This window comes from Aeromonas sp. Lyrl_2 (assembly GCF_051948815.1).
GTDB classification, from domain to species: domain Bacteria; phylum Pseudomonadota; class Gammaproteobacteria; order Enterobacterales; family Aeromonadaceae; genus Aeromonas; species Aeromonas veronii.
In genome coordinates this window covers 57,672-114,337 of record NZ_JAYJLJ010000008.1, presented here as the reverse complement: position 1 = coordinate 114,337, position 56,666 = coordinate 57,672, and the positions used below count along the sequence as shown (strand labels likewise).

Genomic DNA, 56,666 nt, shown 5'->3' with positions numbered 1-56,666 from the left:
AGTCGGTTACGAGAGCAACTCCCAGTTCAGTCGGGAGTACAAGCGCTTCTTCGGCAGCACGCCGACGGATCAGGCCTCCCGCTTCCGGGATGGCCAGCTGCGCATCATTGAGGGATAACAAGAGAGGGATTACTTATGCGTTCATTGCTTTGCCTGTTCACCGCTTTGCTGCTGACGGCCTGTACCGGGATTGCCGACGGCATTCGCCCCGTTACCGGCTTCCAGCTCGACCGTTATCTTGGCACCTGGTACGAAATCGCCCGCCTCGACCACAGCTTCGAGCGGGGGCTGGAGCAGGTGAGCGCCACCTACAGCCTGCGGGATGATGGCGGCGTCAAGGTGCTCAACCGCGGCAAGCAGAGCGATGGCAGCTGGCGCGAAGCCGAGGGCAAGGCCTACTTCGTCGATAGTCCTGACGAGGCGCGGCTCAAGGTGAGCTTCTTCGGCCCCTTCTACGGCGGCTACAACGTCATCGACCTCGACCCCGATTACCAGCTCTCGCTGGTGACCAGCTACAACCACGACTACCTCTGGATCCTCGCCCGCTCACCCAACCCGCCCAAGGCGAAGGTGGATGCGCTGGTCGCCAAGGCGAAGTCGCTGGGCTTTGCCACCGACCAGCTGATTTGGGTCAAACAGACCCCTTAAGCCAGCCGTAAAATAACAAAGGGCAGCCCGCGGGCTGCCCTTTCTGTTGCTGGCGTGGCGGGATGTCAGAGCCGGAAGCGGCCGATCTCCTGCTCCAGCCGCTCGGTCAGCGACTTGAGTTCGGCCGCCTGCGCCGCCTCGTTGCCCGCCTGCTCGGCCAGCTCTTGCGAGACGTGGCGGATATTCTCGGTATTGCGGCTGATCTCGCCGGTGACCGAAGTCTGCTCCTCGGCCGCTGCGGCGATCTGGGTCGCCATGTCGCTGATGGAGCCGATCGCTTCGTTGATCCGAGCAAGGCTCTGGTTGGCCGCTTCCGCATCCTCGACACTGGTACCTGCCAGCTGACGGCTGGTCTCCATGCCACCCACGGCGCGACGGGTGGTCTGCTGCAGGGTCTCGATCATCTGCTGGATCTCGTCGGTGGAGTCGTGGGTACGGCGCGACAGCACCCGCACCTCGTCCGCCACTACCGCGAAGCCTCGGCCCTGCTCACCGGCCCGGGCCGCCTCGATGGCGGCGTTGAGCGCCAGCAGGTTGGTCTGCTCGGCGATGCCGCTGATGGTCGCCAGAATGCCGCTGATCTTCTGGGCATGGCTGTCGAGCTCGTTGATGATCTGGCTGGCATCGGCCACTTCGTCCGCCAGACCGGTAATGCTGCGCTGACTCTGGCCAACCTGGGATTGACCAGCGACCGCCAGTGCGACCGCATCGGTGGCGGTAGTGGCGGCAAACTCGGCGTTGCCGGCGATCTCCTGGGTAGCGGAAGCCATCTCGGTCACCGCGGTCGCCACCATCACGATCTCATCCTGCTGCTGGCGTACCCGCTGACTACGGGCCTGCGCCCCGGCCGCCTGGGCACGGGACTGTGCCGCCAGCTCGACAGTCACATCCCGCAACCGGCTGACGATGCCGTGCAGCCGCGCCACAAACTGGTTGAAGTTCTGGGCCAGCTGGCCCACCTCATCCTTGCTATGGGTGTTGATGTGAACGGTGAGATCCCCCTCGCCGTGGGCAATGTCGTGCAGAGCGTGCGCGACCCGACCGAGATCGGCGAACAGGTATTTGAAGGTGGCGGTAAGCAGAGCGCTGAATACCAGCATCAGCACCAGCGTCAACCCCACCAGCTCCCACAGCAGGCTGCTGAGCGGCGCCTCCAGCACATCGCGATACATCACCATGGCCAGCAGCCAGTCGGTGCCCAGTACCGGTTGTACCGCCAGCAGCACGTCGCGCCCGTCGAGGGTGGCGGCGTGCAGCTCGCTGTTTTCGCGGCCCCACTGCTGGAAGGTGGCGGCCGAGAGTCCCGGCGCCAGCTCGGCGATGGGCTTGAGCGCCAGATCCTTCTGCGGATGGCCGACAATGAGGCCGCTGCTGTCGAGCAGCATGGCATAGCCTTCACCCTGCACCTTCATCGCCAGCACTTCGTCGATCAGCTTGTCGAGCGCCAGGTTGGCCCCCACGGCGCCGACCAGCTCGCCCTGATGGCGTACCGGCTCGGAGAGGGTGACCACCAGCTTCTGCATGGTGACGCTGACATAGGGGGCGGTGACGATCAGCTGCCCCGCCTTCACCGCATCCTGATACCAGGGGCGCTCGCGTGGGTCATAGTTGCCGGTGTTGAGGGAGGGGTCCTGCCGGGTCATCACCCCCTGCGCGGAGCCAAAATAGGTGAGCCCGAAGCCGCCCGAGGTGTAGGCCTGCTTCAGGTGCGGCACCAGCTCGGCTTGGGGGTTATCGCTGATCAGGTTGACCAGCGCATGGACGGTGTTCTTGCGATCCGTCATCCAGTCGCCGATGGCGACCGAGTAGGCGTGGCCATAGTTGACCGCCTCGCTCTGGATGGCGCTCATGGTGCGGGATTTTAGGGTGTGAAAGGCAACGATGCCGAGCAGTGATGCCATCAGCAGCACTACGCCAAGACTGGTGGCCAGCAGCTTGCCGCGCAGAGAGAGGGTCATGACGACGAATCCTTGTTGTTGTGTCAGGCAGGGAAAACCCTGATGTATCAAAGGCTATCGGCCGCAATATGAACAGACTTTAGTGAATCTGTATATTTTCCCATCTATCAACAACAGAACGCGCTAATCGTGTGAACCAGATCGCTATTCCATGCTACTGACTCTTGTAACAACAAAGCTGCAGGCCGCCCGAAGGCGGCCTGTCACTTACCCCTGATATGCACCGGCGGAGTAGGTCAGCTCATAGCTGTGGCTGTAGATCTCGACGATATTGCCGAAGGGATCTTCCATGTAGACCATGCGGTAGGGTTTCTCGCCCGGGTAGTACTCGCGCACCGGCATCCGCTGCTTGCCGCCCGCTGCGACGATGCGCGCCGCCAGCCCCTCGACATCCGGATCCTGAACGCTGAAGTGGAACACACCGGTCTTCCAGAATTCGAAGTTGTTCTCACGGCGCTCGCTGTTGGGGAACTCGAACAGCTCGATGCCGATCTTGTCGCCGGTAGAGAGGTGGGCGATGCGAAAAGAACCCCAGCCCGGGCCGAACACGTCGTTGCACATCACGCCGATGGCGGAGTCATCCTCGGTGATGGTGGTCGCCGGCATGATGAGATACCAGCCCATCACCTTGGTATAGAACTCGACCGCTTTGTCGAGGTCAGTCACCGTGATGCCGATGTGGGAGAAGTTGCGTGGATAGGTCATACGTCACCTTGAAATTGTGTGTGGGAAACAGGTGACATGATAGGAAGAGGCGCCATAATGAAAAATAAGGTCAAACTAATGGAAGTCATAAATTAAATTTATGGTTAATCCACTCTGGCTCCACACCCTGGTGGTGGTGCATGAAACCGGCAGTTTTACCCGTGCCGCCGAGCGGCTGGATCTCACCCAGGCCGCCGTCAGTCAGCATATCTCGCGTCTCGAGGCCGAATTTGGCACCCTGCTGCTGCGCAAGCCCCGTCAGCTGGAGCTCACTCCGCGCGGGCTGGTGCTGCTCGACTTCGCCCGCCAGCAGGCGCAAGCCGCCGAACAGCTGCGAGCACGCCTCTCGGACGATGACCCTCACCGCGGCGCCATCACCCTCACCACCCCGGGCAGCATCGGCCTGCTGCTCTATCCCCTGCTGCTCGACCAGCAACAGGAGCACCCCGGACTCACCATCCAGCACCGCTTCGCCCCCACCCCCGACATAGTGCAGGCGGTGCTGGCGGGGCGCAGCGATCTGGGACTGGTGGATCAACCGCCGGAGCACCCCAGCATCGCCGCCGAGCCCTTCGCCCGCGAACCCCTTTGTCTGGTGGTGCCCAACGACGGCGAGGAGCAGAGCTGGCAGCACCTTTGTCAGCTCGGCTTTATTGACCACCCGGATGGCCGCAGCATGGCACAACGCCTGTTGGGACGACGCTACCCCGGCCAGCGCGTTGACGAGATCCCGCTGCGCGGCTTTACCAACCAGATCGGCCTGATCCTGGAGCCGGTCGCCCGCGGCCTCGGCTTTACCGTGCTGCCCCGCTTCGCCGTCACCGCCTTTGCCCAGCAGGAGAAGATCCGGGTGATCCAGAGCAGCATTGAAGTGATCGACACGCTCTGGCTGATCTACCGCGCCGAGTGGCCGCTCCCCGCCCGCCACCAGCGGCTGGTCACCGTGCTGAAACAGCGGGTTGCTGCACACTGAACGCTCTTGCGGCAGACATCGAGATCAATGTGGCCACAGTCACCGGACGGCTAACTGCAAGAAGGAGAAGAGGAAGGAAAGATGGATAAATTGGCGAACACCGGAAATGCGAAAGGCCAGCTCAATGAGCTGGCCTTTCTGAAAATGGCAGGGGCGGCAGGACTCGAACCCGCAACCATCGGTTTTGGAGACCGCTGTTCTACCAATTGGAACTACGCCCCTGCAACAAACGAGGCGTAGTATACAAAGTGGAGATCAAAGGTAAAGGCTTTTTTTACGCTTTCGATGCGATTGCACAAATCCCGAACAAGTCGCGGTTGTTTGTGCAGCGAAGCGGGATAACTTGCTGTATTTGCAGCCCTGCCGGGGTAGGAATGGGACATAAATGGGGGTAGGGTGAAATCAGGTACCGGGAGGCCACTTATGCTCAATTACCGACTGCTCCAACAACTGGCGCCCCTCAACTTCAGGGATGAACGCAAAACAGAGTCCCTGCCCGCCTATCTTGAACGGGTCGCGCCGCTGGTGCCCTTTATTCCTGAAAATGTGCTTTCCCAGTGGATTTACCGTCATTGGCGCGGTTTTGAGTCCAACTGGAGCTTTATCGATCTCGCCAACCATCAATTCACCTGTGAAAGCTGGCCCACCGCGCAACTGGTGGATCAGGTGGACTCCCGCCATATGGAGGTGATCGAGCGCTGGGGCGAGATGCTGCGCAGCAACCGCTATGTGCGTCGCTCCTGGCTCGGCGAGAAGATGCTGAGCGACGGCACCTGGCCCGAACCTGTCATCGTACTGGCGCCGGAGGAGGGTGCCAGCTACCCGAACGGCCATCCCCTACCCCGCCCCTACTGCCTGCTGGAAGGGCACCACAGACTCGGTTATTTGCGCGCCATGGCCCGCGATGGGGAATCGCTGCAAGAGACGCACAGAGTGTGGATTTGTCGTCATGTTTCCGACACTTAAACGTTTTTCATGCTGAAATTGGCATCGGAAATAAAATTTTGACAATTAAAAAAGCGGCCCTATAATCTGTCCGGTTTTGAAAAAGGTCGGGACGAAACGATGCAGTTTTTGATTCAGAAAACAGCCTTGCAGACGGGTGGTGCGCACCAGAGCGGCCCCGTTGTTTCCGGTTCCCACCCCAAAGATCCCCAGTTATTTTTAAAAAAAGCCCCTGTTTCAGGGGCTTTTTTTTGTGCCCGAAAAACCTCCAATGATGTCAAAGGGAATGCAGACGATGACCAATCCACTCTATAAGAAACATGTCATCTCCATTTCGGACCTGACCCGGTCAGAAATGGAACTGGTAGTCTCAACCGCACAACGGTTGAAGGCTGAACCTGACACCAGCCTGTTGAAAGGCAAGCTGGTTGCCAGCTGCTTCTTCGAAGCCTCCACCCGCACCCGCCTCTCGTTCGAGACCGCGGTACAGCGCCTTGGCGGCAACATCATCGGCTTCGCCGACGGTGGCAACACCAGCGCCAAGAAGGGCGAGACGCTGGCTGACTCCATCAAGATCATCGGCTCCTACTCGGATGCGGTGGTGATGCGCCACCCGAAAGAGGGCGCGGCCCGTCTGGCCTCCGAGTTCTCCCGCGTGCCGGTCATCAACGGCGGCGACGGCTCCAACCAGCATCCGAGCCAGACCCTGCTCGACCTGTTCACCATCCATGAGACCCAGGGCCGTCTGGACAACCTCAACGTCGCCTTCGTCGGTGACCTGAAATATGGCCGCACCGTGCACTCGCTGGCCCAGGCCCTCAGCCTGTTCAACTGCCGCTTCTTCTTCATCTCCCCGGAAGCGCTGGCGATGCCGGACTACATCTGCGAAGAGCTGGAAGAGAAGGGCATCCAGTTCAGCGTCCACCAGACCATGGAAGAGGTGATGCCGGAGCTGGACATCCTCTACATGACCCGCGTCCAGAAAGAGCGCTTCGACGAGACCGAATACAAGCACATGGCCGCCAAGTTCATTCTGGAGCTGGCGACCCTGGAAGGGGCCAAGCCCACCATGAAGATCCTGCATCCCCTGCCCCGCGTCGACGAGATCGATGTGGCGGTCGACAAGACTCCCCACGCTTGCTACTTCCAGCAGGCGGAGAACGGGGTCTATGCACGCCAGGCGCTGCTGGCACTGGTACTGAACGAAACTGTCTGAGCTTAGGGGAATATCATGTCTGACAAGAACCAACTGCAAGTCGAAGCCATCCGTCACGGCTCCGTCATCGATCACATCCCCGCTGGCCAGGGCATCAAGATCCTCAAGCTTTTCCAGCTGGTCGAAACCCAGGAGCGGATCACCGTCGGCTTCAACCTGAAATCCGGCGCGCTGGGCAAGAAGGATCTCATCAAGATTGAGAACACCCGCCTGACCGAGCAACAAGCCAACCAGCTGGCGCTGTTCGCCCCGAAAGCGACCGTCAACATCATCGAAGACTTCAATGTGGTGAAGAAGCACCAGCTGGAGCTGCCGGAGTTCATCGCCGGGGTGTTCCACTGCCCCAACTCCAACTGCATCTCCCACAACGAGCCGGTAGACAGCTACTTCCGGGTGCGCGAAGTGAAAGGCGTGGTGCGGATGAAGTGCAAATATTGCGAGAAGTCCTTCACTCAGGACATCGTCAGCGAGCGTTACTGATATCTGATTGGGCCCCGCGGGGCCCATTTTTGAACCCTGTCACATCACCGAATTTCCAGTCAGCTATAATTTGCCATCGCAAGATGGTAATGCCCGCTCATTCCCTGCATATAGATGGATTATCAGTGTTTTTGCCTGATAACTGACTGCTATGGCAGATATCGCGCGTTTACCTCCGATCATCATCAAAGGAATTCGCCGTGGTCAAAACCCTCAGTCGTCCCGTTGCCCAAGAGCCCGATCTGGCCCAGCTGGATGCCTGTCGCCAGATCATCGGTCAGCACTGCTACAGCACACAGGAAGAGATCCGCCGCGAGCTGTCGGAGCGCGGCTTTGCCGACATCAGCCAGTCCACTATCTCCCGTCTGCTGCGCCGCCTCGGCGTGGCCAAGGCGCAGAATGCCAACGGCAAGAAGGTCTACACCCTGGTCGATGAGCAGCTGGAACCCGCTGGCAGCACCCGCTCTATCCACGACATGGTGCGCGAAGTGGTACACAACCAGCAGATGGTGCTGATCCACACCACTCCGGGAGCCGCCACCGTGGTGGCCCGCCTGCTGGATCGCAACGCCAATCCCGAGATCATGGGCGCCGTCGCGGGCAATGACGTGGTGCTGGTCGCGCCGCGCCATATCAGCCGCACCCGTCAGGCCCATGCCGCCGTGGTGCGCTCGCTGGCGCAAGCCCGCTAACCCCTTTCATCGAATGCATCGAGGCGACCTGCGGGTCGCCTTTTTGTTACCTGCTACTTTGTGCCCATCACTTCTTGCGCCCATAAAAAACGGGAGCCCGCAGGCTCCCGTTTCATCTTGCTTGTTGTCCCTCAGGAGAGCACGGCGCCCAGGCTCAGGCAGACCACGATCAGCACGGTCAGGATACCGAGCAGCGGAGCCACCCACTTCAGCCAGCGCACATAAGGCACCTTGGCGATGGCCAAGCCGCCCATGACCACGGCGGAGGTCGGGGTCACCAGGTTCACCAGACCGGAGGCAGACTGGTAAGCAGTCACCACCAGATCGCGGCCCACGTTGGCGAAGTCGGCCAGCGGCGCCATGATCGGCATGGTCAGTACGGCCAGACCGGAGGAGGACGGCACCAGGAAGGAGAGCACCACTTCCAGCACGAACATCACGTTGATAAAGACGATGGTGGAGAGGCCGGTCACGATCCCTTCTGCACTGTGCAAAATGGTGTGAGTGATCATGCCGTTATCCATCACCACCACGATACCGCGGGCGATACCGATGATCAGCGCCACCCCCAGCAGGTCGCGGGCACCGTCGATAAAGTTGGAGGTCAGCTCCTCCTCGCTCATGCGGGAGATAAGACCAACGATGATGGCGGCAGCCAGGAACACACCGGAGATCTGCGCCATCCACCAGCCCAGCACTGCCACACCGTAGATCATCACGGCAAAGGCGGCGACGAAGATACCCAGCACGATTTTACGGGTCAGGGTGAACTCCAGCATCTGGTCGCTCTTGTTGCCGAGGAAGTGGGCACGGTTCTCTTCCCACTTGTCAGCCACCAGCGATTTGCTCGGGTCGTTGCGCACCATCTTGGCGTAACGCATGACGTAGGCAACGCAGATCAGCCAGCCAGCTACCAGCATGGCAACGCGCAGCCAGATACCGTCGGTGAAGGAGATACCGGCGGCGTTGGCGGCAATCACGGTCGCAAACGGGTTGATGGTGGAACCGAGAGTACCGATACCGGCACCCAGCAATACGGTTGCAGCAGCCACCACAGGGTCGAAGCGGGCGGCCATCATCACCGGCACCAGCAGGGTGTAGAACGGCAGCGACTCTTCGGCCATGCCGTAGATGGTGCCGCCTGCGGCGAACAGCGCCATCAGGATCGGGATCATCCACTCTTCCCGGCCGCGCAGGCGGTCGGTCACACGTTCAATACCGGCATCGATGGCACCTGTCTTGGTCACAATGCCAAGAAAACCACCGATGATCAGGATAAAGAGGGAGACGTCGATGGCGCCTGCCTCATAGGTGTCGTGGTTGTAGAGGCCATCGATAGGTGCCAGCAGCACGTCGACGATCCCCTGGGGATTCCCCTCCACCAGTTTGTAGGTACCTGCCACCGGCACTTCTTTGCCGAGGGCTTCGTTCATGGTCATCTCATATTTGCCGGCCGGCACTATCCAGCTCAGGGCGGCCACCAGGGCGATCAGCACAAACAGTATCGTGTAGGCTGACGGGAACTTGAATTTGGTCATGGTCCAGCTTCCTTCTGTGGGTGTGGTATCCATGCAGGCTGCGGGTTGTAGGGTTAGAGGTATTATGCCGCTGTCACATGGTCGAAAAGCCGGGGGTCGCCCCCCGGCACCACTACTGCGACCTTAGTCGCCCAGCGTAGCAACCATCACTGCCTTGATGGTGTGCATCCGGTTTTCGGCCTCGTCGAACACGATGCTGTGCTCGGATTCGAACACGTCCTCGGTCACTTCCAGGCCTTTCATGCCATATTTGTCAGCCACTTCCTTGCCCATGGTGGTCTCGTCGTTGTGGAACGCCGGCAGGCAGTGCATGAACTTCACATCCGGGTTCTTGGTGGCATTGATGACATCCATGTTGACCTGATACGGAGTCATCAGTTTGACGCGCTGATCCCAGGCTTCTTTCGCTTCACCCATGGATACCCAGACGTCGGTGTAGAGGAAGTCCGCACCCAGCACGCCCTCTTTCACATCTTCGGTCAGGGTGATGCGTGCGCCGGTCTCTTCGGCGATCAGACGGCACTTGGCAACCAGCTCCTCTTCCGGCCAGAAGGCTTTCGGTGCGACCAGACGGATGTCCATGCCCATTTTGGCGGCGCCGACCATCAGGGAGTTACCCATGTTGTTGCGGGCATCACCCAGGTAGGCAAACTTGATTTGATCCAGACGCTTGCCCTTGCCGTGCTCCAGCATGGTCATGAAGTCAGCCAGGATCTGGGTCGGGTGAAATTCGTTTGTCAGGCCGTTCCAGACCGGAACACCGGCGTAGGCGCCCAACTCTTCCACGATCTCCTGACCGTAGCCGCGGTATTCGATACCGTCATACATGCGACCCAGTACACGAGCGGTGTCCTTCATGGACTCCTTGTGACCGATTTGGGAACCGCTTGGGCCAAGGTAGGAGACTTGCGCGCCCTGGTCGAAGGCCGCTACTTCAAACGCACAGCGGGTGCGGGTGGAGGTCTTCTCGAAAATCAGGGCGATGTTCTTGCCGACCAGATGCTTGCGCTCGTAGCCACCGTATTTGGCTTTCTTCAGGTCGATGGCCAGGTCGATCATGTATTGGATTTCGCGCGGGGTGAAGTCCAGCAGTTTCAGGAAGTTACGGTTACGCAGATTAAAAGCCATGATGAGTTCTCTCTATATATGTTTCAGACCAGTTCGGGCAGTAGTGTTGACTACGCATTCTCAGTACAGATATCGGTAATTACGCATGTACGGTGCGGGTGGCGACGATATTGGTGCCGGCTTCACCCTTGAGGATGGCGAGGCCATCTTCCAGCGAGCCGATGCCGACCATGCCGCCGGTCGCTTTGACAAATTCACAAGAGGCTTCGACTTTCGGTCCCATGGAGCCAGCATCGAACTTGACCCCGGCCAGCTCGTCCGGGCTGGTGACCCGCAGCGGACGCTGGGTCGGTTTGCCCCAATCCAGATAGACGGCATCGGCATCGGTCAGGATCAGCAGGGCGTCGGCCTTGATCTGCTTGGCCAGATAGGCGGCAGACATGTCTTTGTCGATGACGGCTTCGATACCGGTCAGGCTCTGGCCATCCCAGGTCACAGGGATACCGCCACCACCGGTACAGATGATGAGGTGGCCCTGGGCAATCAGGGTTTCGATGGCGTCGCCTTCAACGATGCGCTGGGGCAGCGGGGACGGCACTACGCGGCGGAAGAACTTGCCGTCAGCCTTGACCACCCAGTGCTTCTCTTCTGCCAGGGTGCGGGCTTCAGCCTCTTCGTAGACGGGGCCGATAAATTTGGTCGGGTTGGCGAATGCCGGATCCTTGGGATCGACCTGCACCTGAGTCAGCAGCGCGGTGACGTTGCGGCTCGGCATCAGGTTTTTCAGCTCCTGGATCAGCATGTAGCCGATCATGCCTTGGGACTCGGCACCAAGCACATCCAGCGGATAGGGGGATACCTTGGTGTAGGCGCTGTTTTGCAGGGCCAGCAGGCCGACTTGCGGGCCGTTGCCATGCACCAGCACCACGTTGTACTCCTGAGCAATCAGGGCGATGGTCTTGGCGGCAGTTGCGATGTTCTTGCGCTGGATATCCGCTTCCAGTGGCTCACCACGACGGAGCAGTGCATTGCCACCCAGAGCGACGACGACAGTTGGTTTTTTCATAGTGGTTAATCTCGAGTTTGGTTCTGTGTGGCGCCAGCTTCTGCCGGCGCCACGCCGTCTCATCAGATGCTGTCGCGTTCCATCGGGCAGCTCATGCAGCGGGCGCCGCCGCGGCCACGGCCCAGTTCATCACCCGGGATGGAGAGAACTGTGATACCGGCTTTGTCATACTTCTCGTTGGTGTAGGTATTGCGCTCGTAACCCACCACCACGCCGGGACGTACGGTCAGCACGTTGTTGGCGTCGTTCCACTGCTCGCGTTCGGCTTCGAAGCTGTCACCGCCAGTGGTGATGATCTTCAGCTGATCCACGCCCAGTGCTTTCTCGATAGCGGTGACGAAGTAACCCTCTTCCTTGATGTTCATGCCGGTGGCGCCGCCCGGAGTCAGGCTCCAGCACTGTACGTCCTTGCGGATCACTTCCGGATAGACGGAGAAGGTGTCGATATCCATGTGGGTCATGACGGTATCGAGGTGCATGCAGCTGCGGTGTTTCGGCAGTTCCATGGCGATGACCTGCTTGGCCTGGCCGTGTTTGAACAGGCTGCGGGCCAGGTGCTCGACACCTTGCGGGGTGGTGCGCTCGGACATGCCGATCAGCACGGCACCGCGGCCGATAACCAGTACGTCGCCACCCTCGATGGTGGAGTTGTCGTAGTCACGCTCCTCGTCACCGAAGTACTTGATGAAGTCCTGACCGGCAAACATCGGGTGCCAGCGGTAGATGGCCTTCACATGGTTGGTTTCGCGGCGACGAGCAGGCTTGGCCATCGGGTTGATGGAGACGCCACCGTAAACCCAGCAGGAGGTGTCACGGGTAAAGAGGTGGTTGGGCAGCGGCTCGATGATGAAATCGGTCGGAGCGTGCATGCCTACTACCATATTGACGCCGCTGTAGGGCATCTCGGAGTAAGTCAGGCCGCCGGAGAGAATGCGGGCCAGTTCGCGGTGCGGCATGTCAGCCAGGAAGCAGCGCACGTCGTTGGCAAAAGAAGAGCCGAGGCGGTAGTCGGAGACCTGATGTTGCAACAGCCAGGTTTTGGCTTCCGGCACATCCAGGGTTTCCGCCAGCAGATTGGTCAGCAGGAAAACTTCGACATTCTGATCGCGCAGTACCTGAGCGAATTTGTCGTGCTCCTGACCGGCACGTTCAACAGACAGGACGTCATCGAACAGCAGATCCTGGCAGTTGGAAGGAGTCAGACGCTTCAGACTGAGGTTGGGGCGGTGCAACATGACACGGCGCAATTGGCCAACTTCAGAACCTACATAAAATTTGCTCATGATTATATTCCGTCTAGCAGTGGTCCCTGCGAGTGATTGAATAGATTCCTTCTATTCATGCTCGTGGCTAAGGCGGGATATTCTTTATGTAGGGTAATCGGCTTATGTTCTATCCTGCCCTTGCCTTTCGAGACCGAGGTTAGCCCTGCGAATCACGACAAACTTAGACATTGATCACATTCACTCAGAACTGAATATATTCACCATCCAATCTATGACCCCGGTAGCAAATTGCGCATTTTCCATACAAATCACACCGAATAACCATGCAAAACCACCCTGCTATATTTCAGATGGATTCATTTTTTATTCATGCCAGTTCACTGGAGTGATTAAATACAAATAACAAAAACCGTTAAAAATCATGACAGTAAATGAAAGGCTAAATAGAATTTGAATATTACTCCCTAGGTATTGAATACATCACCGTGACGGGAGGAATGCGGGAGAAATAAATACTCACATCGACCACATTCACTGCATAAATCTTTTCTTGTTCCAGATCATGGCATTGATGCCAACCCCATCAGGCTCGGCCTCATAAGTCATCACATCTTTGTGCGGTTCAACTTAATATGCACAAAGTCCGCATCAAGGTGGGCAGTCATCCTCGTCGGTCACCACAACGCCTTTTGATACTTTTTTCATTAATTGAATTTATTCGTCTCACCTTGCGCTGGCGCCAACCTCGACTTAACTCAGAAAGTGATCTAGATCACACAGGAATGGCACTACCAAGGAGTTGTTATGAAGATGAAACCCATGCTGTTGCTCGCGACTTTGCTGCTCTCTGCGCTCCCCACCCTCAGTCAGGCTGAAGGAGCACCTGCCATGCCCATGGTGGTATGCCATGTCGACAAGGCCCCTCAAATGCTGGTGCCTGACTATGTCTGCCGCTGGCAGGGAGGCAGCGTTCATTACTAGTCGAAACAACGAGAGGAGCATCACTCCTCTCGCCTTGTGATGAGACAGGCCCCTCCTATACTGAAATCAGCGGTTTTCTCATGGATAGGGGAACGTCATGATCTTGTTGGTCGGTGGAGAGAAGGGGGGGAGTGGCAAGAGCTGCCTGGCACAAAATCTGGCGGTCTACCTCAGATCCCAATTTCTGGGGGAGGTGTTACTGGTCGACTGCGACCCGCAGCGCACCACCTCTGACTGGATTCAGGAGCGCAATGACAATCCGGAGCTGCCACAAATCAACTGCGTACAGCTCTATGGCAATATTCGCAACGACCTGCTCAGCCTGAAAAACCGCTACGACTACGTCATCGTAGACTGTGGCGGACAAGACAACCGGGCGCTGCGCTCTACCATGGCTGTCGCCACCCACGCCCTGATCCCCTTGCGCCCGAAACGTCGCGACCTCAAGACCCTGCCCCACATGGAAGATCTCATCACCACCTGCAAGATGGTCAACCCGACCCTCAATGCAGCCGTAGTGCTGACCCAGTGCCCCGCCCTGCCCAATCAGGTAAAACGCATTCTGGAAGCGAAAGAGGTTTGCTCCTCGTTCGGTGTCGACGTCCTGAACGCCATCACCTACGGCCGCAATGTCTATGACGACAGCGAAGAGAAGGGACTGTCGGTGATGGAGATCGAGCCGGATGGCAAATCCGCCGAAGAGATCCGGGCCATCGCCAAAGAGTTCCTGCAAGTGGGGGTGTGAGATGGGTCTGGCCGATCTGAAGAAAAAGCACCAGCTGCATCACCAGAAGAAGTTCACCGTCGACGAATTTATCGAAGATGCGGAGTTCTACGCCAAGGGCAAACCCAAAGTGGTCAGCCTTGAACTGGGCCTGCATCGTGACGAAGCCTTGTCGGCGCTGACCTTTATCGAGAGTGGTGAGCACCTGAAGCCCAGCTACAAAAAAGCCACCTTCTCCATGAGCACGGTGGCCATCGACGAGCTGGGTAATCTGACCCAGCAAGACGGCATGAACAAGTCCCTGTTGCTGCGCCTCTTTACCCACTACTTCTCTTCGCTGACTCCTGAGGAGCGCCAGACCATCTATGAGCGACTCAACCAGCGCTCATAATTTCTCCATTCAGCCGCTCTTTGTCTGCCTCGCCAACTCACCCTGAATGACCATCATCAGACGGCAAAATCTGTTTCTGAAGCAACCAAAACGCCGTGTAAGAGATCTGCCATTCCAGATGTAAGCCAACAGCCGAAAAGATCCCCGAGATAATCGGAAGATAAGATCTTAAAACATGAAGAGGATAAACTTAACTAGTTGTTTATAAATGAATAAATCGAAACTCACCACTTTCGAAATAGCTAATGACAAAAACGTTTTCCAATCTGGCGTTGTAGCCGGTTAGAAAATCCTTATAGTTACTCATGCACGGACGCAATGAAGTCGGTCAGGAAGACTGGCTGCCAGGGTTGGGCAAATGGACTAACCACAGGATGTGGTAAAGGACACCTCCCAGGACGGAGAAAGTGCGACGGGACAGGATGACTCGTCAGGCCAAGATGGCTAAAGGACACCCCAAAGGATTGGGAAGGGGAAACCTAAAGGAAGAGGTAAACAGTCAGGGATTGCAGGGAGCAACTTCGTTCAAGGATCTGAGCGATACGACTACCGGGGGCGACGCAAGTCGCCCCCATCTTTTTATCTGCATTTCACCGTCCCCTTGCTTGGCTCTCAATTGCTTGCCTCAGCGCAGAGACTTCTTACCAGAACCTTCCCGACCCGCTGCTTAAGCAAAAATACATATGAAAGGGGCGCCACAATGGCGCCCTTCTCTGTTTTCTAATCGGCAAACAAGCTTATATCACGCGAGAGAACTGCTGCTGACGCGCCTTGTTGCGCAAGTACACGTCGAAACACATGCAGATATTGCGGATCAGCAGCTGCCCGGTGGAGGAGACCTCCAGACCATCCTCCGTCATACGCACCAATCCATCGTTGATGAAGGTCTGCAGCAGCTTGAGATCGTCGGCAAAATACTCTCTGAAATTGAGCCCGTGCGCCTGTTCGACAGCGGCAAAGTTCAGACGGAAATCACAGATGAGCCGCTTGATCACCTCACGGCGGATCAGGTCATCCTGATTGAGCGAGCAGCCTTTCCACTGGGCATGACCCAGCTCTGCAACCTGTGCGTAATAGGTCTTGAGCTCTTTCTGGTTCTGGGAGTAGGTATCACCGATCATGCTGATGGAGGAGACACCCAGCCCCAGCAGATCGCAATCACCTTGAGTGGTATAGCCCTGGAAGTTGCGGTGCAACTTGCCCTCGCGCTGCGCCACTGCCAGCTCGTCATCGGGTTTGGCAAAATGGTCCATACCGATGAACTGGTAACCCTGACCGGTCAGGAAGGCGATGGTGTCCTGCAGCATGGCCAGCTTCTCCTGCGGCGCAGGCATATCCACCTCTTTCAACTTGCGCTGGGCAGCAAAGCGACTCGGCAGATGGGCATAGTTGAAGATGGAGAGGCGCGCCGGATCCGTCTTGAGCACTTCTTCCAGCGTATGGTGGAAACTGGCACGATCCTGATGCGGCAGGCCATAGATAAGGTCGAGGTTGGTCGAGCGGAAGCCTAGTTCACGGGCCCGTTCCAACATGGCTTTAATAAAGTCGTTGTCCTGCTCGCGGTTGACTGCGACCTGTACATCCTTGTTGAAGTCCTGCACCCCGAGGCTGATGCGGTTGAAGCCGACATCTCGCAGCACATCCAGCATGGTAATGGCAATCTCGCGCGGATCGACCTCGATGCTGAACTCCCCCTCTTCGGCGAAATGGAAGTGCTCACGCAGCATGGCCATCAGACGGCGCGTTTGCGCTTCATCCAGATAGGTGGGTGTACCGCCACCCCAGTGCAGCTGGGTAACCAGACGATGCTTGAAGAACGGGGCTTGCGCCTTGATCTCCTTCTCCAGGTAGTCGAGATACTCGTCAGCCTTGTGCTGATGACGGGTAATGACCTTGTTGCAGCCGCAGTAGTAGCAGAGCTTGTGACAGAAAGGGATGTGCACGTAGAGCGACAGATTGCGCTCGGGATACTGGCCGGCTGCGCGGACAAAATCCGGATAGCCGAAGCTCTCGTTGAACTCCAGCGCAGTGGGATAAGAGGTGTATCGCGGGCCACTGTAGTTATATTTTCCGATCAGGGCCTGATCCCACACAATCTGTTCTGCTTGCACGCTCGCTTCCTCTCTTGTTGTTATTGTTGGCTCACCGACCTAACTGAAAATCCTTCAGCTGGGCCACATCCTTGAGGATCTGAGCCTCCAGCTCGGCCTCGTAGCCGCTGCGTTCGAGATCCATCTTCATCACTTCATTGCGCTTGAGGGCGCGTCTGGCCTCATGAGTCGGCATATCTTTCACCTTCTCATACAGCCGGTACAGACCCGGGAACTCGGCAACGAACGCTCGCCCCCCCTTGATCTGCAACGCATCCAGCAGATTGGTCAGCCGAATGGCGCCTTCGGAGTAATCGCACTGCCCCTCCTGCACCGCATGGGCAATGACCCGTACGCTCTCCAGAATTCGCTCATTGCGAGCAGTTATAGCCTGCCACTGCATCGCTTGCTGTCGCCTCAATCTGGCCAGCAGCATGCCTGCATAGATGGCCAATCCTGACAAAATCAGGCCGCCCAACAGGGCGGCCAGCATCCATCCACTCATCACTTTTTCTTCGGCTCAGGCTTGGGTTCCGGCTTGAAATCAACCTGGTTGAAACGGTCCCACAACTCCTCTTCGGAGGCTGGTTTCTGCTCGTCGAACTCGGCGTCATCGCCATCATCAAACGGCAGCTCGTCATCTTCATCATCGTCGTTGTCGATGATGCCCAGCTCATCCATCAGCTCCTGATAACGGTCGACACGCTGATCAACCCAGGCCTGCTCGGCCGCTTCCAGGGTTTCACCGGCATCAAGACGATCCAGCAGATCATTCAAGCGGTCATCGTTTTCGATGGAAGCCAGCTCCTGCTCGGGCGTCATCACCAGCTTCTTCTCTTTCACCGCCTTGGGTGCTGCCGGCTTCTTCTGTTTGTCATCAACCACCAGTACTACCGGCTTGCGGGAACCGATACGCGGATCTTTGGACTGGCTGTTGCCAGACTTGCTCTTCGGCTGTTCAACTTGCTGACGAGAACCAGCCTTCAGGCCCTTGCGCTTGGCAGCCCGTTTACGCTCACGGCCTTCCTGAGCACTGACATCAGATTCTTTGCGCTTGCCAGTAGGCTTGCGAGTGGGTTGTTTGGCAGACATGAATGGCTAACTCCGAAAATAACTGGTTTGACCCGTACCCGGGATGATCTCACCCGGTGGGATACGATGCGAGGAACAGTAAGGCTGGAACAAGAGCAGGATCCCGCACCAATCAGGCCCAATCAGGCCACTGAACACCGCAGGATCGGTATCCTCTGGGCATGTTGCTGGTATTTTGACACAGAATGGCTGATCGGGTTAATGACCCAAAAGAAAAAAGGCAGCCGAAGCTGCCTTGATATGTTCATGCGTGCGCCATCCTGAATGGCAAAACAATCTGTTTCGTCCTCTCCTTGACAACTTGTCGCCGCATCATATCGTTGTGTGGTCATCCTGACCTTATATTGGTCGTTCCTGAATGTGCGTGTGCCTGTTTGACCCGTCTCGACCGCATCCTGCCATCGTGCCGGGGAGTCTGCATCCCGCAACCCCATCCCGCTCCGGAGATGGTCACCATCCTGATCCTTCAATCCTTTGCCAGCTCATCCGAGCCCATGGCATCCCGCCACGCCAGCCATCCTCTGCTCACAACACCCTGTCGTGAAACCGCCACCCAATCCGTGGGTGAATCCATTAAGCCTACTGTACCAACTCTATAAAGCGGCTCAATCCACTCAAAACATTCTCAACATGTCGAAAAATATCAATATTCATATAATTCATTGATAAATAATGATTATTTAATATTTTATGCAATTTTATGAGCCTTGGCCTGCCTTGAGAATGGGAGATCTCTTACAGAACGGGGGGATTAAACCGAGAATTATCTGAAAGCCATAAAAACAACGGGGAGCCCAAGCTCCCCGTTTCAACTCAAATCGACCGTATCGACTATATCAGTGCAGACCCGCCACATATTTGGAGAGGGCTTCGATATCCTGATCAGTCAGTTTCTTGGCAACATCCCGCATCATGCCATTCGGATCGTTGTCACGCGTGCCGGCACGGAATGCGGTGAGCTGAGCTTTGATATAGGCAGGATGCTGGCCGGACAGGTTTGGATACTTCGCCTGCTCGACACCCGAGCCACGGGGACCATGGCAAGCCGTACAAGCTGCCAGACCACGACTCATGTCACCACCCATATAGAGTGCCTTGCCCGCTTCGACCACGTCGTCAGGGACAGCGATAGGGGTAACCTTCAGGCTGGAGAAATAAGCCGCCAGGTCATCCATGTCCTGTTCCGACAAAGGTAACGCCATCGGCCCCATCACTGGCGCAACCCGGCCAATTTGACCAGAAGCGGCAGCCTTCAGTTCAACTAACTGCTTTTTGATATATGATGCGTGCTGACCAGCAATTTTGGGGTACATATCAACCAGGCTGTTTCCGTCCGGTCCATGACAAGCCGCACAAACGGCGGCCTTGGTCTGTCCCGCAGCGGCATCGCCCTTGGCTTGTGCCATCCCCGTTACGCCAACCATCAGAGCAAGAGTAATGACTAGGTTCTTCATGGCGTTCCAACTTTTCGTTATTAGGCTTCCAGATCCCATGCCGCTGAAGGCATGTTAAAATAAACGCGTTTAAGCGACGCTATTTTACACCATTTTACAAAAAAGTAACTCTATAACCCTCTATCTCCATGGGGAATTTACGTTGGATACACAAACTCTGAATTTCAATAAGGTGCATTTTGTGACCAGCGCACCCGACATCCGTCACCTGCCAAATGATGGGGGTGTCGAGATCGCGTTTGCCGGCCGTTCCAACGCCGGTAAGTCATCTGCATTGAACACCTTAACCAAACACAAGAACCTGGCACGCACCAGTAAGACACCCGGTCGTACCCAGCTGATCAACCTGTTTGAACTGGAACCGGGCAAGCGTCTGGTCGACTTGCCGGGTTATGGTTATGCTCAAGTTCCGCTGGAAATGAAGCTCAAGTGGCAAAAGTCACTGGCAGAGTATCTACAGCGCCGTGAGTCATTGAAAGGCCTGGTGATCCTGATGGACATCCGTCACCCGCTCAAAGATACCGACATGAACATGCTGGAGTGGAGCTCACACCGTCAGCTGCCCGTCATGCTGCTGCTGACCAAGGCTGACAAACTGAGCCCCGGCCCGCGCAACAACCAGGTGATCAAGGTGCGCCAGGCCGTTGCCAACCTCGGTACCCAGATCCAGGTCGAAGCGTTCTCCTCCCTCACCAATATCGGTGTGGAGAAGCTGGCGCAAACCCTGACCGAATGGTACGTCAGTGGTGACGATAGCGACCTGCTGGACGCTGATGAACAGCAACCTGCCGAGGAGTAATCTACTCCTCGCTCTCCTTGCAATTGGCGGAGCACTCCTCCGCTGATTGAAAGGGTTTCAGATTGCCGCTTTCACCTGCCTCACGACAAATACCCCGCATTCGCCTCCCCTGCTATATCCAATACTGCTTAAAGTTCATATAGATAGGCAGTTAATTCACATGAATAATTAACTTAAGTAGGCGTTGATAGCGTTTTCAAACCTGTTCTTTCAAAACGAACAAGAATTACAAAAAGAGACAAAAATGAAATTTAATTACAAATTCTAACCGAAAGGGATAAAAATGAGGCCGGACGACAGTAATGCCATCCAGCCTGAAATAATAAGTTCAAAAAATTGGGAAGAAGCTGAATCTTGAGTACCAGACGACAGGTATTCCTCAAGAAGCAGCCTCATTCTATCAAATGCATCGCCAATTTAAAGCATTTACTCTAAATGATGCGCATAAAAAAACACCCCGACGAGAACCTCATCGGGGCAGCTATTCAGCCACATTCAATTACGTGAAATAAAAGGTCTGAAAGATAGAACATCTTACCTCTGTACCCTACGCAGACAACTGTACAGCAAAGCAGCAGAAAGTGAAAGTAATTTATGTAATTTAGTTTCACAACTTACAGATTAAGAAAAACCTTTTACTTTCATGCAGATAAAAAAATCCCCAGTACGAATACCGGGGAGTTATAAAGGTGACTAGCTAGCACTTCCTCAACTATCTAGTTAGTCAGCGCTATTTCAAAGTAGTTCCGCTACAAAACAAAAAAACTTTGAAAAATCAGAGGTAGATAGCACCATCTTCAGCAAACTCTTGTTCTTCAATGAGTTTTTCAGCCAGATCTTCAATGTCAAAACGCACACTTTCAAAGGCTCTGACGATATCATCCTCCCTCGTCAGCGCCAGACCTGTCATTCTCTCCAGCCGCCGCTGGCTGATGTAACAATCTATCAGCGCCCCCATCTGCTGGGCAGGAAAACGCACCCGCTGTTCGTCAGCCTGCCACTCGACCAGATCGGGAAACAGAATACCCTGGTTCATATCACCCCCAAGTTACGCTTCAGCTCTCTCAATACCTGTTTAGTCCCGGGACGAATTCCGCGCCACACGGTAAACGCTTCGGCGGCCTGCTCCACCAGCATGCCGAGTCCATCCATGGTTTGACGGGCCCCATGCTGCTTGGCCCAAGTGATAAACGCCGTATCCGAGGCGCCATACATCATGTCGTAGATGGCAATATCAGTGTGGATCAGGGCAGGGGCCAACGGCGGCAGCTCTCCTTGCAGGCTGGCGGAGGTAGAGTTGATGACGAGATCGAATGGCCCTGCCAACTGTTCATAGGTCTGGGCAGTCACAGGCCCCAGATCGCAGAATTCGGCAGCCAACTGTTGCGCTTTTGTGTGGGTGCGGTTGGCGATCACCAGCTCGCTCGGCAACTCGGCCAGCAGCGGCGCCAATGCACCACGAGCCGCGCCACCGGCACCCAGCAGCAGGATCCGGCTATCCGCCAGCGTCACACCATGGGACTTGAGATCGGCGACCAATCCAGCGCCATCGGTATTATCCCCCAGTAACACGCCATCATCGGTCAGCTTGATGGTATTGACCGCGCCCGCCCGCTTGGCCCTCGGGCTCAAGCGATCGACCAAAGTGAATGCTTGCTCCTTGAAGGGAATGGTGACATTGCACCCCTTGCCCCCTTGGGCAAAGAAAGCACGCAGAGTTTGGGCAAACTCGTCGACGGCGGGTTCAGCCAGCCCATACTCCAGCTCTTGCTGGGTTTGTCTGGCAAACAGGGTGTGAATAAAGGGGGACTTGCTGTGGCGCACCGGGTGGCCAAAAACCAGATAACGATCCATCAAAGAGTTCCATCAGAGGGCAATATTCCGATTTAACGGGTTTTCGCACTCGGGAACAAGCCGAATATCGGCCAGCAAAAAGGGGCCATCAAGGCCCCTCGGGTCACAGCCACTCTCGCGGCGTGAGGTAATCGGTGTAGAGCAAAGCTTCAGGAGTGCCCGCCTCCGGCTGCCAGTCATACTCCCAACGTGCCAGCGGTGGCATCGACATCAGGATCGACTCGGTACGTCCGCCGGTCTGCAGCCCAAACAGGGTGCCCCGGTCATACACCAGATTGAACTCCACATAACGACCGCGACGATAGAGCTGGAACTCCCGCTCCCGCTCGCCATAGGGCAGCGCCTTGCGTCGTTCGATGATCGGCAGGTAGGCATCGAGATAACCCCGACCTACCGCCCGCATAAAGGCAAAGCAGTCGGCAAAAGGCCAGCGATTAAGATCGTCGAAGAAGAGACCGCCCACCCCCCGCGTCTCGTTGCGGTGCTTGAGAAAGAAGTAGCGATCGCACCAGGATTTAAATTCGGGGTAGATATCATCACCAAAGGGTTGGCAGAGATCACGGGAGACCTGATGCCAGTGCTGGACATCCTCGGCAAAAGGGTAGAAGGGCGTCAAATCGAAGCCACCGCCAAACCACCAGATAGGCTCTTCGCCTTCCTTCTCGGCAATGAAGAAGCGGACGTTGGCGTGGCTGGTCGGCACATAGGGGTTATGCGGATGGATCACCAGCGACACGCCCATCGCCTCGAACTTGCGACCGGCCAACTCTGGCCGATGGGCTGTAGCAGAGGCAGGCATGGCATCGCCATAGACATGGGAGAAGTTGACGCCCCCCTGCTCGATCACCGCGCCGTGGCGCAGCACACGGGTGCGACCACCGCCACCGCCTTCACGGCTCCAGGCATCTTCCACAAAGTGTCCACTGCCGTCGGCCTGCTCCAGACCACGGCAGATCTCGTCCTGCAACTGCAACAGGAAGGCCTTGACCTGGGCCACATCCGGTTTGCTCATCTTGTCTCCAGTCAGGCAGGATCGTGAACGCCCTGTCCATTTTTATAGTTGAATCAATCCGATGAGCTCACCGCTCAGCGGATTGATAGCAAATCATGACGTATCCGCCTGCTCAGGAGGGGCGAATAATGGCGCCAGTTCGGGCGTCCTTGATCTCGGAGGGGTTGGCTTGATCACCCACTTCACCGGGCAGGATATAGGCTAACTTGCTTGCCAGCCGCTCACCAATATCGGCCACCCGACGGGCAGGCTCCTCACCGGTCAGGTTGGCGCTGGTAGAGACCAGCGGCTTGCCAAAGGCGCGACACAACGCCTGCACCTGAGGATGAGCCGTCACGCGTACCGCGAGGGTCTCGAACTGCCCGGTCAGCCAGGCCGGCGTCGTTGCACGGGCAGGCATGATCCAGGTAAAGGGGCCGGGCCAGCTGGCTTCAACCCGAGCAAGTTGTTCATCGCTAAGCTGGCTCAGATCGATGTAGTCCTGCAGTTGTGCCATGTCGGCAGCAATCAGGATCAACCCCTTCTCTACCGGACGCTGCTTGATGGCCAGCAGTCGCTGCACTGCAGCTTCGGAGTCGGGATCACAACCCAGACCAAACACGGCCTCGGTCGCATAAGCAATCACCCCTTCCTGTTGGAGGGCGGCAACCGCCTGTTCAAATTCATTTGGCATAGGAAAAATGCGGCAGCCAGGCTGCCGTCTCGTCACTTAGTAGCAAGTTGAATCCGTATGGCGGCGACCATGGCAAAGTGACGTGTTGCTGTTGCACAGGAAAAATACGACACATCCGGATCGCCACCCGTTCACTTAATTGAGTTGAGCCTGCAGGGCGGCATCCTTGGCCATCACCTCTTCGGCATTCTTCTGGCGTTCGGCCCGAACCTTGGCCGCCAGTTCATCATCGGCTACCGCCAGCATCTGGGCTGCCAGATAACCTGCGTTCTTGGCACCGGCTTTGCCGATCGCCACGGTCGCTACAGGTACACCACCCGGCATCTGCACGGTGGAGAGCAACGCATCCAGCCCCTTGAGCGGGCCACCATCGATGGGCACCCCGATCACGGGACGAGTCGTGATGCCGGCTACGGCACCCGCCAGATGCGCAGCCAGACCAGCAGCACAGATAAAGACCTTGCAGCCACGGGCCTCGGCATCGGTCACATACTGATGGGTCGCAGCCGGCGTGCGGTGCGCGGAGGTGACTTTGACTTCCACTGCGATATCAAATGACTTGAGCACCTCGAGGGTGGTCTGCATCACGGGGAAATCAGAATCAGAGCCCATCAATACGGCAACAAAGGGTTTATTCATGGTGGGAATTTCCTTACTCCAAGTGGGGGGTTGAAGTTCACCGAAAACGTTTCAATCCGGTTGCGGCGGCGGGATTATACCTGCTCACTTTGGTGGCCGCATTTCTTTTGCGGACAGACCCAACGCAGAGTTCCCCTCACTTTTTTCTCTACCATGATGCCCCAGCCACACGTGGGACAAGGCATGGGGATCGGCTTGTCGTTCACCACATATTTGCAGTGTGGATAGCCATCACAAGAGTAAAACTGCTTGCCGTAGCGGGAGGTGCGGCTCACCAGATGACCCTTGCCGCACTCGGGGCAGAGGATCTGGGTATCATCGCTCTCCTGCAGGGATTCGATGTGCTGACAGGCCGGATACTGGGTACAACCGACAAACATACCGTAACGCCCCTTCTTGATCGCCAGCGGCTCTCCGCAATCGGGACAGGCAGAGCCTTCGAGCACCTTTTCGATGTCGCGGCCGGATGGCGTCAGGGAGCGTATGTAATCACAGGCAGGATAGGCAGAACAGCCGAGAAAGGGGCCATGTTTGCCCTGGCGGATCACCAGCTCGGCCCCGCACTGCGGGCACGGCTCGCGCTCGAAGGCATGTTCGTGGGCTGAAAAGAGGTGATGATCGATTTTTGACATGGGCCGCGCCTTGAAATCCAGATGGCCTGAATTCTACCAGCGCGGCACCGGACTGTCAGTGAATGACGCCGTCTGACTCATCAAACACCAGCTCTTCCATCTGCTGGTAGGCATTTTCACTGCCCGGTACGTTGAACAGCACCATCATGACGACCCACTTAAGGTCATCCAGCTCGATATCCGGCTTGTCCAGTTCGAGCAGGCGCTCGATACAGATCTCGCGGGTTTCGGCATTCAGCACCTGGGCCTGTTCCAGAAAGAGCAGGAAGCCGCGGCACTCGGTGCTGAGGCGTGCCAGCTCTTGCGGAGCATAGATACGCATCGAGCCTTGCGCGCTGGCGGTGACATAGACCTCCCGCTCGCTGTCGTGCAGATTGGCCAGTCGCTCCAGCCAGTCGAGTGCCTTGTCGATCTCTTCTTTATCGAAACCGGCCCGGCTCAACTCGTCGGTGAGCTCATCCTGCTCGACCATCACATCTGCATCGCTGTGGATGTAGGTCTCGAAAAGGTACATCAATACATCAAACATGATTCGCCCTCCTCGCTCTGACGTATCCACCGGCTACCGCCATCACTGCACCGGCCAGCTCCAGCTCTACCAACCTGCCCAATACCACTTCGACAGGAAGCTGGGCCCGCTCGGCAACGGTATCCACGCTCGTGGTCTCATAATCTACGTTATCCAACAAATCGGCATAAGGCAATTCGCTATTATGCGGTTGCTCAGATGGTATGACCGACGAATGTGGCCGTGCGACCCACTCTGGCAGCTCTTCCACTATATCGGCCGCACTCAGCACAAGTTTGGCCCCCTGCTGAATTAATCTGTTGCACCCTATCGCCTGGGCATTTTGCAGGGCACCAGGCACAGCAAACACTTCGCGCCCCTGTTCAAGCGCATAGCGAGCGGTGATCAGCGAACCGCTCTGCTCGGTCGCCTCCACCACCAGAGTTCCCAGCGACAGACCACTGATAATACGGTTGCGACGAGGAAAATGTTCAGCCAGCGGCCCTTTATCCGGCGCCAGCTCGGAGATAAGCAAGCCACCACTCTCCAGAATCTGGCCTGCCAGCCCCTGGTGGCGTTTGGGGTAGAGGCAATCCAGCCCGGAACCCAACACGGCAAGGGTGATACCGCCACAAGCCAGCGCTTGGTGATGGCAAACACCATCGATACCGAGCGCAAGACCCGAGGTGATGGCTAACCCGCATCCAACCAGCTCGCTACAGAGGCGGGACGCATTATCTTTACCTGCATAGGTAGGATGGCGTGTCCCCACCATTGCCAGCTGGGGTAGCGACAGCGCAGCAAGATCGCCACGACAGTAGAGCAACAGGGGAGCTGCGGGAATTTCCCGCAACAAGGGTGGATAAATCGGGTGATCTTGCGGAATAAGGAGATTGTCAGGCAAAGCGGCCCAAGCCAGGCTCTGCTCAACCACCGGCGAGGGCCAGCGCAGTTGTTTGATCTGCTCTGATGACAACCCCATACCATGCAGCTGCGCTTCATCGCTCTGAAACAGGGCCTCAATACTTCCCCCAGCCCGTTCCAACAGACGTGCAGCGGTCACCGGACCAATACCGGTGACCGCATCGAGAGTTAGCCAGAGCGCCAGACGCGCGTCGGGGTAGTTCACGTCAGAAGTGAGTGACCTGATAGCCCGCACTCACCATGTCGTTACTCTGCATGATGAGACCGTAACTCAGCTTGTCATACACCTTGAACAACATGACACGGGCAATCGCTTCAGAGGGCAGTGGTGCCTTCTTGTTACTGCTGTAAAACACCCGGTTAAAAACCGACGAGAGCTCCTTGTACTGTACATCGCCATTCTTGGTGACCAGAGCAGCACCGGGCCGTCTGACATCCAACACATCCCCGGCGACCAGTTGATCGCGGCCACCCCGGTTGATCAGCACCACATCAAACTTGCCACCGCCCCGGGTCTTGTTCGGCAAATCGATGATATAGCCCGGCGTGATGGCAGGTGCGGCTTTGGGTGTGAAGACGGCGGGCATGTTCTCCTGAACGGGCAGCGGCATCACCTTGTCGCCCTGCAGCACTTCGCGCTGGTTATGAGTGAGGGTAACTTCAGTCCGATCGCCATCAAGACGCGCCACGGCCCGCACCACACCGGCAAAGATCGCCTCCTGGCCCAGCAGTTCACCGGTTTCGCGATCCTTGTAGACCACTCCGGGATGATAGATGCCATAGACCTGCCCGGGCGTCAGGGAGCCCTGCACATAGAGGGTGTCCCCCTCCAGCATGCCGATATGTTTCTGATCCGACCCCAGCAGATAAGGCAGGGTTTTCTGCTGCTGGCTGTCAGCCAGAATATGGTCGGTTTGCAGGAAGGGGCCGATCTCGCTGATAGGCAGGGTCGGAATGGGGTTGGCTTTGTTCTCGTAACGGGTTTTCGGGCCGAGACGGATAACTTGCTTGCCACCCTGCATCGCCTTGCCGAGCCGGGGTTCACCATTGACCCAGCTCAGATGCAGTACATCACCGGGGTAGATCCAGTGAGGATTGGCAATCTGCGGATTGATGTTCCAGAGACGGGGCCAGAGCCAGGGTTCGGAAAGATACTTGCCGGAGATATCCCACAGGGTGTCGCCTTTTTGCACTACATAACTTTCGGGGTAACCCGCTTTCAGCCTGAGCTGATCGGCCAGTGCTGCCTGACTCACGGTCACCAGCAGGCAGGCGAGGATGGTTTGCTTCAGATACATAACACTCCCTGTTACTTCTGTACGCAAAGTGTTGCTGTTTTTTGTCGGCGTAAATGACTAGAATTACGCCAATATTGACTGCATTTATACGAAACTAAAGAAAAAACTATGGCCATTCTAGATGTATTGCGTTTTCCCGATGAGCGCCTGCGCACCGTTGCAGCCCCTGTCGAGACCTTTACACCCGAGTTACAACAGATTGTAGATGATATGTTCGAAACCATGTACGCGGAGGAAGGCATTGGCCTGGCCGCGACTCAGGTCGACATTCACCAGCGCATCATAGTGATCGATGTCTCTGAAAACCGTGAAGATCCTCTGGTATTGATCAATCCGGAGGTCATCGAGCAGTGCGGCAGCACCGGCATTGAAGAGGGTTGCCTCTCCGTGCCCGGCAGCCGTGCTCTGGTGCCTCGCGCCGAACAGATCAAAATCCGCGCCCTGGATCGCAACGGCAAGCCGTTCGAGCTGGAAGCCGATGATCTGCTCGCCATCTGCATCCAGCATGAGATGGATCATCTGGTCGGCAAGCTGTTTGTGGATTACTTGTCCCCGCTCAAGCGCCAGCGCATTCGCCAGAAGCTGGAAAAGATGGCCCGTGAAGATCGCAAAGTCCTCTGAGGATCTGCCCCATTGAATAAGCTGAAACTGATTTTTGCCGGTACTCCCGACTTCGCCGCCCGTCACCTGGCGGCGTTGTTGTCTTCCGACCACGAGGTCGTTGCCGTTTATACCCAGCCTGACAAGCCTGCTGGCCGTGGTCAGAAGCTCACCGCCAGCCCGGTCAAAGAGCTGGCACTGGCCCACAACCTGCCGGTTTACCAACCGGCCTCTCTGCGCAAGGAAGAGGCGCAAGCCGAGCTTGCTGCACTGGGTGCCGACCTGATGGTGGTGGTTGCCTACGGCCTGATCCTGCCCAAGGTGGTGCTCGATACCCCGCGCCTAGGCTGCATCAACGTCCATGGCTCCCTGCTGCCCCGCTGGCGCGGTGCCGCACCGATCCAGCGCTCTATCTGGGCGGGCGATGCCGAAACCGGCGTCACCATCATGCAGATGGATGTGGGACTGGATACCGGCGCCATGATCCGCAAGGTAAGCTGCCCCATCGCCGCCGACGAGACCTCCGCCAGCCTCTATGACAAGCTGGCCGAGCTGGGCCCGCAGGCACTGGTCGACACCATCAATGCCATGGCCGCCGGTGAAACCGCTGCCGAAGCGCAAGATGATGCGCTGGCCAACTACGCCGAAAAGCTCTCCAAGGAAGAGGCCCGTATCGACTGGTCGATGGAGGCTGTTGCCATCGAACGCTGCATCCGCTCGTTCAACCCCTGGCCCATCAGCTGGTTTGAAGTGGCTGACCAGACCGTCAAGGTATGGCAAGCCGCCGTCATTGACAGTGACCACGGCCAACCCGCCGGCACCCTGCTCAAGGCCGACAAGCAGGGGATCGATATCGCTACCGGCAAAGGGGTACTGCGCCTGCTGACCCTGCAACCGCCCGGCAAGAAGGCGATGTCCGTTTCGGATCTGCTCAACTCTCGCCGCGACTGGTTTGAACCCGGCACGCAATTGAATTGAACTGGATTGAATTGACACAAGCGGGGCCCAGGCCCCGACTTGCGCATCTAAGGTAACTCTATGAAAACACGTGCACAGGCCGCTCTCGTTATTCAACAGGTGCTGGATCAGGGTCAATCCCTCTCCGCTGTTCTGCCTGCTGCCCAGGAGAAAGTTGCACCTCGCGATCGCGCTCTCCTGCAAGAACTCTGCTACGGCACCCTGCGCTGGCTGCCCCGCCTTGATGCGGCAGTCAACGAGATGATGGACAAGCCGCTCAAAAACAAGAGCCGCATTTTCCACTACCTCATCCTGGTCGGTCTCTATCAGCTCATCTACACCCGCATTCCGGCTCACGCCGCGGTGGCCGAGACCGTCAACGCGGTCAAGCTGCTCAAGGGCACCTCACTGCGTGGCCTCATCAACGGCGTGTTGCGCAACTTCCAGCGCAGCGCCGAAGTCATTCTGCTGCGTATCGATCGCGTGCCGAGCGTGCGACTGGGTCATCCTGAGTGGCTCACCAAGCGCCTGCGTCAGGCCTATCACGATGAGTGGGAATTCATCATGGAGGCGAACAACCAGCGCCCTCCCATGTGGATCCGCAACAACAGCCAGCGCCAGAGCCGTGATACCATGCTGGCTCGCATGGCTGAAGTCGGCATCAATGCCGTGGCCGGTGAAGAGGGCGAGGATTGCATCCTGCTGGAGCGTCCTTGCGATGTGACCAAGCTGCCCGGCTTCGAAGTGGGTGACTGCTCGGTACAGGATGGCGCAGCACAACAGGCCGCGGCACTGCTCGACCCGCAACCGGGTGAGTGGGTGCTGGATGCCTGCGCCGCCCCCGGCGGCAAGACCGCCCACCTGCTCGAGCGTCAGCCCAAGCTGGCTGGCGTGGTTGCCGTTGATGCCGACGAGAACCGCCTCAAGCGGGTGCAGGAGAACCTGGATCGCATCGGCCTGACCGCCAAAGTGATCCACGGCGATGCCGCGGCACCGGAACAGTGGTGGCCGGAGGGGCTGTTCGACCGCATCCTGCTGGATGCCCCCTGCTCCGCCACCGGCGTTATCCGTCGCCACCCCGACATCAAGTGGTTGCGCCGTGATCAGGACATCCGCGAGCTGGCCGAGCTGCAGCGCCGCATTCTCAATGCCCTCTGGGGCAAGCTGAAGAGCGGTGGCACCCTGCTCTACGCTACCTGCTCCGTCCTGCCGGAAGAGAACCGCGACCAGATCCGCGCCTTCCTTGCCGCGACCAAAGATGCCAAATTGGTACCGTTGCACGAACAGGACACCCCGGACTGCCCGGGTCGCCAGTTCCTGCCGGGTGAAGCCGAGATGGATGGCTTCTACTACGCCAAGCTGGTCAAGCTGTGACGCTGACATGCTTCTTCCGGGGCAATCGCCATGCAGGCGAAATGCCCCTTTACTGCCTCAACGTGAGTAGACGTTCCCTATGAAGATCATCATTTTGGGAGCCGGCCAGGTCGGCGGCACTCTGGCCGAGAACCTGGCCGGGGAGAACAACGACATCACCATCGTCGACACCGACAGCGAACGCCTGCGCGAACTGCAGGACAAGTTTGACCTGCGGGTGGTCAACGGTCACGGCGCCCACCCCAAGGTGCTGCGCGAAGCGGGTGCTCAGGATGCCGACATGCTGGTCGCCGTCACCAACAGTGACGAGACCAACATGATCGCCTGTCAGGTGGCCTACTCCCTGTTCAACACCCCGAACAAGGTGGCACGGATCCGCTCGCCAGCCTATCTGACCGAGCGGGATCGCCTGTTCCTGCCGGAATCGGTGCCGGTGGATCACCTGATCGCGCCGGAGCAACTGGTGACCGACTATGTGCGTCGCCTGATCGAATATCCGGGTGCCCTGCAAGTGGTTGATTTTGCAGGTGGCCGCGTCGGTCTGGTGGCGGTCAAGGCCTACTACGGCGGCCCGCTGGTGGGTAACGCCCTCTCAACCCTGCGCGAGCACATGCCCAACATCGAGACCCGGGTAGCGGCTATCTTCCGTCAGGGCCGCCCGATCCGTCCGCAAGGTACCACCATCATCGAAGCGGATGACGAGGTCTTCTTCGTTGCCGCCGCGGGCCATATCCGTGCCGTGATGTCGGAGCTGCAGCGCCTCGAGAGCCCCTACCGCCGCATCATGATCGTCGGTGGTGGCAACATCGGCGCGGGTCTCGCCCGCCAGCTGGAGAAGCGCTACAGCGTCAAGCTCATCGAGCGCAACCAGAAGCGGGCGGAGCAGCTCTCCGAACTGCTGGAGAACACCATCGTCTTCTGTGGCGATGCGGCGGATCAGGAGCTGCTGGCCGAGGAGCACATCGACCAGATCGACGTCTTCATCGCCGTGACTAACGAGGATGAGGCCAACATCATGTCGGCGCTGCTCGCCAAGAAGATGGGCGCCAAGAAGACCATGGTGCTGATCCAGCGCGGCGCCTACGTCGATCTGGTGCAGGGTGGCTCCATCGATATCGCCATCTCGCCCCAGCAGGCCACCATCTCGGCCCTGCTGACCCACGTGCGCCGGGCCGATATCGCCAACGTCTACAGTCTGCGCCGCGGCGCGGCCGAGGCGATCGAGGCGATCGCCCACGGCGACGAGAACACCTCCAAGGTGGTCGGCAAGACGGTTGGCGAACTCAAGCTGCCACCGGGCACCACTATCGGTGCCGTGGTACGCGGGGATGAGGTACTGATCGCCCACGATCGCACCAAGATCCAGCAGGATGACCACGTGGTCATGTTCCTGGTGGACAAGAAGTACATCCCGGAAGTGGAGCGGCTGTTCCAGCCAAGCCCCTTCTTCCTGTAACGTCTTCATGCGCACAGGCTGTCAAACCAGACCCGGCTCAGCTCCCCCAAGGGGATGGTCCGGGTCTTTTGTTAATCAACGACCAGGTTATCGAACATGATCAAGCTGCGTCCCATTATCTTCACCCTCGGGCTGGTGCTCTCCAAGCTGGCGCTCTTCATGTGGCTGCCCACCTTGCTGGCACTGCTCACCGGGTCAGAGGGATTTGTCGAGTTTCTCAAGTCCGTGCTGATCACCCACGGCGCCGCCCTGCTCTGCCTCCACTACGGTCGCAAGGCGGAGTTTCATCTGGGGGTGCGGGAGATGTTCCTGCTCACCACCTCGGTCTGGGTGGTAGCCTGCGCCTTCGGCGCCCTGCCTTTTGTTTTCATCACCCACATCAACTTCACCGACGCCTACTTCGAGACCATGTCGGGGGTGACCACCACGGGCTCTACCGTGCTCTCCGGCCTCGACAACATGGCTCACAGCATCCTGTTGTGGCGTTCCATCCTGCAGTGGCTGGGCGGGGTCGGCTTTATCGTGATGGCGGTAGCCGTGCTGCCCTACCTCAACGTCGGCGGTATGAAGCTGTTCCAGACCGAGAGCTCGGACTGGTCGGACAAAAGCGCCCCGCGTGCCAAGACGGTCGCCAACAACATCGTTGTGGTCTATCTGGTGCTCTCCATGCTCTGCTTCATGGCCTACTGGGCCAGCGGCATGAACATGTTCGAGGCGATCAACCACGCCATGACCACTCTCAGTACCGGCGGCTACTCCACCTCCGATCAATCCATGTCCCACTTCTCCAACTCGGCACACTGGATTGGCACTCTATTCATGTTCCTCGGCGGCCTGCCCTTCCTGCTCTATGTGCAGAGCCTCAACCACAGGGACAACAGCCTGTTCAAGGATGCCCAGGTGCGCGGCTTCTTCTGGCTGGTGGTGTGGGTCACCGTCATCATGACCTTCTATCTGTGGGAGAGAGATCTGTTCGGCTTCTGGGATGCCCTGCGCATCAGCTGCTTCAACATCGTCTCGGTGCTCACCACCACCGGCTACGGCCTTGGTGACTTCGGCACCTGGGGGCCGCTCGCCAGCATCGTCTTCATCGTGCTGCTGGCTCTTGGGGCCTGTTCAGGCTCCACTGCGGGTGGTCTCAAGATCTTCCGGGTACAGGTGGCATTCGCCCTGTTCAGAAAGCAGATGCGCCAACTGATGCACCCTTCTGCTGTCTTCCCGCAGAAGTACAACGGCCGGACGGTCAATGACGCCATCATCCGCTCGATGATCTCCTTCGTACTGGCCTACTTCGCCATCATTCTGGTGATAGCCGCGCTGCTGGGCGCCATCGGGCTTGACCCCCTGACAGCCATATCCAGCTCCATCACCGCCGTCGCCAACGTCGGCCCGGGCATGGGCCCGGTGGTCGGCCCCAGCACCAACTTTGCCAGCCTGCCGGAATCGGCCAAATGGCTGCTGTCATTCGGCATGCTGCTGGGACGACTGGAGATCCTGACGGTCGCCGTGCTCTTCTTCCCCTCCTTCTGGCGCCAGTAACCCCTTACTGCAAGCCAGCAAAAAGCCGCAGCGTTCATCCGCTGCGGCTTTTTATCTCACCCATCCCCACGACCTTCGCTCAACGCTCATCAGCCCCATTACCGGATAGCCTGAACGAGCTCATCAGGATGGCCAGAGCGGATCACAAGCATAAAAAAACGGACCCAAACCAGAGGTTTGGGTCCGTTTATCAGTGAACCGTCAGCGGCCGCAAGGGCTGCCGAGACTCAGCACATAGCATTAACCACGGCCAGAGCGCTTGCGATCCAGCTCGGTCAGCAATTTCTTACGGATACGGATGTTCTTCGGAGTCACTTCTACCAGTTCGTCGTTATCGATGAACTCGAGAGCCTGTTCCAGAGTCATGCGGATCGGCGGAGTCAGCACTTGAGCTTCGTCGGTACCGGAGGCACGCATGTTGGTCAGCTGTTTGCCTTTCAGGCAGTTAACAGTCAGGTCGTTGGAACGGGAGTGAATACCGATCACCTGGCCTTCGTACACCTCGGTCGCGTGACCGATGAACAGACGACCACGGTCTTGCAGACCGAACAGGGCGTAAGTCAGTGCTTTACCGGTAGCGTTGGAGATCAGCACGCCGTTCTGACGCTCGCCGATGCTGCCACCCTTGTGCGGACCGTAGTGGTCGAAGGTGTGGTAGAGCAGACCGGTACCTGAGGTCATAGTCATGAACTCGGTCTGGAAGCCGATCAGGCCACGGCTCGGGATCATGAAGTCCAGACGGACACGACCCTTGCCATCCGGGGTCATGTTGGTCATTTCGCCCTTACGCAGACCCAGTTGCTCCATCACGGAACCCTGGTGCGCTTCTTCAACGTCCACAGTTACGGTTTCGAACGGCTCTTGCAGAACGCCATCAACGGTACGCAGGATTACTTCCGGACGGGACACAGCCAGTTCGTAACCTTCGCGACGCATGTTTTCGATCAGGATGGAGAGGTGCAGTTCACCACGACCGGATACACGGAACTTGTCCGGATCATCGGTCTCTTCCACGCGCAGGGCCACGTTGTGGACCAGCTCCTGGTTCAGACGCTCCAGAATGTTACGGGAGGTCACGAACTTGCCCTCTTTACCGGCGAACGGTGAGGTGTTGACCTGGAAGGTCATGTTCACGGTCGGCTCGTCAACGGAGAGCGGCGGCAGGGCTTCAACGGCACCGTTGTCACAGATGGTGTCGGAGATTTTCAGCTCGCCCAGACCGGTGATAGCGATGATGTCACCCGCTTGCGCGTCGGTAACTTCAGTACGGGACAGACCCAGGTAACCCAGCACCTGACCGACTTTACCGTTACGGGTCTTGCCGTCAGCACCAACGATGGTGACTTGCTGGTTGGTCTTGACGCGACCACGAGTGATACGGCCGATACCGATAACGCCCACGTAGGAGTTGTAGTCCAGCTGGGAGATCTGCATCTGGAAACCACCTTCGGCATCAGCCTTCGGCGCTTCAACGTTGTCAACGATAGCCTGGAACAGCGGTTCCATGTTCTCGGACTCGACGTCCTGATCCATGGTGGCCCAACCGTTCAGTGCAGAGGCGTAAACAACTTTGAAATCCAGCTGTTCATCAGTCGCGCCCAGGTTGTCGAACAGGTCGAATACCTGATCCATTACCCAGTCAGGACGAGCACCCGGACGGTCAACCTTGTTGATGACCACGATCGGCTTCAGACCCTGAGCGAACGCTTTCTGGGTCACGAAACGGGTTTGCGGCATCGGGCCGTCAACGGCGTCAACCAGCAGCAGCACGGAGTCAACCATGGACAGTACGCGCTCTACTTCACCACCGAAGTCGGCGTGACCCGGTGTATCAACGATGTTGATGCGGTAGTCATTCCAGCGGATCGCAGTGTTCTTGGCGAGAATGGTGATGCCACGTTCCCGTTCCAGATCATTGGAGTCCATGATCCGTTCCTGGCCTTCCGTGGAGCGGTCCAGGGTGCCGGACTGCTGCAGCAGCTTATCAACCAGAGTCGTTTTGCCGTGGTCAACGTGCGCAATAATCGCAATATTGCGTAAATTCTCTAACATTCTCGCCTCAATCACCGGGTAAAATTGGGCGCTAATTGTACTCTTGCCTTTGTGATCTGCCTAGCAGAATTGCAGTACATTCGCGCATAACAACAGATCTGGATCATAGACCTCTCTGACAAACCCTGCTTAGATGGGCGGTGACCGTATTTCGCGCACCATTACAGCGCACCAAAACGATCCACCATCGCACTAAATTGATGCAACGCGAGTCGAGATCGCCTGATTTTGGGGAGCCTCTTCAGCGAGATTGCCCTGAAATCAAGCTGTCACAAACTTGGCACGATACTGGCTTATGTGAATACGACGACGCATTCACCCAGAGAGTTTTAACACCGGAGGTTACTTAGCATGTCAGCCCAGAACGTTTTGGCCCTGATCCAGGAACACGAAGTCAAGTTTGTTGATCTGCGCTTTACCGACACCAAGGGTAAAGAGCAGCATGTATCCATCCCTGCTCACCAGGTTGATGAAGATTTCTTCGAAGACGGCAAGATGTTCGATGGTTCCTCCATCGGCGGCTGGAAGGGCATCAACGAATCCGACATGGTACTGATGCCGGACGCAGCCTCCGCCAAGCTGGACCCGTTCACCGAAGAGACCACCCTGAACATCGTTTGTGACGTGCTGGAGCCTGCCACCATGCAGGGCTACGACCGCGATCCGCGCTCCATCGCCAAGCGTGCAGAAGATTTCCTGAAGTCCAGCGGCATCGCTGACACCGTGCTGTTCGGGCCGGAGCCGGAATTCTTCATGTTCGACAACATTACTTTCTCCAACACCATGGGCCACAGCTTCGTGAAAATCGAATCTGAAGAAGCCGCATGGAACTCCGGCACTGCCTATGAGCATGGCAACAAGGGTCACCGTCCGTTCGTGAAAGGCGGTTACTTCCCAGTTGCACCGGTCGACTCTTCCCAGGATATCCGCGCCGCCATGTGTCTGGTGCTGGAAGAGATGGGCCAGGTCGTTGAAGCTCACCACCACGAAGTGGCCACTGCCGGTCAGAACGAGATCGCTACCCGCTTCAACACTCTTACGCTGAAAGCTGATGAAGTACAGGTACTGAAGTACGTGATCCACAACGTGGCCCACGCCTACAACAAGACCGTCACCTTCATGCCGAAACCCATGTTCGGTGACAACGGCTCCGGCATGCACTGCCACCAGTCTCTGGCCAAGAACGGCGTCAACCTGTTCGCTGGCGACCTGTATGGCGGTCTGTCAGAGATGGCGCTGCACTACATCGGCGGTATCATCAAGCACGCCAAGGCCATCAACGCCTTCGCCAACCCGACCACCAACTCCTACAAGCGTCTGGTTCCGGGTTATGAAGCACCGGTCATGCTGGCCTACTCTGCCCGCAACCGCTCTGCCTCCATCCGTATCCCGGTGGTACCGAGCCCGAAAGCCCGTCGTATCGAAGTGCGCTTCCCGGATCCGGCTGCCAACCCGTACCTGGCCTTCGCTGCCCAGCTGATGGCCGGTCTGGACGGTATCATCAACAAGATCCATCCGGGCGATGCCATGGACAAGAACTTGTATGACCTGCCGCCGGAAGAAGCCGCAGAAGTGCCGACCGTTGCCGGTTCTCTGGACGAAGCCCTGGCCGCTCTGGATGCTGACCGCGAGTTCCTGACCCGCGGCGGCGTGTTCAGCGATGACTTCATCAACTCCTATCTGGAACTGAAACAGCAGGATGTTGACCGTGTGCGCATGACCCCGCACCCGCTGGAGTTCGAACTGTACTACTCCGTCTAAGTCTCAGCAGACTGGCCGTTTAAATCTGGTCAGCTTGCTTAATCGTGACAAAACCCGCCATCTGGCGGGTTTTTTCTCTGATAGGATTAAGCAAAATACCGTCAAGGAGAGATGGATGAACAACAAGCATGGCATAGGGGTGCTCGGCCTCCTGTTGCTGACCTCGTTCGCTGCGGACGCGGCCAAGGTCTACTCCTGGGTCGATGGCAATGGCATCACCCACTACTCGGATGCGCCACCACCCGGCAAAAACGCCAAAGAGGTCGATCTGCGGGTCGCCCCGCTGCTGGGCAGCAGCGCGCCCAGATCGGTGCAGGTGGATAACTTCAACAGCCTGACTGGCGCCGATGCCAAGAAAGAGAAAGAGGCGGCCAAGCTGACCATCGAACTGCTTTCCCCGGAACAGGGCAGCACCCTGCGCGACAACACAGGCAATATCGTCTTTCAGGGCACCATCAGCCCCAAACCTCCGACCCAGTATGATGTGCGCCTGACCCTGGATGGCAAAGCCGCCCCCATCGTCAGCAACAGCCTCTCTGTCCGCGTCGAAAACGTCGATCGCGGCGCCCACGAGGCCCAGCTCGAACTGCTCGCCAAAGACGGTACGATCCTTGCTAAATCCAGTGCAGTCACCTTTTACCTGCATAGAGCGAGCGTGACGCCGGCTCCCAAACCCACCCCCAAAGCCGACTAGGGGTGATATAGCGCACCGATGCGGGTAAACTCTATGCACCATATCGGTGCATAACAGGTGTGTAGCACCGTTTTAGGGAGAAACCTGTGCCAACCCGCTCGGACAACGCCAAAACACTCTTGGATAATTTGCTGACCGCCGTGATCCTGATGGATGAGCGGCTCTGCATCCAGTTCGTCAACCCGGCGGCTGAACAGCTGCTCTCCCTCAGTGAACGCAGGCTGATCGGCATCGAACTGCCCCATCTGCTGGAACATATCTCCCTCGATTTGCAGCGGCTCAAGCAGTGCCTCGTGTCAGGGCAAGGCTTTACCGATAGCGAAGTGACTCTGGTGGTAGAGGGAGAACCGCGACTGGTGGAGCTGAGCGCCACCCCGATGGCCGACCACGAACAGCGTCTGCTGGTGGTGGAGCTGCGCAAGATCGACCAGCAGAAGAAGATCAGTCAGGAGCAGCAGCAACATGCCCAGCAGCTGGCGGCCAAGGAGCTGGTGCGCGGGCTGGCCCACGAAATCAAGAATCCCCTCGGCGGCCTGCGCGGCGCGGCCCAGCTGCTGCAAAAGGAGCTGCCGGACCCGGCGCTGCGCGAATATACCGGCATCATCATCGAACAGGCTGACAGGCTGCGGGTACTGGTCGATCGGCTGCTCGGTCCCCAGCGCCCCGGCCGTCACCAGATGCACAATGTCCATTCGGTGCTGGAGCAGGTACGCCGACTGGTGGAGCTGGAGCTACCACCGACGGTGCGCATCGAGCGGGATTACGACCCCAGCATCCCCGAATTCGAGATGGAGCCGGATCAGCTGCAGCAGGCGTTTCTCAACATAGTGCGCAATGCCGCCGAAGCACTCGGCGATCAGACCGGGCTTATCCGTATCAAGACCCGCACCGCGTTCCAGATCACCATCCACGGCCAGCGTTACCGGCTGGCAGCGGAGATCAAGATCATCGACAACGGCCCCGGCATTCCCGATGCCATTCGCGACACCCTGTTCTACCCGATGATCACCGGCAAGGAGGGGGGAACCGGGCTCGGCCTCTCCATCGCCCAGAACCTGATCGACCAGCACAAGGGGCGGATTGACTGCATCAGCTGGCCGGGTCACACCGAATTCACCATTTTTCTACCGCTTCGCAAGTAAGGGAACCCCATGACCGCCAAAGTGTGGATCGTCGATGACGACAGTTCTATCCGCTGGGTGCTGGAGCGCACTCTCGGCAGCGAAGGCTTCAACTGCGAGAGCTTTGCCGATGGCGAAGCCCTGCTGCACGCCCTTGAGCTGCGCTCGCCCGATGTCATCCTCTCCGATATCCGGATGCCCGGCATCGATGGTTTGAGCCTGCTGGAGCAGATCCATCGCCGTCAGGCCGATCTGCCCATCATCATCATGACCGCCCACTCGGACCTCGACAGCGCGGTCAACGCCTACCAGCGCGGCGCCTTCGAGTACCTGCCCAAGCCGTTCGACATCGACGAAGCGGTTACCCTGGTGCGCCGCGCCGAGAATCACCTCAAGGAGCAGCGCACCAAGCGCAAGTCTCGTCAGCAAGAGACCACCGCCACTCCCGAGATCATCGGTGAAGCACCGGCGATGCAGGAGGTGTTCCGCGCCATCGGCCGCCTGTCACGCTCCAGCATCTCGGTGCTGATCAACGGTCAGAGCGGTACCGGCAAGGAGCTGGTCGCCCACGCCCTGCACAAGCACAGCCCGCGCGCCCACAAAAACTTCATCGCCCTCAACATGGCTGCCATTCCGAAAGATCTCATCGAATCTGAGCTGTTCGGTCACGAGAAGGGGGCCTTCACCGGCGCCAACAACATCCGCCACGGCCGCTTCGAACAGGCCGACGGCGGCACCCTGTTTCTCGACGAGATCGGCGATATGCCGCTGGATGTGCAGACCCGACTGCTGCGGGTCTTGGCCGATGGCCAGTTCTACCGGGTCGGCGGCCACCAGCCGGTGCAGGTGGATGTACGGATCATCGCAGCCACCCACCAGAATCTGGAGAAACGGGTCGCCGATGGCGAGTTTCGGGAAGACCTGTTCCACCGTCTCAACGTCATCCGCATCCACATCCCCGCCCTCAAGGAGCGCCGTGAGGATATCCCCCAGCTGGCCCGTCACTTCCTGCTGCGCGCAGCCAAAGAGCTGAACGTCGAGGCCAAGAGCCTGCACCCCGATACCCAGGCCTATATCAGCCGCCTGCCCTGGCCGGGCAACGTGCGCCAGCTGGAGAACGTCTGCCGCTGGCTTACCGTGATGGCCTCGGGGCAAGAAGTGCTGGTCGGCGACCTGCCTGCCGAGCTGCTCACCCCCATCACCCACAACGCCGAACCGGGCCAACCGGCGTTGCCCGGTTGCTGGCAGCAACAGTTGCAAGAGTGGGTGGCCAGCAAGTTGGCGCTGGGAGAGACAGACATCCTGGCCGATGCCATGCCCCAGTTCGAGCGGATCATGCTGGAAACCGCGCTGGAACACACTCACGGCCACAAGCAGGAGGCGGCGCGCCTGCTCGGTTGGGGCCGCAACACCCTCACTCGCAAGCTGAAGGAACTCGATCTCTCCTGAGTCCCTGGGAAAAACGATTCCCATCACGCCCTGACAAATCACCGTCCGCCAGAACCCCGTTTAACCATAAACGGGGTATCTTTTTTGAAAGCCCCGCCTAGAATGGCAGGCTTTCAAACCTGACTCGACGAGGGCGTCCCCATGATTGACAGATCTATCCCCCTGACCGACCTGCACCGCCATCTGGACGGCAACATCCGCCCGCAAACCATCCTCGAGCTGGGTCGCCAACACAATATCCAGCTGCCCGCCTTTGAGCTGGAGGCGCTGCGCCCCCACGTACAGATCGTCGAAAACGAGCCGAGTCTGGTTGCCTTCCTGAAGAAACTGGACTGGGGTGTGGCCGTGCTGGCCGACTATGACACCTGCCGCCGAGTCGCCTACGAGAACGTGGAAGATCTGCTGCGCGCCGGTATCGACTATGCAGAGCTGCGCTTCAGCCCGGCCTATATGGCGATGGCCCACAAGCTGCACCCGCAGGGCGTGGTGGAAGCCATCATCGACGGCGTGGCCGCGGGCAGCCGTGACTTCGGCATCAAGACCAACCTAATCGGCATCATGAGCCGCACCTTCGGCACCGAGCAGTGCAATCAGGAGCTGGCCGCCTGTCTGGCCCACCGCGACAAGCTGGTCGCCATCGATCTGGCCGGTGACGAGCTGGGCTTCCCGGGGGAACTCTTTGTCGACCACTTCCGCAAGGTGCGCGATGCAGGCATGCGCGTCACCGTACACGCCGGTGAAGCCGCTGGCCCCGAGAGCATGTGGCAGGCCATTCGCGAGCTGGGCGCCGAGCGTATCGGCCACGGCGTCAAAGCGATTCAGGATCCGGCCCTGATGGCCTATCTGGCCGAGCACCGCATCGGCATCGAATCCTGCCTCACCTCCAACATCCAGACCACTACGGTAGCGAGCCTGACCGAGCACCCGATCCGCCAGTTCCTGGCCGCCGGTGTGCTGGCCTGCCTCAACACCGATGACCCGGCGGTGGAAGGGATCGACCTGCCGCACGAATATGAGGTGGCCGCTCCGGCCGCTGGCATGACCGCCAGCGAAATCCGCACTGCCCAGCAGAACGGCCTGACCCTGGCCTTCCTGAGCGATAGCGAGAAAGCCGAACTGAGCGCCCGCGCAGCCAGCCGCTGATCCACACCGGCAGTGCAAATAACAACGGCCCACTTCGGTGGGCCGTTTGCTTTGCGGATTTCTGATGATGGGTAAGCACTTGGCCAGCTGACAGATAGCAAAAGGCCCAAACCGGGTTTGGGCCTTGGCTGATGACGGTGCAGGTAAAAACTACTCCTGCTCCTTGTCACGCTCCAGTGCCCGCTCCACCAGCGGCTCTGGCAGGCTCTTGGTCACCTCCACCCCCAGCTCGCGGAAACGCTCGACCTGGGCAATCAGGTTGCCACGGCCGTTGACCAGCCGTCCCATTGCCTTATCGTAGCTCTCCTGCGCCTTGTGCAGGCTGCCGCCCATCTGCTGCATCTCCTCCACAAACAGCCGCAGCTTCTCGTAGAGGCGACCGGCCCGCTCGGCAATCTGGCGGGCATTCTGGTTCTGCCGCTCGTAACGCCACAGGTTCTCGATGGTGCGCAGCGCCACCATCAAGTTGGTGGGGCTCACCAGCAGGATGTTGTTGTCGAGACCGTAACGTACCAGCGAGGGATCGGCCTCCATCGCGGTAAGGAAGGCGGGCTCTACCGCCACGAACATCAGCACATAGTCGAGGGTGCGCACACCGGGCAGCTGCTGGTAATCCTTGCGGCCCAGCTCGCGGATATGGTTGCGCACCGAGGCGACGTGCTCCTTGAGCGCCACCGCCTTCTCCAGCTCGTCCTCGGCGTTGTACCAGCGCTCGTAGGCGGTCAGCGACACCTTGGCGTCGATGATGATGTCTTTTTCCTGCGGCAGGTGGACGATCACGTCGGGCTGGTAGCGCTTGCCCTTCTCCACCTCGATATTGACCTGGGTGTGGTACTCGTGGCCCTCGCGCAGACCGCACTCACTGAGGATCCGTGCCAGCACCACTTCCCCCCAGTTGCCCTGCTGCTTGCTATCGCCCTTGAGGGCGCGGGTCAACGCCGCCGCCTCTTCGGTCATGCGGGCATTGAGCTCGGCAAGGCGCTCCAGCTCGAACTTGAGACTGTGGCGCTGGGCCGTCTCCTGCGCGTGAGTCTCCCCTACCTGGCGGCGGAAACCCTCCAGCTGCTCCTTGAGCGGAGTGAGCAGCAGATCGAGGCTGTTCTGGTTGAGTTCACGGAAGTTGCCGGAGTTTTGCTCGAAGATTCGGTTGGCAAGGTTCTCGAACTGCTGGCTGAGGCGCTGCTCCGCCTCCTGTTGCAGTTGCAGCTTCTCGGCGGCGGCCAACCGCTCGCTGCGCAGGGTCGCTTCCGCATCCTTCAGACGGGCGGTGAGTTTGATCAGCAGGGTCTGCTGCTGATCCAGCTTCTGCTGCCCCTGTTGCCGCTCATCCTGCAGCTCATCAAAGCGTTCCTGCAGCGCCTGATAACGCTCCTGTGCCAGCAGCAGCTCCTGAGCCTGTGCCGTGCTGCTGCGCCGGCCAATCAGCCAGCCTGTTCCGAGTGCCAGCAGGGCGGCTGGCAGCAGGATGACCCAGAGCCCGGGCTCGATCATTTACGGCTCCGCTGGCGCAGGAAGAGTTCGAGATAGCGGTTGGCCAGCAGCCAGAGCAGCACGTAGATGAGGTAGGCGGCGAGCACCACCCACTTGTGGCTGTTGACCCCAGTATCGAGCTCGACGAACTCGATGCCCTTGATGCGGCAGTAGCCCCACATCAGCAGGGGAAAGATATAGAGCAGGGACGAACGCCAGAGAAATAACCACATATGTTTTCATTCAACCACGGAAAATAGACCCGCCTAGCTTACACAAGGGCAACAGCCCTTGCGATCCTGACGGCTGCTATTCTCTGGCCTGCCCTCGCAAACTTCGATAAAATTAACCCCTAATAGGTATCAGGGGTGGGCATGACTCATTATTTCCTCCGTTGGCTGACACAAGGTTGGCAAGCTTCGCGCAAACCCGCGGTGGTTTGCCATGAAGCGCGCCCGCCGTGGGCGATCGAGGAGTCCCAGTACCTCACCCTCTGCACCCGCTGTGGCGAATGTTTCAAGGCCTGCCCGCGCGGTCTGCTCAAACCGGCCACGCAGGAGGAGTACGAGGGGAGCCCGATTGCCGGCACCCCGGTGCTCGATCTCGCCTGCGGCCAGTGCAGCTATTGCGGCAGCTGCGCCAGAGCCTGTCCGACCGGAGCTCTCGACTTGCAACTGGGCCGTCAGGTGCAGACCCGGGTCCAGATTGAAGAGAGCTGTCAGGCCCGTCAGGGCTTCTACTGCCTGCTTTGTGAAGATGCCTGCCCTCAGCAGGCAATCAAGGCCACAGCCGATGGCATCAACGTCAATATGGATGCCTGCAATGGCTGCGGAGCCTGCGGCCTCGCCTGTCTGCACGGCGCCATCACCCTGATCCGCCAGCCGGGTAATCGCTGACAAGCAAAAGGGGCCATCAGGCCCCTTTCACATCTTGTTCAATATTCCGCGCCCTGTCAGGCCATGGTCACAATAGTCTCTTGCTCGATACCCAGCAGGTGGCAGAGACGATTGGGATCGCGCACCGCATCAGCCAGAGTGTACTCACCCAGCACTTCGAGGAAGGCGTTCATGGCGCGGCGCAGAATGCCCTGAATACGGCAGCCACCGGAGAGACGGCAGTTCTCGCGCTTGCAATCGACCGGACAGAGCACATGCTCCATGTCCATCACCACATCCCGCAAATTGATGGAGACCGCCGAGCGACCGAGGCGGATGCCACCATGCTTGCCGCGTACCGTCTCAATGTACCCCTTGATGCCAAGCTGGTGCACAATTTTGACCACGTGGTTGCGAGAGATGCCGAAGGTATCGGCCACTTCGGTAATGGTCGACAGACGATCCCCCGGCTGAACCGCCAGGAAGGTCAGGGTACGCAGGGCGTAGTCGGTAAATCGTGTCAGTTGCATGGTCGCACTTGCCTCTTACTACAAGCCAGGAATCAGGACGACAACATTGAGCTAAGAGGCAGGAGACAACCGGTTCGCCTCTGTTTGCCAATTGGTTCGCCAGAGGGGGCCTGTCTCTTAATCTGAGTTGCGGAGTGACAGGTTAAGAGCAGCACAACCGGGTGTCGATGAAGATGCACATAAATCGACACTTTCTTTGATTGATCGCAAACTTGCCGGGTTAGCCCGGCGTTTGCCCGCTTTATGGCGGGTAAATCTCCCGAATAGTCCCCCTCACCAAGCCTCTTCGACCAGCAGCCAGATGGCCCGCGAACCGCCCCTCAATCGACCGTCAAGGAGGTGGTTCAGTGGGGTTGTTTCAGCCAGTTTTTCAGCGCGATCGAGGGGATGGAACTCTCGGAGGCGACGGCAAACGCCCCCCAGTCCACCGCGCACTGTAGCGCATCCTTGATCGCCATGCCCCGCGCCAGACCATGGATCAATCCGCCAGCGAAGGCATCCCCTGCCCCCGTGGTATCGACCACAGATACTGGCCGGGCGGCGACCCGGATCTGCTCATCGCCGTGAATGGCCACTGCGCCCGCCTTTCCTTCGGTCAGCACCAGCCATTCGAGCTGCTCCCCCGCCAGCTGACGGGCATGTTGCCAAGGGTCGCTCACCTCGCCGAGATCGGAGCGGGAGGCCACCAGCACGTGGCAGGGACGGCGCGCTTGGCCGCCCTTGGGATACTGGGCTACCACGAAGCTCTTGCCGAGCATCTGGCGCATGTAACTGATGATGGCGGTGCCGGGATAGTTCACATAGAGGCAATCCACCCCCTCCAGCGGCAGATCGCCGGGCAGATCGGGACGCCGCGGGCGGCGCAGTATGGTGCGCTCGCCGGTGGAGTCCACCAGAATGAGCAGCTCGCCAGTCTCGCCGCCGAAGCGCTCGACATGGCTGCAATCCAGCCCGTAACCGGCCGCCTGCTCCAGCAGCCAGTCGCCGGTCTCGTCCAGCCCGATGCGGGAGGCAATGGTCACCTCGTGACCTGCCCACACCAGCCCGATGCCGGTATTGGCGGCGCCACCGCCGAGCCTGCGCCCCTGATCCACATATTGCAGCCGGGCCCCCGCCACCAGCGGTTCGGAGAGGGAGAGCACATGATCACAGTTGAGATTGGCAAGCAGCAGAATGCGGGACATAGAGACCTCGGACGATGGAGATAGCCCAAAAGAGACAGGCTGAACCCCGAGTAGAGCCCAGCCTGACAGAAGAGACAACCGGCAGCGATCGGGAATCCGATCGGGATCAATAGATGGGCAGTTCCACCCCGGCCAGCAGCTCGTCGATGCGCGCCTGACTCGGCTGCTGCATCACGCTCTGAATCACCTCTTTGGTGAGGTGGGGTGAGAAGGAGCTGATGAAGTCATACATGTAGTTCTGCAGCAAGATGCTCTTGCTGAAACAGATCTGCGCCGGGCAGGGTTTGAACAGGTGCTCCAGATTGATGGAGACCAGCCCGGGGCTGTCGGTGTCGTTAGCCACCAGCGAGGAGATGATGCCGATGCCAAAGCCCAGCTCCACGTAGCGCTTGATCACCCCGGCGTCCATCACCGTCATGTAGTAGCTCGGGGTGAGACCGGCGGCATGGAACACCTCGTCCTGCACCTGACGGCCAGTGGCGCCACTCTCGTAGCTGAGGATCGGGTAGTGGCAGAGCTGCTCCAGGGTCGGCTTCTTCACCTTGGCCAACGGGTGATCCTGCGGCACCACCAGCGAGAGGGTCCAGAGGTAGGCGGGCAGCGCAATCAGCTCCTTGTCGAAGCCAATCTCGTGGGCAACGATGGAGAAATCGGAGTAACCCTTGCTGATCTGCTCCTTGCTCGCCGACATCACCGGATGGAGGTGGAACGAGATCTTGGGATACTTCTTGGTGAAGTAGGTGACCGACTTGGGCAGCAGGTAGCGGGCGATGGTGTGGGTGGTGTGAATATTGAGGGTGCCCACGGTCGGGTCCAGATACTCGCGGGAGATCGCCTTGATTTTGCTCTCGATATTGAGCATCGCCTCGGCACACTTGATGATCTCTTCCCCCACCGGCGTAATGCGGTGCAGGTGCTTGCCACGGCGCTCGAAAATCCGCACCCCCAGCTCGCTCTCCAGCAGGCCAATCTGTTTGCTGACCCCCGGCTGGCTGGTGAAGAGCGCATCGGAAGCCACGGACACATTGAGGTTGTGGTCCCGGATCGCGATCAAATACTTCAATTGCTGTAGTTTCAAGGCGTCACACTCTCACACTGGTTTGGCTCAGACAGGTTTGGCTCAGGCAGGGACGGCAATCAAGCCAGACAAACAGGCCGCCACATGGGCGGCCAGTGTACCATCCGATCCCGACATCTCAGCGCTTGATCCTTCATTTTGCTACAAAATCTAGCATCCGAAGGGGTGGCTGACAAACCGGGTTCAGGCCGCACCAGCCCGCAGCGGCAGGATCCCCAGAAACTGCAGCAGCCACTGCATCATGGTCGCCGAATCCACCTCTCCCTCCAGCGAGGAGAGGCTGCTCTGGTAGCGCTCGTCGGGCAACAGGCCACGGCGCCGCTCGATCAGCGCCCGGTTGTACTCCACCGAGAACTCCGGATGCCCCTGAATGGCGACGATGTGATCACCCTGCAAAAACATGAAGTTGGGACAAAAATCGTTGCCCGCCAGTCGGGTCGCCCCCGGCGGCAGCAGGGCCACCTGATCCTGATGACTGGCCAGAATGCGGATCTGATCCCGCGACGGCGCCATCCAGGGCTCATCTGCCAACATGGGATGTACCGACACTCCCAGTCCCCACCCCTTGGTAGACTTCACCACCTCGCCACCCAGCGCCTGGGCGATCACCTGATGACCGAAGCAGACACCTGCCAGCTTGACGTCAGCATCGTGCGCCTGGCGGATCCACGCCCGCAGTGCCTGAATCCAGGGGATATCGCTGTAAGCATCGTGGCGCGAGCCGGTGATGAGCCAAGCATCGCACTCGTGCAGATCCTCCGGCAGTTCTCCATCGAGAGCCGACCAGACCCGAAATTCCAGTTCGGGGGCCAGGGCCGCAAAGCCCCTGATAAACATCTCGGAGTAAACGGGGCCAAAACGATCCGCCAGATCGGGATCGAGCCGGTCACAATCGAGAATTCCCAATCGCATCTGTTGTTCCTTTACAGAGTTCGCCCCCGCCAATCAACGACCGGCGGGGGCAAGAGGTTGGGCCATGAACACGCGCCAGCGCGTCACTTCATGGTCGGCATGGAGAACTCGGCACCACTGCGCAGGCTCTGGGGCCAGCGCGCCGTCACCGTCTTCATCCGGGTATAAAAGCGAACCCCGTCCGGCCCGTGCATGTTGAGCGGCCCGAAGATGGAGCGCTTCCAGCCGCCAAAGCTGTGAAACGCCATCGGCACCGGAATGGGAACGTTCACCCCTACCATACCGACCTGCACCCGCGCCGTGAAGTCCCGCGCGGTGTCGCCGTCGCAGGTAAAGATGGCGGTGCCGTTGCCGTACTCGTGCTCGTTGATGAGGCGCAGCGCCGTCTCGTAGTCAGGCACCCGTACGATGGAGAGCACAGGGCCGAAGATCTCCTCGCGATAGATGCGCATCTCGGGGGTCACCTGGTCAAACAGGCAGCCCCCGATAAAGTAACCCTCGTCGTGGATCAGCGTGCGACCATCGACCCGCAGCGCGGCCCCTTCAGCCACCCCCTGATCAACGTAGCCGCGCACCTTGGCCAGATGCTCCTTGCTGATGAGCGGCCCCATTTCGTTCTCCGGGCTCTGGCCCAGCCCCGGGCCCACCCGCAGTTTTTCCACCAGCGGCGTCAGCTTGGCCACCAGCGCATCGGCGGTCTCGTCACCCACCACCACGGCCAACGAAATGGCCATGCAGCGCTCACCCGCCGCCCCATAAGCAGCCCCCATCAGGGCGGAAACCGCCTGCTCGAGGTCCGCATCCGGCATCACCACCATGTGGTTCTTGGCGCCACCCAACGCCTGCACGCGCTTGCCGTGGGCCGAGGCGGTGGCATAGATGTACTGGGCGATGGGGGTGGAACCGACAAATGACACGGCACCTACTCGCGGGTCAGTCAGCAGCACATCCACCACCTCCTTGTCACCGTTCACCACGTTGAGCACGCCATCCGGCAGACCTGCCTCCTTGAGCAGCTCGGCCATCCGCAACGAGAGGGAGGGATCCTTCTCGGAGGGCTTGAGAATAAAGGTGTTGCCGCAGGCGATGGCGACCGGGAACATCCAGAGCGGCACCATGGCCGGGAAGTTGAACGGCGTGATACCGGCGCAGACCCCCACCGGCTGCATCATGGAGTAGCTGTCTACCCCGCGGCCGACGTTGAGGGAGTGCTCCCCCTTGAGCAGATGGGGAATGCCGCAGGCAAACTCCACCACCTCCAGCCCGCGGGTCAGCTCACCCTGCGCATCGGAGAAGACCTTGCCATGCTCGCGACTGATGAGCTGAGCCAGCTCGTCCCTGTGCTGCTCCATCAACTCCTTGAAGCGGAAAAAGACCCGGGCCCGCACCAGCGGCGGGGTTTGTGACCAGTCGGCAAAGGCGCGCTCGGCGATGGCGATCGCCTCCTGACACTCGGCGGCGCTGGACAGCCCCACACTCCCCTGCTGCTTGCCACAAGCGGGATTGAAGATGGCCCCCTGGCGCTCACTGCGACTCTCCTGCAGCTGGCCGTTGATGAAGTTGCTGACCCTGTATGTCATGTATCCTCCGTGATCACTGATACGGTAAATGCGCTGAGCAAATCAACGCAAGGCCCCGCCAGTGCGGGGCCATCAAATGGGTTAAGGTTGTGCCTGCAGGGCATCCTGCAGCAGGGTGAAGAGATCGTCGATCTGGCTGCGCTCGATGATGAGGGGCGGCGACAGGGCGATGATGTCGCCGGTCACCCGGATCAATGCCCCCTTCTCGAAGCAGCGGACAAACACCTCGTAGGCGCGCTTGCCCGGCGCATCCGGCATGGACTCCAGCTCGATACCCGCCACCAGCCCGTAGTTGCGCACATCCTTCACATGCTTGCAGCCCTTCAGCGAATGGGCAGCCTCCTCCCAGTAGCCCGCCAGATCGGCGGCGCGGCTGAGCAGGTTCTCGTTGCGATAGATCTCGAGGGTCGCCAGACCCGCAGCCGCAGCCACCGGATGGCCGGAGTAGGTGTAGCCGTGGAACAGCTCGATAGCCCCCTTGCCTGCCGCCATCATGTCGTCATAAATGTGCTTCTGCACCAGCACCGCCCCCATGGGGATGGCGCCGTTGGTGAGCCCCTTGGCGCAGGTGATCATGTCGGGAATGACATCGAACTCCTGCGCGGCGAAGGGGGAACCGAGGCGGCCGAAACCGGTGATCACCTCGTCAAAAATCAGCAGGATGCCATGCTTGGTACAGATCTCCCGCAGCCGCTTGAGGTAGCCTTTGGGGGGCATCAGCACGCCGGTACTGCCAGCGATGGGCTCGACGATCACCGCCGCGATATTGCTGGCATCGTGCAGAAAGACGATCTTCTCCAGCTCGTTGGCCAGCGCCACATCCTCCTCGGGCAGCCCTTTGGTGAAGGCGTTTTTGGCGATGTTGAGGGTATGGGGCAGATGATCCACCCCGATCAGCAGGGAGCCGAACCACTTGCGGTTACCGGGAATGCCCCCCACCGAGATACCGCCAAAGCCGACCCCGTGATAGCCACGCTCGCGACCAATCAGCCGGGTGCGGGTGCCCTGACCGCGAGCCCGCTGCCAGGCCAGCGCAATCTTGAGCGCGGTATCGACCGACTCGGAACCCGAGTTGGTATAGAAAACGTGGCCAAACCCCTTGGGGGCGATCTCCACTAGCCGGTTGGCCAGCTCAAACGGCAGGGGGTGGCCCATCTGGAATGTGGGGGCAAAATCGAGGTGGGAAATCTGCTGGGAGACCGCCTCGGCAATCTCGCGCCGACCATGGCCCGCGTTGCAACACCAGAGTCCGGCTGTGCCATCCAGTATCTTGCGGCCATCCTCTGAGTGATAATACATCCCCTCTGCCGACTTCAGGATACGCGGCGCCGCCTTGAACTGCTGGTTGGCGGTGAACGGCATCCAGAACGCGGACATGTCGGAGGGCGTATTGATGTCGCTGATCGGTTTCATGGTCACCTCATCCTTAAGGTGTTTAGCAACTGTCGGCCAATGCCTATTAAATTAAACACCTGAATCCATAAAAAAGGGCCCGTTATCGCCCTGTCTAGTGCCACCCCTAGCTAGACGCATCAGCAGAGTGGTATAAGATATTTAACACAATTTTAATAATAGTAAACAGTCAAGGAGTGTCTATAGATGGATATCGGTCACCGCCTCAAGGCGGTTCGCACCAAGGCAGCCCTCTCCCAGCGCGAGCTGGCCAAGCGCTCCGGTGTGACCAACGGATTTATCTCCCAGATCGAGAAAAATCAGGTGAGCCCCTCTGTCGCCTCCCTGCGCAAGGTGCTGGAAGGCATCCCCATGTCGCTGGCCAGCTTCTTCACTGAAGAGACCGAAATGGGCACCGAAGTGATCTTCCGCGCCGCCGATATGCCGGATCTCGGCACCCATCCCATCAGCTACCGGCTGGTTGGGCACAGCCGCGCCAACCGCGCCATCGGCATGTTGCAGGAGGTGCTGCCACCGGGCGCCGACACCGGCGACGACATGCTGAGCCACGAGGGTGAAGAGTGCGGCATCGTCATCAAGGGCGAGGTTGAAGTGACCGTGGGCGAGCAGATCTACCTGCTGGGCGCCGGGGATGGCTACTACTTCGACAGCCGCACCCCCCACCGTTTTCGCAATAGTGGCGAACAGGAGTGCGTGCTGATTTCGGCCAACACCCCCGCCAGTTTCTGACATTCAGACGCGCATCGGCAGGGGAGCAATGTTTAATGAATTGTTACAAGATGGATTTACAAGCGGCAAGATGTTTAGCATATTGATACGCGGAAACTGACTTTTGCCGGTTCAAGGAGTGAACATGAGTGACCTGACCCTGGCCCAGTGGCAACACAAGGCCGCCCATCTGACCCTGCCCTCGCAAGCCTTTATCAACGGCAGCTATCGGGATGCCGTCAATGGCGCCACCTTCGATTGCATCAACCCGGCCAACGGCAAGCTGCTGACCAAGGTGGCAGCCTGCGATGCCGCCGATGCCGAACTGGCGGTACAGGCTGCGCGTGACGCCTTCAACGACAAGCGTTGGAGCGGCCTGCCGCCGAAACAGCGCAAACAGATCATGCTGCGCTTCGCCGAGCTGATGCGCCTCAACAAGGTTGAGCTGGCGCTGCTGGAGTCGCTGGATATGGGCAAACCCATCGGCGATGCCATGGGCTATGACGCCCCCGCCGCCGCCAACTGCATCGCCTGGAACGCCGAAGCCATCGACAAGATTTACGATCAGGTCGCCCCGGTGGAGGAATCCGCCCTGGCACTGGTGACCCGCGAAGCGCTCGGGGTGGTCGCCGCCATCGTGCCATGGAACTTCCCGCTGGTGATGGCCTGCTGGAAGCTGGGCCCGGCGCTCGCTACCGGCAACTCGGTCATTCTCAAGCCTTCCGAAAAATCCCCCCTGACCGCCCTGCGCATCGCAGGTCTGGCCAAGGAGGCGGGTATTCCTGACGGCGTGTTCAACGTGCTGCCGGGCTTCGGTCACACCGTGGGCGAGGCGCTGGCCATGCATATGGATGTGGACTGCATCACCTTCACCGGCTCCACCAAGATCGGTAAACATCTGGTGGAGTGCTCCGGCAAGTCCAACCTCAAGCGCGCCTTTATGGAGTGCGGCGGCAAGAGCCCCAACATCATACTGGCCGACGCACCGGATCTGGACGCCGCGGCCAAGAGCGCCGCTGGCGCCATCTTCTATAACCAGGGCGAGGTGTGCACCGCAGCCTCCCGCCTGCTGGTGCAAAACAGCATCAAGCCGCAATTTATGGAGCGACTGCTGGCCCATGCCCGCGAGTGGATCTCGGCCAACCCGCTCGACCCTGCGACCCGTATCGGCGCCATAGTGGATCACATCCAGATGGAGCAGGTGCTGCGCTATATCGAGATTGGCAAGCAGGAGGGGGCCAAACTGCTGCTGGGCGGCAACCGCACCAATATGGAGAGTGGTGGCTTCTATATCGAACCCACCATTTTCGACGACGTGACCCCGCAGATGCGCATCTTCCGCGAGGAGATCTTCGGCCCTGTGCTGGCGGTGACCGGCTTCGATACGCTGGAAGAGGCCATTGCGCTGGGTAACGACACCGACTACGGCCTGGCCGCGGCGATCTGGACGGCGGATCTCAACAAGGCGGTGAAAGGCTCCCGCGCCCTGCGCGCCGGTACCGTGTTCGTCAACAACTGGGACGGTGGCGACATGACCATGCCGTTTGGCGGCTTCAAACAGTCCGGCAACGGTCGCGACAAGTCACTTCATGCGCTGGAGAAGTACACCGAGCTGAAAAGCACCTGGATTCAGCTGGAATAACACGACAAAGCAGCACTATCGGATCAAAAAGGGGGGAGAAATCCCCCTTTTGCATTTTTGGCCTTCCATCACCGGGCTCAATCCTTATAATGATAAAAAAGCCAACATGTTAAATATAAAGACAAAAATGCTATTTTTTCTGGGAAGCGTACTTTTTCTGGTGATCGGTTTGCCCCTGCTGTTCTTCGTGCTGGGGCACGGCGAGGCCTACGTGACCTGGGGCCCCTGGATCTCCGCCATCGCCCTGATGTTGTGGCTGTTGATGGACGTCGACAAGATCCGCCGCGGTAAGGGCTGACCGGCCAGTCACCCTCCTCCTATCCCTCAAACTTTGTTTATTCGCTTCTTTCCCCGCAAAAGGATCGCTACACTGATTTTTTGCGATGTTTTCCCGCATCCAACGCTTCAGTAAAGGTCATCCGCATGCCGCAACAGATCCAGCGTCAGGGCGTCATCTACGCCCTGTGCGCCTATACCCTTTGGGGCATAGCCCCCATCTATTTCAAGACCATCTCTGCCGTCCCGGCCGCCGAAATCCTGACCCACCGGATGATCTGGTCCTGCGTGCTGCTGATGGTACTCACCCTGGCAGGGCGCCAGTGGCACAAGGTGCAGGCGGTGCTGCGCCAGCCAAAAGTGTTGCTCACCCTGGCATTTACCTCGGTCACCGTCGGCGGCAACTGGCTGCTGTTCATCTGGGCCATCAACAACGGCCATATGCTGGATGCCAGCCTCGGCTACTACATCAACCCGCTGTTCAACGTACTGTTGGGAATGGTGTTTCTGAGCGAGAAACTGCGCCGCCTGCAGTGGTGGGCGGTGGCGCTGGCCTTTGCCGGGGTGGCGATCCAGCTTATCGCCTTTGGCTCCTTGCCCTGGATTGCGCTGGTGCTGGCATCGAGTTTTGCCATCTATGGACTGGTGCGCAAAAAACTGGCACTCGATGCTCTCACCGGTCTGCTGATCGAAACCATGATCATGCTGCCGCCTGCGGCCATCTATCTGTGGGGCTTTGCCGACAGCCCCACCAGCCATCTCACCCAGAACGACTGGCACCTCAACCTGCTGCTGATCGCCGCAGGCGCCGTCACCACGGCCCCCCTGCTCTGCTTCACCGCCGCCGCGACACGGCTCAAGCTCTCCACCCTGGGCTTCTTCCAGTACATAGGCCCCAGCCTGATGTTCATCCTCGCCGTCACCCTCTATGGGGAAGCACTGGCGATGGACAAACTGCTCACCTTTGCCTGCATCTGGAGCGCGCTGGTGCTGTTCAGTCTGGATGGGCTGCGCAGCGGCAAAGCCGCGCCAAGCCGGACCTGACACCGCCTCACCACCATCGACCCCGGCTCATCAGCCGGGGTTCTTTTTCGTGCCACCGGCGGTTTTCAGACTGCTAATCCCCCTTCTCCAGAGCCGACTGACCATCAACAGACCACACCCGAGTCTCACTATCCCGCCAGAGAGCTATGCTATCCATGAACGGAGCCGAATGGAGGCAACATGCTCAAGCACATTCACGACAGATCCCTGCTTTTTGGTCAGGTTCTGGGGATCATGGTCATTATCACACTGATCTCCATCAGCTTTTTCGGGCTTTACTCGGTCCGGAGCGCAGCCGATCAGATGGGAGAGGGGAAGGATGTGGTAGCCGATATTCTGCCGCCGCCTCTCTACCTCATCGAATCCCAGTTGCAGGTCTACACCCTGCTCCATGCCAAACCGGAGGAGCGGGAGGCCCTGCTGCAAACCCTCGCCCGACTGCAGCAAGAGTTCGAGAGCCGTAACCGTTTCTGGCAAGAGAGCAGCCTGAACGAGCCCCTCAGGGAGCTGCTGCTGGGGGAGCAAAAAGTGCAGGGGGAGCTGTTCTGGCAGTTGCTCAACGACAAGTTTGTCCCCGCCATCAAGGCGGGGGATCTGGCGCAGGCGGGCGCGATTGCGGCGCGCCTGCACACCCTCTATAACGCCCACCGGCTAGGGGTGGACGCCACCGTCATCCGCGGTAACGAGTATGCCGCCGAGCAAATGGCCCATCTCGCCAACACCACTCGACTCTGCTACGGCCTGCTGTTGTGCGCTGCACTGCTGGGGGCCGGGCTCATCTTCTGGCTGGGACGCCCCACCCAACAGCGACTGCTGGCCGCAGGCAAGGCGACCGCCGCCATCGCCGAAGGGGAGTTGAACCGCCCCATGCCGGAGCCGGGCCTTGATGCCATCGGCGAGCTGATCCGCCAGATCGGGGCAATGCGTGACCAGCTGGCAACCCTGGTGGAGTCACTGCAGCGCAGCGCCAGTACGCTGGATGATCGCGCCACCAGCCTGACCGCCATGGCACAACGGCACACCGATGACAGTCAGGCTCAGGTCGGGGCAGCCCACCATATCGAACAGGCCATTGAACAGCTCACCCACTCCATTGAACAGGCGGGTAGCCAGCTGCATCAGGTGGGGGAGCAAACCCTGCAGTCAGCAGAGCGGGCACAAGAGGCGACACTCGCCATCCACACCGTGGAACAGGTGATCGGGGAGCAAGTCACGGGAGTGAAGCAGGTCTCCCATACCATTTCGGATCTGGCTGGCCTCTCGCAGCAGATTGCCGGGCTGGCGGGCGCCATTCACGATATTGCGGAGCAGACCAATATGCTGGCGCTGAACGCCGCCATTGAAGCGGCGCGGGCAGGTGAACAGGGACGCGGTTTTGCCGTGGTGGCCGATGAAGTGCGCTCGCTGGCGACCCGCACCGGCAGCGCCACCACCGAGATCAACACCATCATCGGCAAGATCCAGGATGTCAGCCTGCGCGCCGCCAGCGAGATGGATACCGAGCTGGCCCGGGTCGAACAGGCGGTCACTCACACGATGACAGCGCGCCAGAGCGTCGCCCGGATCGCGCAGAGCTGCGAGGAGATCAACCAGCGCATCACTCAGGTCGATCAGTTGATGAGCGATGAGACCCGGCTGGTACAAGGGATCCACCATCAGGTCGGCGAGATGTCGCGGTTGGCGGCCGAGGCCAACCAAAGCGCCAGTCAGGCCGCCGAAGAGGCGACCATGGTCGCCCAACACGCCCGCATCCTGACCAGGCAGACTCACCACTTCCATCTCGACACCACCCGCCATTGATCTCCGGCGCTGACGGGTGTCAGCGCCCCCCTTTTTCTCTGCATTGACTAAATGGGTAGCATTGGACTCCACGAGGGAATAGGATCCGCCCCTCTGAAAACCAACTTCAAGGATCAACAGACATGAATCGAAAATGGTCGCTCCCCATCGTGGCAATCGCGGGGGGAGCGTTACTCTGGCTTGGCAACACCTTTGGTATGAAATGGGCTCTGATGGCCTTGATCGGATTCGGCTTCGGCTTCACCCTCTCCTTCAGCCGCTTCGGCATCGTCTTCGGTTGGCGCGAAATGCTGACCAAGCGCAACAGCTACTATGTGCGGGTTCACCTGCTCACCATCGCCATCGAAATTCTGCTGTTCACCACCTTCCTCTCTTTTAGCCACGCCCTGTTTGGCGATGCCATGGTAGGTAACGTGATGGCT

General features: G+C 58.8%; 57 protein-coding genes and 1 tRNA gene (2 of these 58 cut by a window edge). 29 read left to right on the top strand and 29 right to left on the bottom strand.

All coding sequences use genetic code 11. The features are described from left to right. On the top strand, window positions 1-118 hold the 3' end of the coding sequence (locus VF684_RS09205) for an AraC family transcriptional regulator (RefSeq protein WP_019446575.1). Its footprint begins 785 nt before the window's first position; the window shows 118 of its 903 coding nt (coding positions 786-903); the start codon falls outside the window, past its left edge; the stop codon is at window positions 116-118. 17 nt (window positions 119-135) lie between these two features. Continuing rightward, window positions 136-648: a lipocalin family protein gene (locus tag VF684_RS09200; protein ID WP_139441155.1), complete on the top strand. Its 513-nt coding sequence runs from the start codon at window positions 136-138 to the stop codon at window positions 646-648. A 65-nt stretch (window positions 649-713) separates the two neighbouring features. Here the strand turns inward: VF684_RS09200 and VF684_RS09195 are convergent, their stop codons facing one another. Both VF684_RS09195 and VF684_RS09190 read right to left on the bottom strand, forming a co-directional pair. Next, window positions 714-2,606: a methyl-accepting chemotaxis protein gene (locus VF684_RS09195; protein WP_139730920.1), complete on the bottom strand. Its 1,893-nt coding sequence runs from the start codon at window positions 2,604-2,606 to the stop codon at window positions 714-716. Window positions 2,607-2,813: 207 nt separating this feature from the next. Beyond that, window positions 2,814-3,311, bottom strand: coding sequence for a lactoylglutathione lyase family protein (locus VF684_RS09190; protein ID WP_005339743.1), 498 nt, complete (start codon window positions 3,309-3,311; stop codon window positions 2,814-2,816). 100 nt (window positions 3,312-3,411) lie between these two features. Here VF684_RS09190 and VF684_RS09185 point away from each other — a divergent pair, with 100 nt between their 5' ends. Further along, on the top strand, window positions 3,412-4,284 hold the full coding sequence (locus VF684_RS09185) for a LysR family transcriptional regulator (RefSeq protein WP_058058973.1): 873 nt from the start codon (window positions 3,412-3,414) through the stop codon (window positions 4,282-4,284). 145 nt (window positions 4,285-4,429) lie between these two features. Here VF684_RS09185 and VF684_RS09180 read toward each other — a convergent pair. Then, window positions 4,430-4,506 (bottom strand) — tRNA-Trp (locus VF684_RS09180). Between the two features lie 201 nt (window positions 4,507-4,707). Between VF684_RS09180 and VF684_RS09175 the strand changes: the two genes are divergently transcribed. The 5 genes from VF684_RS09175 (at window position 4,708) to VF684_RS09155 (ending at window position 7,617) form a co-directional block, all read left to right on the top strand. Beyond that, window positions 4,708-5,250 carry a hypothetical protein gene (locus VF684_RS09175; RefSeq protein WP_139441154.1) on the top strand — a complete coding sequence of 181 codons (543 nt, stop codon included), beginning with the start codon at window positions 4,708-4,710 and terminating at the stop codon, window positions 5,248-5,250. 99 nt (window positions 5,251-5,349) lie between these two features. Then, on the top strand, window positions 5,350-5,544 hold the full coding sequence (locus VF684_RS09170; RefSeq protein ID WP_133249581.1) for a hypothetical protein: 195 nt from the start codon (window positions 5,350-5,352) through the stop codon (window positions 5,542-5,544). Then, on the top strand, window positions 5,525-6,445 hold the full coding sequence (pyrB, locus tag VF684_RS09165) for an aspartate carbamoyltransferase (protein ID WP_162516106.1): 921 nt from the start codon (window positions 5,525-5,527) through the stop codon (window positions 6,443-6,445). Before VF684_RS09170 ends, pyrB begins: the two co-directional genes overlap by 20 nt. 15 nt (window positions 6,446-6,460) lie before the next feature. Further along, window positions 6,461-6,925, top strand: a complete 465-nt coding sequence (gene pyrI / locus VF684_RS09160) for an aspartate carbamoyltransferase regulatory subunit (protein WP_005339730.1) — start codon at window positions 6,461-6,463, stop codon at window positions 6,923-6,925. Between the two features lie 200 nt (window positions 6,926-7,125). Next, the gene (locus VF684_RS09155; RefSeq protein WP_376899236.1) at window positions 7,126-7,617 is read left to right on the top strand and encodes an arginine repressor; all 492 of its coding nucleotides are present in this window, start codon (window positions 7,126-7,128) and stop codon (window positions 7,615-7,617) included. Window positions 7,618-7,748: 131 nt separating this feature from the next. On the opposite strand, the gene VF684_RS09150 is transcribed toward VF684_RS09155, so the two are convergent. From VF684_RS09150 to arcA, 4 genes are all read right to left on the bottom strand, one after another. Further along, complete coding sequence (locus VF684_RS09150) at window positions 7,749-9,155, bottom strand: YfcC family protein (protein ID WP_376899238.1); 1,407 nt, start codon at window positions 9,153-9,155, stop codon at window positions 7,749-7,751. Between the two features lie 123 nt (window positions 9,156-9,278). Next, the gene (argF, locus tag VF684_RS09145; RefSeq protein WP_005339721.1) at window positions 9,279-10,283 is read right to left on the bottom strand and encodes an ornithine carbamoyltransferase; all 1,005 of its coding nucleotides are present in this window, start codon (window positions 10,281-10,283) and stop codon (window positions 9,279-9,281) included. A gap of 79 nt (window positions 10,284-10,362) precedes the next feature. After that, on the bottom strand, window positions 10,363-11,289 hold the full coding sequence (gene arcC / locus VF684_RS09140) for a carbamate kinase (RefSeq protein WP_005339719.1): 927 nt from the start codon (window positions 11,287-11,289) through the stop codon (window positions 10,363-10,365). Between the two features lie 62 nt (window positions 11,290-11,351). Beyond that, the gene (gene arcA, locus VF684_RS09135; RefSeq protein ID WP_005339718.1) at window positions 11,352-12,572 is read right to left on the bottom strand and encodes an arginine deiminase; all 1,221 of its coding nucleotides are present in this window, start codon (window positions 12,570-12,572) and stop codon (window positions 11,352-11,354) included. Window positions 12,573-13,319: 747 nt separating this feature from the next. Here arcA and VF684_RS09130 point away from each other — a divergent pair. The 3 genes from VF684_RS09130 to VF684_RS09120 all read left to right on the top strand — a co-directional run bounded on the left by VF684_RS09130 (window position 13,320) and on the right by VF684_RS09120 (window position 14,611). Continuing rightward, window positions 13,320-13,496: a hypothetical protein gene (locus tag VF684_RS09130; RefSeq protein WP_005339717.1), complete on the top strand. Its 177-nt coding sequence runs from the start codon at window positions 13,320-13,322 to the stop codon at window positions 13,494-13,496. Window positions 13,497-13,593: 97 nt separating this feature from the next. Next, complete coding sequence (locus VF684_RS09125; protein ID WP_376899240.1) at window positions 13,594-14,241, top strand: nucleotide-binding protein; 648 nt, start codon at window positions 13,594-13,596, stop codon at window positions 14,239-14,241. Window position 14,242: 1 nt separating this feature from the next. Further along, window positions 14,243-14,611: a CopG family transcriptional regulator gene (locus VF684_RS09120; protein ID WP_103250703.1), complete on the top strand. Its 369-nt coding sequence runs from the start codon at window positions 14,243-14,245 to the stop codon at window positions 14,609-14,611. A 737-nt stretch (window positions 14,612-15,348) separates the two neighbouring features. On the opposite strand, the gene hemN is transcribed toward VF684_RS09120, so the two are convergent. From hemN to VF684_RS09100, 4 genes are all read right to left on the bottom strand, one after another. Continuing rightward, window positions 15,349-16,722: an oxygen-independent coproporphyrinogen III oxidase gene (gene hemN / locus VF684_RS09115; protein ID WP_139441151.1), complete on the bottom strand. Its 1,374-nt coding sequence runs from the start codon at window positions 16,720-16,722 to the stop codon at window positions 15,349-15,351. 31 nt (window positions 16,723-16,753) lie between these two features. Beyond that, window positions 16,754-17,194: a DUF2489 domain-containing protein gene (locus VF684_RS09110; protein ID WP_107683214.1), complete on the bottom strand. Its 441-nt coding sequence runs from the start codon at window positions 17,192-17,194 to the stop codon at window positions 16,754-16,756. Window positions 17,195-17,205: 11 nt separating this feature from the next. After that, on the bottom strand, window positions 17,206-17,793 hold the full coding sequence (gene yihI, locus VF684_RS09105; protein WP_047438995.1) for a Der GTPase-activating protein YihI: 588 nt from the start codon (window positions 17,791-17,793) through the stop codon (window positions 17,206-17,208). An 836-nt stretch (window positions 17,794-18,629) separates the two neighbouring features. After that, entirely contained in the window at window positions 18,630-19,247 is a 618-nt protein-coding gene (locus tag VF684_RS09100; protein WP_005339710.1) for a c-type cytochrome, read from the bottom strand. A gap of 142 nt (window positions 19,248-19,389) precedes the next feature. Here VF684_RS09100 and yihA point away from each other — a divergent pair, with 142 nt between their 5' ends. Next, window positions 19,390-20,046, top strand: a complete 657-nt coding sequence (yihA, locus tag VF684_RS09095; RefSeq protein ID WP_139441150.1) for a ribosome biogenesis GTP-binding protein YihA/YsxC — start codon at window positions 19,390-19,392, stop codon at window positions 20,044-20,046. A gap of 775 nt (window positions 20,047-20,821) precedes the next feature. Here yihA and VF684_RS09090 read toward each other — a convergent pair. From VF684_RS09090 to VF684_RS09050, 9 genes are all read right to left on the bottom strand, one after another. Further along, window positions 20,822-21,082, bottom strand: coding sequence for a DUF1488 domain-containing protein (locus VF684_RS09090; RefSeq protein ID WP_139441148.1), 261 nt, complete (start codon window positions 21,080-21,082; stop codon window positions 20,822-20,824). Then, on the bottom strand, window positions 21,079-21,900 hold the full coding sequence (gene aroE / locus VF684_RS09085; RefSeq protein WP_139441147.1) for a shikimate dehydrogenase: 822 nt from the start codon (window positions 21,898-21,900) through the stop codon (window positions 21,079-21,081). The genes VF684_RS09090 and aroE overlap by 4 nt, the downstream gene beginning before the upstream one ends. A 103-nt stretch (window positions 21,901-22,003) precedes the next feature. Continuing rightward, on the bottom strand, window positions 22,004-22,912 hold the full coding sequence (gene hemF / locus VF684_RS09080; protein WP_139441146.1) for an oxygen-dependent coproporphyrinogen oxidase: 909 nt from the start codon (window positions 22,910-22,912) through the stop codon (window positions 22,004-22,006). 112 nt (window positions 22,913-23,024) lie between these two features. Next, complete coding sequence (locus tag VF684_RS09075) at window positions 23,025-23,585, bottom strand: L-threonylcarbamoyladenylate synthase (RefSeq protein ID WP_139441145.1); 561 nt, start codon at window positions 23,583-23,585, stop codon at window positions 23,025-23,027. Between the two features lie 135 nt (window positions 23,586-23,720). Then, window positions 23,721-24,224, bottom strand: coding sequence for a 5-(carboxyamino)imidazole ribonucleotide mutase (gene purE, locus VF684_RS09070; protein ID WP_139441144.1), 504 nt, complete (start codon window positions 24,222-24,224; stop codon window positions 23,721-23,723). Window positions 24,225-24,298: 74 nt separating this feature from the next. Continuing rightward, window positions 24,299-24,856: a DNA topoisomerase family protein gene (locus VF684_RS09065; protein ID WP_139441143.1), complete on the bottom strand. Its 558-nt coding sequence runs from the start codon at window positions 24,854-24,856 to the stop codon at window positions 24,299-24,301. A 55-nt stretch (window positions 24,857-24,911) separates the two neighbouring features. Then, complete coding sequence (locus VF684_RS09060) at window positions 24,912-25,385, bottom strand: DUF494 family protein (protein ID WP_005339699.1); 474 nt, start codon at window positions 25,383-25,385, stop codon at window positions 24,912-24,914. Continuing rightward, window positions 25,378-26,493 (bottom strand): DNA-processing protein DprA, encoded by a 1,116-nt coding sequence (gene dprA / locus VF684_RS09055; RefSeq protein ID WP_139441142.1) that lies wholly within the window; start codon window positions 26,491-26,493, stop codon window positions 25,378-25,380. Before dprA ends, VF684_RS09060 begins: the two co-directional genes overlap by 8 nt. 1 nt (window position 26,494) lies before the next feature. Then, window positions 26,495-27,586 (bottom strand): LysM peptidoglycan-binding domain-containing protein, encoded by a 1,092-nt coding sequence (locus VF684_RS09050; protein ID WP_139441141.1) that lies wholly within the window; start codon window positions 27,584-27,586, stop codon window positions 26,495-26,497. Window positions 27,587-27,694: 108 nt separating this feature from the next. Here VF684_RS09050 and def point away from each other — a divergent pair, with 108 nt between their 5' ends. The 5 genes from def to VF684_RS09025 all read left to right on the top strand — a co-directional run bounded on the left by def (window position 27,695) and on the right by VF684_RS09025 (window position 33,512). After that, window positions 27,695-28,207, top strand: coding sequence for a peptide deformylase (gene def, locus VF684_RS09045; protein WP_005357510.1), 513 nt, complete (start codon window positions 27,695-27,697; stop codon window positions 28,205-28,207). Window positions 28,208-28,219: 12 nt separating this feature from the next. Then, window positions 28,220-29,164 carry a methionyl-tRNA formyltransferase gene (gene fmt / locus VF684_RS09040; RefSeq protein WP_005357507.1) on the top strand — a complete coding sequence of 315 codons (945 nt, stop codon included), beginning with the start codon at window positions 28,220-28,222 and terminating at the stop codon, window positions 29,162-29,164. 60 nt (window positions 29,165-29,224) lie between these two features. After that, window positions 29,225-30,517, top strand: a complete 1,293-nt coding sequence (gene rsmB / locus VF684_RS09035) for a 16S rRNA (cytosine(967)-C(5))-methyltransferase RsmB (RefSeq protein WP_139441140.1) — start codon at window positions 29,225-29,227, stop codon at window positions 30,515-30,517. A gap of 79 nt (window positions 30,518-30,596) precedes the next feature. Beyond that, window positions 30,597-31,973, top strand: a complete 1,377-nt coding sequence (trkA, locus tag VF684_RS09030) for a Trk system potassium transporter TrkA (RefSeq protein ID WP_005339689.1) — start codon at window positions 30,597-30,599, stop codon at window positions 31,971-31,973. 96 nt (window positions 31,974-32,069) lie between these two features. Then, window positions 32,070-33,512, top strand: coding sequence for a TrkH family potassium uptake protein (locus VF684_RS09025; RefSeq protein ID WP_005341967.1), 1,443 nt, complete (start codon window positions 32,070-32,072; stop codon window positions 33,510-33,512). A 240-nt stretch (window positions 33,513-33,752) separates the two neighbouring features. On the opposite strand, the gene typA is transcribed toward VF684_RS09025, so the two are convergent. Then, window positions 33,753-35,564, bottom strand: coding sequence for a translational GTPase TypA (gene typA / locus VF684_RS09020; RefSeq protein ID WP_005339679.1), 1,812 nt, complete (start codon window positions 35,562-35,564; stop codon window positions 33,753-33,755). Between the two features lie 351 nt (window positions 35,565-35,915). Here typA and glnA point away from each other — a divergent pair, with 351 nt between their 5' ends. The 5 genes from glnA (at window position 35,916) to add (ending at window position 41,732) form a co-directional block, all read left to right on the top strand. After that, window positions 35,916-37,325, top strand: a complete 1,410-nt coding sequence (gene glnA / locus VF684_RS09015) for a glutamate--ammonia ligase (protein ID WP_005339672.1) — start codon at window positions 35,916-35,918, stop codon at window positions 37,323-37,325. A 115-nt stretch (window positions 37,326-37,440) separates the two neighbouring features. Continuing rightward, a complete protein-coding gene (locus tag VF684_RS09010) occupies window positions 37,441-38,019 on the top strand; it encodes a DUF4124 domain-containing protein (protein WP_042079784.1) in 579 nt (192 codons plus the stop codon). 86 nt (window positions 38,020-38,105) lie between these two features. After that, the gene (gene glnL / locus VF684_RS09005) at window positions 38,106-39,161 is read left to right on the top strand and encodes a nitrogen regulation protein NR(II) (RefSeq protein WP_005341973.1); all 1,056 of its coding nucleotides are present in this window, start codon (window positions 38,106-38,108) and stop codon (window positions 39,159-39,161) included. A 9-nt stretch (window positions 39,162-39,170) separates the two neighbouring features. Beyond that, on the top strand, window positions 39,171-40,589 hold the full coding sequence (gene glnG / locus VF684_RS09000; protein ID WP_021231490.1) for a nitrogen regulation protein NR(I): 1,419 nt from the start codon (window positions 39,171-39,173) through the stop codon (window positions 40,587-40,589). 141 nt (window positions 40,590-40,730) lie between these two features. Beyond that, a complete protein-coding gene (gene add, locus VF684_RS08995) occupies window positions 40,731-41,732 on the top strand; it encodes an adenosine deaminase (protein ID WP_139441139.1) in 1,002 nt (333 codons plus the stop codon). A 150-nt stretch (window positions 41,733-41,882) separates the two neighbouring features. Here the strand turns inward: add and rmuC are convergent, their stop codons facing one another. Continuing rightward, window positions 41,883-43,223, bottom strand: coding sequence for a DNA recombination protein RmuC (rmuC, locus tag VF684_RS08990; RefSeq protein ID WP_139441138.1), 1,341 nt, complete (start codon window positions 43,221-43,223; stop codon window positions 41,883-41,885). Next, window positions 43,220-43,435, bottom strand: a complete 216-nt coding sequence (locus tag VF684_RS08985; protein ID WP_033114762.1) for a hypothetical protein — start codon at window positions 43,433-43,435, stop codon at window positions 43,220-43,222. Before VF684_RS08985 ends, rmuC begins: the two co-directional genes overlap by 4 nt. 141 nt (window positions 43,436-43,576) lie before the next feature. Here VF684_RS08985 and VF684_RS08980 point away from each other — a divergent pair, with 141 nt between their 5' ends. Next, window positions 43,577-44,098, top strand: coding sequence for a ferredoxin-type protein NapF (locus tag VF684_RS08980; protein ID WP_033114761.1), 522 nt, complete (start codon window positions 43,577-43,579; stop codon window positions 44,096-44,098). 56 nt (window positions 44,099-44,154) lie between these two features. Here the strand turns inward: VF684_RS08980 and VF684_RS08975 are convergent, their stop codons facing one another. The 6 genes from VF684_RS08975 to VF684_RS08950 form a co-directional block, all read right to left on the bottom strand. Beyond that, a complete protein-coding gene (locus tag VF684_RS08975) occupies window positions 44,155-44,607 on the bottom strand; it encodes an Rrf2 family transcriptional regulator (RefSeq protein ID WP_005339654.1) in 453 nt (150 codons plus the stop codon). A 344-nt stretch (window positions 44,608-44,951) separates the two neighbouring features. Further along, entirely contained in the window at window positions 44,952-45,791 is an 840-nt protein-coding gene (locus VF684_RS08970; RefSeq protein WP_127007150.1) for a PfkB family carbohydrate kinase, read from the bottom strand. Between the two features lie 106 nt (window positions 45,792-45,897). Continuing rightward, entirely contained in the window at window positions 45,898-46,869 is a 972-nt protein-coding gene (locus VF684_RS08965) for a LysR substrate-binding domain-containing protein (protein ID WP_005356189.1), read from the bottom strand. Between the two features lie 183 nt (window positions 46,870-47,052). Further along, the gene (locus VF684_RS08960; protein WP_139441137.1) at window positions 47,053-47,781 is read right to left on the bottom strand and encodes a glutamine amidotransferase-related protein; all 729 of its coding nucleotides are present in this window, start codon (window positions 47,779-47,781) and stop codon (window positions 47,053-47,055) included. An 83-nt stretch (window positions 47,782-47,864) separates the two neighbouring features. Then, window positions 47,865-49,361, bottom strand: a complete 1,497-nt coding sequence (locus tag VF684_RS08955) for a CoA-acylating methylmalonate-semialdehyde dehydrogenase (protein WP_440174164.1) — start codon at window positions 49,359-49,361, stop codon at window positions 47,865-47,867. A gap of 81 nt (window positions 49,362-49,442) precedes the next feature. After that, window positions 49,443-50,774, bottom strand: coding sequence for an aspartate aminotransferase family protein (locus tag VF684_RS08950; RefSeq protein ID WP_139441135.1), 1,332 nt, complete (start codon window positions 50,772-50,774; stop codon window positions 49,443-49,445). Window positions 50,775-50,960: 186 nt separating this feature from the next. On the opposite strand from VF684_RS08950, the gene VF684_RS08945 reads away from it, so the two are divergent. From VF684_RS08945 to VF684_RS08920, 6 genes are all read left to right on the top strand, one after another. Then, a complete protein-coding gene (locus VF684_RS08945; RefSeq protein WP_005339643.1) occupies window positions 50,961-51,503 on the top strand; it encodes a cupin domain-containing protein in 543 nt (180 codons plus the stop codon). 124 nt (window positions 51,504-51,627) lie between these two features. Beyond that, entirely contained in the window at window positions 51,628-53,124 is a 1,497-nt protein-coding gene (locus VF684_RS08940; protein ID WP_139441134.1) for an aldehyde dehydrogenase, read from the top strand. 127 nt (window positions 53,125-53,251) lie between these two features. Beyond that, window positions 53,252-53,422: a hypothetical protein gene (locus tag VF684_RS08935; RefSeq protein WP_005341999.1), complete on the top strand. Its 171-nt coding sequence runs from the start codon at window positions 53,252-53,254 to the stop codon at window positions 53,420-53,422. A gap of 125 nt (window positions 53,423-53,547) precedes the next feature. Continuing rightward, on the top strand, window positions 53,548-54,444 hold the full coding sequence (gene rarD, locus VF684_RS08930) for an EamA family transporter RarD (RefSeq protein ID WP_005356175.1): 897 nt from the start codon (window positions 53,548-53,550) through the stop codon (window positions 54,442-54,444). Window positions 54,445-54,624: 180 nt separating this feature from the next. Then, complete coding sequence (locus VF684_RS08925; protein ID WP_139441133.1) at window positions 54,625-56,244, top strand: methyl-accepting chemotaxis protein; 1,620 nt, start codon at window positions 54,625-54,627, stop codon at window positions 56,242-56,244. 122 nt (window positions 56,245-56,366) lie between these two features. Further along, on the top strand, window positions 56,367-56,666 hold the 5' end (the start) of the coding sequence (locus tag VF684_RS08920; RefSeq protein ID WP_193556825.1) for a YeeE/YedE thiosulfate transporter family protein. The gene runs 810 nt beyond the window's last position; 300 of the gene's 1,110 nt are visible here — the first part of the coding sequence; the start codon lies at window positions 56,367-56,369; the stop codon falls past the right edge of the window.

Excerpts from the sequence above, each read along its gene's own strand:
- VF684_RS08935 (WP_005341999.1), top strand. The coding sequence starts at position 53,252 with ATGCTATTTTTTCTGGGAAGCGTACTTTTTCTGGTGATCGGTTTGCCC.
- hemF (WP_139441146.1), bottom strand. The coding sequence starts at position 22,912 with ATGAGCAAACCGGATGTGGCCCAGGTCAAGGCCTTCCTGTTGCAGTTG.
- VF684_RS08985 (WP_033114762.1), bottom strand. The coding sequence starts at position 43,435 with ATGTGGTTATTTCTCTGGCGTTCGTCCCTGCTCTATATCTTTCCCCTG.
- glnG (WP_021231490.1), top strand. The coding sequence starts at position 39,171 with ATGACCGCCAAAGTGTGGATCGTCGATGACGACAGTTCTATCCGCTGG.
- VF684_RS08945 (WP_005339643.1), top strand. The coding sequence starts at position 50,961 with ATGGATATCGGTCACCGCCTCAAGGCGGTTCGCACCAAGGCAGCCCTC.
- VF684_RS08950 (WP_139441135.1), bottom strand. The coding sequence starts at position 50,774 with ATGAAACCGATCAGCGACATCAATACGCCCTCCGACATGTCCGCGTTC.
- arcA (WP_005339718.1), bottom strand. The coding sequence starts at position 12,572 with ATGAGCAAATTTTATGTAGGTTCTGAAGTTGGCCAATTGCGCCGTGTC.
- VF684_RS09200 (WP_139441155.1), top strand. The coding sequence starts at position 136 with ATGCGTTCATTGCTTTGCCTGTTCACCGCTTTGCTGCTGACGGCCTGT.
- VF684_RS09110 (WP_107683214.1), bottom strand. The coding sequence starts at position 17,194 with ATGCTGGCCGCCCTGTTGGGCGGCCTGATTTTGTCAGGATTGGCCATC.
- VF684_RS09050 (WP_139441141.1), bottom strand. The coding sequence starts at position 27,586 with ATGTATCTGAAGCAAACCATCCTCGCCTGCCTGCTGGTGACCGTGAGT.
- pyrI (WP_005339730.1), top strand. The coding sequence starts at position 6,461 with ATGTCTGACAAGAACCAACTGCAAGTCGAAGCCATCCGTCACGGCTCC.
- VF684_RS09100 (WP_005339710.1), bottom strand. The coding sequence starts at position 19,247 with ATGAAGAACCTAGTCATTACTCTTGCTCTGATGGTTGGCGTAACGGGG.
- glnA (WP_005339672.1), top strand. The coding sequence starts at position 35,916 with ATGTCAGCCCAGAACGTTTTGGCCCTGATCCAGGAACACGAAGTCAAG.
- VF684_RS08975 (WP_005339654.1), bottom strand. The coding sequence starts at position 44,607 with ATGCAACTGACACGATTTACCGACTACGCCCTGCGTACCCTGACCTTC.
- typA (WP_005339679.1), bottom strand. The coding sequence starts at position 35,564 with ATGTTAGAGAATTTACGCAATATTGCGATTATTGCGCACGTTGACCAC.
- VF684_RS08960 (WP_139441137.1), bottom strand. The coding sequence starts at position 47,781 with ATGCGATTGGGAATTCTCGATTGTGACCGGCTCGATCCCGATCTGGCG.
- VF684_RS09150 (WP_376899238.1), bottom strand. The coding sequence starts at position 9,155 with ATGACCAAATTCAAGTTCCCGTCAGCCTACACGATACTGTTTGTGCTG.
- rsmB (WP_139441140.1), top strand. The coding sequence starts at position 29,225 with ATGAAAACACGTGCACAGGCCGCTCTCGTTATTCAACAGGTGCTGGAT.
- trkA (WP_005339689.1), top strand. The coding sequence starts at position 30,597 with ATGAAGATCATCATTTTGGGAGCCGGCCAGGTCGGCGGCACTCTGGCC.
- rmuC (WP_139441138.1), bottom strand. The coding sequence starts at position 43,223 with ATGATCGAGCCCGGGCTCTGGGTCATCCTGCTGCCAGCCGCCCTGCTG.
- pyrB (WP_162516106.1), top strand. The coding sequence starts at position 5,525 with ATGACCAATCCACTCTATAAGAAACATGTCATCTCCATTTCGGACCTG.
- VF684_RS09185 (WP_058058973.1), top strand. The coding sequence starts at position 3,412 with ATGGTTAATCCACTCTGGCTCCACACCCTGGTGGTGGTGCATGAAACC.
- VF684_RS08940 (WP_139441134.1), top strand. The coding sequence starts at position 51,628 with ATGAGTGACCTGACCCTGGCCCAGTGGCAACACAAGGCCGCCCATCTG.
- rarD (WP_005356175.1), top strand. The coding sequence starts at position 53,548 with ATGCCGCAACAGATCCAGCGTCAGGGCGTCATCTACGCCCTGTGCGCC.
- VF684_RS09170 (WP_133249581.1), top strand. The coding sequence starts at position 5,350 with ATGCAGTTTTTGATTCAGAAAACAGCCTTGCAGACGGGTGGTGCGCAC.
- add (WP_139441139.1), top strand. The coding sequence starts at position 40,731 with ATGATTGACAGATCTATCCCCCTGACCGACCTGCACCGCCATCTGGAC.
- aroE (WP_139441147.1), bottom strand. The coding sequence starts at position 21,900 with ATGGATCGTTATCTGGTTTTTGGCCACCCGGTGCGCCACAGCAAGTCC.
- VF684_RS09065 (WP_139441143.1), bottom strand. The coding sequence starts at position 24,856 with ATGTCAAAAATCGATCATCACCTCTTTTCAGCCCACGAACATGCCTTC.
- VF684_RS08970 (WP_127007150.1), bottom strand. The coding sequence starts at position 45,791 with ATGTCCCGCATTCTGCTGCTTGCCAATCTCAACTGTGATCATGTGCTC.
- VF684_RS09190 (WP_005339743.1), bottom strand. The coding sequence starts at position 3,311 with ATGACCTATCCACGCAACTTCTCCCACATCGGCATCACGGTGACTGAC.
- purE (WP_139441144.1), bottom strand. The coding sequence starts at position 24,224 with ATGAATAAACCCTTTGTTGCCGTATTGATGGGCTCTGATTCTGATTTC.
- argF (WP_005339721.1), bottom strand. The coding sequence starts at position 10,283 with ATGGCTTTTAATCTGCGTAACCGTAACTTCCTGAAACTGCTGGACTTC.
- VF684_RS09120 (WP_103250703.1), top strand. The coding sequence starts at position 14,243 with ATGGGTCTGGCCGATCTGAAGAAAAAGCACCAGCTGCATCACCAGAAG.
- yihI (WP_047438995.1), bottom strand. The coding sequence starts at position 17,793 with ATGTCTGCCAAACAACCCACTCGCAAGCCTACTGGCAAGCGCAAAGAA.
- VF684_RS09175 (WP_139441154.1), top strand. The coding sequence starts at position 4,708 with ATGCTCAATTACCGACTGCTCCAACAACTGGCGCCCCTCAACTTCAGG.
- VF684_RS08955 (WP_440174164.1), bottom strand. The coding sequence starts at position 49,361 with ATGACATACAGGGTCAGCAACTTCATCAACGGCCAGCTGCAGGAGAGT.
- VF684_RS09090 (WP_139441148.1), bottom strand. The coding sequence starts at position 21,082 with ATGAACCAGGGTATTCTGTTTCCCGATCTGGTCGAGTGGCAGGCTGAC.
- VF684_RS09075 (WP_139441145.1), bottom strand. The coding sequence starts at position 23,585 with ATGCCAAATGAATTTGAACAGGCGGTTGCCGCCCTCCAACAGGAAGGG.
- VF684_RS09195 (WP_139730920.1), bottom strand. The coding sequence starts at position 2,606 with ATGACCCTCTCTCTGCGCGGCAAGCTGCTGGCCACCAGTCTTGGCGTA.
- VF684_RS08925 (WP_139441133.1), top strand. The coding sequence starts at position 54,625 with ATGCTCAAGCACATTCACGACAGATCCCTGCTTTTTGGTCAGGTTCTG.
- VF684_RS09010 (WP_042079784.1), top strand. The coding sequence starts at position 37,441 with ATGAACAACAAGCATGGCATAGGGGTGCTCGGCCTCCTGTTGCTGACC.
- VF684_RS08980 (WP_033114761.1), top strand. The coding sequence starts at position 43,577 with ATGACTCATTATTTCCTCCGTTGGCTGACACAAGGTTGGCAAGCTTCG.
- VF684_RS09025 (WP_005341967.1), top strand. The coding sequence starts at position 32,070 with ATGATCAAGCTGCGTCCCATTATCTTCACCCTCGGGCTGGTGCTCTCC.
- def (WP_005357510.1), top strand. The coding sequence starts at position 27,695 with ATGGCCATTCTAGATGTATTGCGTTTTCCCGATGAGCGCCTGCGCACC.
- arcC (WP_005339719.1), bottom strand. The coding sequence starts at position 11,289 with ATGAAAAAACCAACTGTCGTCGTCGCTCTGGGTGGCAATGCACTGCTC.
- VF684_RS09125 (WP_376899240.1), top strand. The coding sequence starts at position 13,594 with ATGATCTTGTTGGTCGGTGGAGAGAAGGGGGGGAGTGGCAAGAGCTGC.
- VF684_RS09060 (WP_005339699.1), bottom strand. The coding sequence starts at position 25,385 with ATGTTTGATGTATTGATGTACCTTTTCGAGACCTACATCCACAGCGAT.
- VF684_RS09130 (WP_005339717.1), top strand. The coding sequence starts at position 13,320 with ATGAAGATGAAACCCATGCTGTTGCTCGCGACTTTGCTGCTCTCTGCG.